Here is a 55,111-nt window from a genome sequence, read left to right as displayed (position 1 = left end):
GTGTGGGAGAGTAGGACACCGCCGAACAACACCTCCGGGATGCCCCGCAACACACCACGTTGCGGGGCATCACCCATATCACCCCACCTCTACATTTGTCGGCGCTGATGTGCCCGGGGTCGGCTCGGCCGTGGCCGTGATGAGGGAATAGATTGGCAACCATGAATGACCGTGACCGCACCCGCGGCCGCCGCCACCGTGCGGAGCGAGCCGATCAGTCGGGCCGCCCTCTCCGCGAGGGTCGGCAACCAACTGATGGACCCAGCGACCCGGCGCTTCCCGAGGACGTTGTCGCCGCCGACCTCGACCCTGATACCCGGCGTGATCTACTTTCTCTGGACAAGGGCACAGCGGAGCGTGTCGCGCGGCATCTGGTGATGGTCGCGGAGCTGCTGTATGAAGATGCCGATCTGGCCCTGGAACATGCGCGTGCGGCTCGGCGTCGCGCGGCGCGCGTGGGTGTGGTCCGCGAGACCGCCGGCGTTGCCGCCTATAACGCCGGTCAATGGCAGGAAGCCATCTCCGAGTTGAGAGCGGCTCGTCGGATCACCGGTAGTTCGGCACTGCTTCCGCTCATCGCCGACGCCGAACGCGGATTGGGACGACCTGAGCGTGCCATCGAGATCGCGCGCAGCGAGGAAGGGCGCGCATTGCGCGATGATGAAGCCACCGAAATGCGCATCGTCGAAGCCGGCGCGCGTCTCGACATTGGGGAGTCCGAGAAGGCGTTGGTGACCCTTCAGCTGGAAGACCTGAGTCCGAGCCGCTCCGGTACCGCTGCGGCTCGTCTGTTCTACGCCTATGCGTCGGCCCTCGAAGCTGCCGGCCGCCTCGATGAGGCGACGACCTGGTTCATGAATGCCTCGGCCGCCGACACCGAAGATGCCACTGACGCTGAGTTCCGGCTGATGGAGATCTCGGTCGGCAGTGGCGAGCCGGATGTCGATCCCGCCCACGACGACCAGCAGGACTCCGGCACCGCCATCGCCGAGCCTGAGCCTGAGCTGCAGCCGCAGCGCGGTCCTCAGTCCCAGTCCGCGTCCGGTAGGTCAGCAAGCGTTGCAGAGCCGGAGCGGGAAGAGGGTCCCGAAATCGCGGTGGTACCGGCCCTCGAAGTCGAGCCGGTTTCCCCAACGCCAGCTCCCGTGCGCGTCGTTGACGCGTATGACGCGTTGTTGCTTGACCTGGACGGCACCGTCTTCGCCGGGACGAGTCCGATACCGGGCGCGCCGGAGACGCTGGAGCGGATTGACGTGACGACGATCTTCGTCACCAACAACGCGAGTAGACGTCCAGAGGCGGTCGCCGAGCATCTTCGGTCGATGGGCTTCACAGTGACGCCTGAACAGGTCGTCACGAGTGCGCAATCGGCAGCCCGGTTGCTCTCCGAACACCTGGAGCCCGGTTCGCGAGCCCTTGTACTGGGCACCGACGGCCTCGCCCAAGAGGTGCGTGAGGTCGGAATCGCCGTGACACGCAGCGCGCACGATCGTCCTCGCGCTGTCATCCAAGGCTTTTCGCCGGAGACCTCGTGGGAGAGCTTGTCGGAGGCGGCTCTGGCGATTCGGGCCGGCGCACTCTGGGTGGCCACCAACGTCGATGCGACTTTGCCGTCCGAGCGTGGCCTACTCGTCGGCAACGGATCCCTCGTCGCAGCGGTCGCCAACGCCACCGGTCAGGAACCGCTCGTTGCCGGAAAGCCGGCTGCGCCGCTCATGGCCGACGCCATCAACCGCAGTGGCGCGCACACCCCACTGGTGGTCGGGGATCGACTCGACACCGACATCCAGGGAGCACATTCGGTGGGCCTCGACAGTCTTCTGGTGCTCAGCGGTGTCAGCACGGCCGCAGATCTTCTCGCCGCACCTCCGCAGCAGCGGCCGACGTTCGTCTGTGCCGATCTGTCGGGAGTTCTCGACCCTGCCGATTCGCTGCGGATCGTCGACAATGACGACTGGCGTATCGAGCAGACCGGCGACACGTTGACGGTGATACCGGTGGCCGAGCCGCCCGCGACGCAGCGGTTGCTGCCGTCACTAGCCGCTCGTGTCTGGGCGCTCGCCGATGCCGACGAGATAGACCTGACGGAAATCCTCATCACCGCCGAGGACCCCGTGGTCCGTCGTGCGCTGGAGGATCTGGGTCTGGGCGCCGAGTGAAGGGACGAGAGCAATGACTTTCTCCGACCACCCCTCCGCGCGGCCTGGCCCGGTGACCGGGCCGACGCCGCAGATGATGCCTGGCGCGAAGCCCGGTGCGGTACTTGCCGAAACCGTCGGTGCCGTCGATCCGGGGTTGGCCGAATCTATCCGGGTGCGGGTGCGTGAACTCCTCGGGCAGGTGGATGACATTCGCGAACAGTCCGGCGAGGCAATCGATTTGGTGGCTTTGGCGCGTCAGACGCAATTGCTCGAGCAAGCGCATGAGGTGCTGACCTCCGCATTGTCAGAGGTGGACCGTCGGTGACCGGGCCAGTACGGCCGAGGCGTCGCTGAGTGGCCGCGCGGGCGCGTCTCGACGCTGAATTGGTACGTCGTGGTATCGCACGCTCACGCGAGCAGGCGCGCGAACTCGTCGAGCGCGGGGCGGTCAAGGTCAACGGCACCATCGCCGCCAAGCCGGCGACCAACGTCGGCCGGGACACACCTATCGTTGTCATCGACGACGACCGCGATGAGTGGGCGTCGCGCGGAGCGCACAAACTCATCGGTGCGCTCAATGCCTTCGAACCGCGGGGCCTGACTGTCACCGGCAAGCGGTGTCTCGACGCGGGCGCATCTACCGGAGGATTCACCGATGTGCTCCTGCGCCGCGCCGCCGCTGAGGTCGTTGCCGTGGACGTCGGCTATGGACAACTCATCTGGCGCCTGCAGAACGATGATCGCGTCGACATCCGCGACCGGACCAACGTCCGCCATCTCACTGCCGAACAGATCGGGGGTGCCGTGGACCTCGTCGTCGCCGATTTGTCGTTCATCTCGCTGGCATTGGTCCTGCCGGCCTTCGTCGCATGTGCGCGCCCCGGGGCCGACATCGTGCCGATGGTCAAGCCGCAGTTCGAGGTGGGTAAGGACCGCGTCGGTTCCGGCGGAGTGGTCCGTGATCACGACCTACGGGTGGAGGCCGTGGTCAAGGTGGTCTCCGAAGCCGCGCGGCTCGGACTCGTCACGCGCGCGGTGACGGCGAGCCCGCTGCCGGGACCGTCTGGCAACGTCGAGTATTTCCTCTGGTTGCAGCGGCCGTCGGGCATGGTGTCGGCGTTGGGCGATAGGGTCGGTAGCCGGGGCGGATCGCAGGTTGAGGGCGAGAGACCGGACGCGGGTCCGGTACCCGATGTCCTCGACCGGAATGCGCTGCAACCGGACGTGAATCCGGACATCATCCAGATGATCACGCAGGCCGTCGCCGACGGTCCGCGCTGATTGCCATCGCGCGAGACGAGAGGAGACCAGGTGGGTAACGCATCGGTCGCGGATTCGGTTGGCACAGGCGGTGCTACCGATACGGCCCGCGGGTCCGTGCGGGCCGGTTCCGCCCATCGCGAGTTCCTCGTCGTCGCGCATACCGGCCGCGAGACCGTCACCGATACCATCGCCGCGATCGCCCGGCATTGCGCAGAGGGCGGTGTGGCGTTACGGGTCATCGATCACGACACCCACGTCGATCCCGACCCGGCGAGCGAGGCCCGGGCCTACCCACAGTCGGTGGCCGATACCGGCCCGATCCCGCGACCACCGGAACGCAACCCCCTCGATCCCGGGCATTTGCGAGAACTCGGTGCACAGGTGGAGGTGACCTCGGGCGACCCCGATTCGGCGGAGGGATGCGAGATCGTCATCGTGCTCGGCGGCGATGGCACCTTCTTGCGGGCCGCCGAGCTGGCCTACCCCGCAGGTGTCCCGGTCCTCGGAATCAACTTGGGCCACATAGGATTCCTCGCCGAGGGCGAGGCGAACCGTGTCGATGAGGTGATGGCACAGCTCGTCTCCGGGGACTATCGGGTCGAACCGCGGATGACACTCGACGTCAGCGTGATCGACCCTGCCGACACCGAGGGCACCCCTCAGACCAGCTGGGCACTGAACGAGGTCGCGATTCTCAATCGCACCAGCACCGGCGTGCTCGAACTGATCACCGAGGTCGACGGGCGTCCGGTGTCGGGTTTCGGTGCCGACGGCGTCCTGGTGTCGACGCCGACCGGCTCCACCGCCTACGCGTTTTCCGCGGGCGGACCGGTGATGTGGCCCGACCTCGAGGCAATCCTGGTGGTGCCGAGCAATGCTCACGCATTGTTCGCCCGACCCATGGTGACCAGTCCGCGATCCCGGATCGCGGTGGAGGTCGACAAGCTCGGCCGCTCCGGTTTCGCCTTGTGTGACGGCCGGCGACGACTCGACGTGCCCTCCGGTGCGCGCGTCGAGGTTGTGCGCAGCGATCGATCGGTGCAGTGGGTGCGGATTGACTCCGATCCCTTCGCCGATCGCCTCGTCCGAAAGTTCGATCTGCCGGTCACGGGCTGGCGGGGGAGGCAGGCCTAGGGGTGCTCGAAGAACTGTCCATCGCCGGCCTCGGCGTCATCGACGGGGCGTCGGCGCAGTTTCCTCCCGGTTTCACCGCGCTGACTGGTGAAACCGGCGCGGGCAAGACCATGATCGTGACCAGCCTGCGTCTGCTGGCCGGCGGCCGCGCCGACGCCGGGCGGGTTCGCTCCGGTGCCGCGAAGGCAACGGTCGAGGGGCGCTTCCGCGTCGCCGATCCCGATCAGGGGCCCGATGGCGAGGTGGCCGACCTCCTCGAGTCCGCCGGCGCCGACCTCGACGACGACGGCACCGTCATCGCGATCCGCACCGTCAACGCCGACGGCCGATCCCGCGCCCATCTCGGCGGACGTTCGGTTCCGGTGGGTACGTTGGGCAAACTTGTCAGCTCGGTGCTGACCGTGCACGGTCAGAACGATCAGCTACGACTGCTACGACCCGACCGTCAGCGCGTTGCGCTGGACAGCTTCGCAGGAGCGAAGGCGGTCAAAGCGCTCGTGGCCTATCGCAGTGCACGAGCCGAGTGGCTGGCAATACTCGACGAACTCGACGAACTCCGCGCCAACTCCCGCGGACTCGCTCAGGAGGCCGACCGACTGCGCTTCGGGATCGACGAGATCGCAGCGGTCGACCCACAACCCGGGGAGGACTACTCCCTCGCCGACACCATCCGCCGCCTCACCGATCTCGAGTCGATCCGGTCCGCCGCATCGGGTTCGCACGAGATCGTCGCCGGCGAGTCGGGGTCGGTGATCGAGGGCCTCGGCCAGATGCGCTCGATGCTCGAGACGGCCGCCGACGATGAGCTCAAACGTCTCGCCGGCCGCGTCGGCGAAACACTGACGGTTGTCACCGACATCGGCGACGAACTCACCGCGTATCTGTCGGCGCTACCGACCGACGCCGATTCCCTCGACCAATTGCTCTCGCGCCAGGGTGAAGTGAAGTCGCTGATACGCAAGTACGCCCCCGACATCGACGGGGTGATCGACTGGCGCATGCAGGCACAGACGCGACTCGAGCAGATCGAGGACCCCCAGGGCAGCGTCGAAGAGCTCGAGCGGCGCGCCACCGCGGCGGCCGAGGTCGTCGCCGACGCCGCGGCCACCCTGCATCGCATTCGTGCGAAGGCGGCCACAACGATGGCCGGCAAGGTGTCCAAGGAACTCGCCGGTTTGGCGATGGGGGACTCGACGCTGTCGGTCGAGGTCGGACTCGAATCCGCCGATGCCGACGACCGGCTGGCCATCGAGGTCGACGGGCAGCGAGCACACGCCGGCGCCGACGGCGCCGACCGCGTCGAATTCGCCCTGGTTCCGCACAAGGGTGCCCGCCCGCTGCCCATCGCGACCTCGGCCTCCGGCGGTGAGCTGTCACGAGTGATGCTCGCTCTCGAAGTCGTTCTCGCCGAACCGACTTCGGGCTCGGTGATGGTGTTCGACGAGGTCGACGCCGGAGTGGGCGGGCGCGCCGCGGTGGAGATCGGGCGTCGTCTGGCCCGGCTGGCGCGTGCCCATCAGGTCATCGTCGTGACCCATCTCCCGCAGGTCGCTGCGTTCGCCGACAACCACCTCGTCATCGGCAAGAGCACGAGTAAGGGCGCGGTGCAGACGAGTACCGTGCGTGCGCTCGAGCGCGACGAGCGGATCGCCGAACTCGCCCGGATGCTCGCCGGACTCGGGGAATCCGATACGGGCAAGGCGCACGCCGAGGAACTCCTGACAACTGCTGAGACAGAAAAGGGCTCCTGAGTCGTTCGGTGTTCTTGATGCTTGTGTGACAAAAGTTGCCATTGTTGCGGCGCGCCTCCCGCAGTCAATGCGCGGGGCGGTCAATCATTGCCGTCATGAAGATGCCTGCACTGCTCGCGCGGAACACCGAAGAACTGCCTGGCGTCATTGGTATCGCCAGAATCGACAAGAACACCAAACGCCTCCTCGCACGTGTGGGGCCGGGTGATATTGCGATCCTCGACGAGGTCGATCTCGATCGCGTGACCGCCGATGCGCTTGTGGAGGCGAACGTCGTCGCTGTCGTCAACGCATCCCCGTCGATCAGCGGCCGGTACCCGAATCTGGGTCCCGAGGTGCTGGTGGCCTCCGGCATCGTGCTGCTCGACGACGTCGGCCCGGAGGTCTTCAAGCGGGTCAAGGACGGCGCCAAGCTCCGCGTCCACGATGACCGTCTGATGGTTGGGGACCGGCGTATCGCGCGCGGCACCACGCTCGAGGAGCACGACATTGCGAGCATGATGATCGACGCCAAGACCGGACTGGTTGACCATCTGGAAGCCTTCTCCGGCAACACGATCGAATTCATCCGCAGCGAGTCGCCACTTCTGATCGACGGTGTCGGCGTGCCCGATGTCGACATATCCCTGTCCGGCAAGCATGTGGTCATCGTCGCCGACGGACCCGATCGCGGGACCGAACTGCGTTCACTCAAGCCGTTCATCAAGGAGTACTCACCGGTTCTCGTCGGCGTGGGTGCAGGCGCCGACACCCTGGTGAAGGCGGGGTACAAACCGGCGATCGTCGTCGGCGACCCGGACCAGATGAAGGCGGCGACGCTGCGGTGTGGTGCGCAGGTCGTGCTGCCCGCCGACACCGACGGACACGCCCCTGGCCTCGAACGCATCCAGGACCTCGGCATCGGTGCGACGACCTTCCCGGCCGCCGGAACCGCGGCCGATCTCGCGTTGCTGCTCACCGACTTCCATGGCGCCGACCTCATCGTCACCGCCGGCTACGGCGGCTCCCTCGACGACTTCTTCGACCGCTCGCGTCGTGAGTCGACGCCGTCGACGTTCCTGACCCGGCTCAAGGTCGGACCCAAACTGGTCGACGCCAAGGCGGTCGCGACGCTGTATCGCAGCCGGGTGTCCGCCGCGGCGATAGCCTGCGTCATTCTTGCCGCGCTGGTTGCCATCATCGCCGCGGTGATGCTCTCGAGCGCGGGACCGGAGATCGCCGATTGGGCTGTGGCCCAATGGAACCACTTGTTCGAGTGGGCTCGGGGAGTCTGGAACAGGTAGGGCATGATTTCTCTACGCCAGCACGCCATCTCGTTGGTGGCGGTGTTTTTGGCCCTCGCGCTGGGGTTGTTCCTCGGCTCGGGGTTCGTGGGCGATCGCGTCAATTCCCTGACCGGTACAAGTCGCGACCGGATCGGCGACCTCGAGCAACAGCGCGACGGTCTCAACGATCAGGTGAACGCCGCGAACAGCTTTGACGCCGCGATCGCTCCGCGGCTGATCGCCGATCAGCTCAAGGGGCACTCCGTTATCGTCGTCACCACGCCCAACGCCGCCGACTCCGACGTCGACGCCGTCAAACAGTCGCTGTCGACTGCGGGTGCAACGTTTTCCGGGCAGCTCGGCCTCACCGACAAGCTCGTGCGCGACGACAGCGCCGAACAGGTCCGCACCATCGTCGACCAGACGATTCCCCCGGGTGCGACACTGCGTGCGGAACTGACCGACTCGGGCTCACGGGTCGGGGATCTGTTGGGGACCTTGGTGATGCACCGCAGCGATCAGAACGCTGCCGCGGTCGCCGATAGGCAAACTGGGCTGCAAACCCTGCGCGACGGCGGGTTCCTGACCTATGTCGACAACGCGATCCGGCCCGCCGATCTGGTGGTGTTCGTCTCCGGTGGCGCGCTGCCTGAGAACTCCGGCGCCGATGGGCAATTGGTTGCCCGGCTGGCCGCCGCGATGACCGCCCGTGCGCAGGGCGGTGAACTCCTCGGTCGCAGTGGTTCGGCAACGGGCGTGTCGCCGATTGCGGTGATCCGTTCGGACCCGGCGTTGCGCAATGTGATCACGACGATCGACAACGTCGATGCGCAGACCGGCCTGATCACCACCGTTCTGGCGCTCGAGGAGGAGAGCCAGGGTCGCTCTGGTTCCTTCGGCTCCGGCCCGGGGGCGACAGCGATCACCGTCGGCGCGCAGCCGGCCCAGTCACAACCGGGCTGAGCGGTCCACGCGCAGCGCACCACACGCGCGAGTCGTCGCCCACCATCCCACGTCCGCCGCGACACGCGGGCTTGTCCGCCCGTCGGTGTCGTGGCAGGCATGAGGCGGCTGTGGTGTTACCCTGGAGTCCCGTAGGTGAGCAGGCTTTGATGACCTGATCCGGCCGACGGGAGAAACGGTTTTGCGACCACTGCGTGTTCATACGGGCACCAAACATATTTTCGTGACGGGCGGAGTCGCCTCGTCCCTGGGTAAGGGCTTGACCGCCTCGAGTCTCGGTCAGCTCCTCACGGCTCGCGGTCTGCGGGTCACTATGCAGAAGCTTGATCCCTACCTGAACGTCGATCCGGGAACGATGAATCCGTTTCAGCACGGTGAGGTCTTCGTCACCGAGGACGGCGCGGAAACCGATCTCGACGTCGGACACTACGAGCGCTTCCTCGACCGCAACCTGTCGCAGTCGGCGAATGTGACCACCGGACAGGTGTATTCGAGCGTCATCGCCAAAGAGCGGCGCGGCGAGTACCTCGGCGAGACGGTGCAGGTGATCCCGCACATCACCGACGAACTCAAGTCGCGGGTCCTCGCGATGCGTGAGCCCGGCGACGACGGCGAGGCTCCCGACGTGGTGATCACCGAAATCGGCGGCACCGTTGGCGACATCGAGTCGCTGCCGTTCATCGAGGCCGCCCGCCAGATCCGTCACGACGTGGGACGCGACAATGTGTTCTTCCTGCATGTGTCGCTGGTGCCCTATCTCGCGCCGTCGGGTGAGCTCAAGACCAAACCCACCCAGCATTCGGTGGCTGCCTTGCGCAACGTCGGCATCCAGCCCGATGCGCTGATCCTGCGGTGCGACCGCGACGTCCCCGAAGGTCTCAAGAAGAAGATCGCGCTGATGTGCGACGTCGACATCGAGGGCGTCATCTCCACACCCGACGCGCCGTCGATCTACGACATCCCCAAGGTGCTGCACAGCGAGCAACTCGACGCATATGTGGTCCGCAAACTCGGGCTGCCCTTCCGTGACGTGGACTGGACCGAATGGGGTGAGTTGCTCAATCGGGTGCACGACCCACGGGAGACCGTACGAATCGCGTTGGTGGGCAAGTATGTCGACCTGCCCGACGCCTACCTGTCGGTGACCGAGGCAATCCGAGCCGGCGGCTTCGCATGGCGTGCGCGCACCGAGATCACATGGGTGCCTTCGGACGAGTGCGCCACATCGCAGGGTGCGCAGGCCGCGCTCTCCGATGTCGACGGAGTGCTCATCCCGGGAGGCTTCGGGATCCGCGGCATCGAGGGCAAGGTCGGCGCGATCAGCTATGCCCGCCGTCGCGGTATCCCACTACTCGGGCTGTGCCTGGGCTTGCAGTGCATCGTCATCGAGGCGGCGCGCTCGGTAGGACTCGACCATGCCAGTTCCGACGAATTCGATCCGGACACACCGCATCCGGTGATCTCCACGATGGCCGACCAGCACGATGCCGTCGCCGGCGAGGCGGATCTGGGCGGAACGATGCGTCTCGGTGCGTATCCGGCGATCCTGAAAAAGGGTTCGGTGGTCGCCAAGGCATACGGAACCACCGAGGTCTCCGAGCGTCACCGCCACCGCTACGAGGTGAACAACACCTACCGCGACACCATCGCCGAGTCCGGGCTGGTGTTCTCGGGGACCTCGCCCGATGGGCATCTCGTCGAATTCGTCGAGTACCCGCCCGAGGTGCATCCGTTCCTGGTGGCCACCCAGGCACACCCAGAGCTGAAGAGCCGGCCGACGCGACCACACCCGCTGTTCCGGGCATTCATCGATGCCGCACTGAAATACAAGGCAGCCGAACGGCTTCCGGTGGATCTGGGCGACTACGACGCGCCGCAGGCCGGGAGTGGCCAGTCCCAGGTCGCGACCGCCGAGTCCGTCGACGCCGGAGGCGATCGGGCTTGACAGGCACCTCCGGTGGCGCCGGAACCCACGACTTCGGGGTCTGTGGTTCACGCCTGGTGTACGAGGGAGCGATCCTCGCGTTACGAGTCGACGAGGTCGTGATGCCCGGTGGCCGAATCGCCGAGCGTGAGGTCGTCGAGCATTTCGGCGCGGTGGCCGTCGTGGCCCGCGACGAGCAGGGTCGGATTGCCATGCTCCGCCAATACCGGCACCCGATTGGGCGCCGTCTACTCGAACTGCCCGCCGGGCTGCTCGACCAGGGCGGTACCGAAACGGCGGTGGACGCCGCCCGGCGTGAACTGGCCGAAGAAGCCGACCTCGCCGCTGATCGGTGGCGGGTGTTGGTCGATCTCGATCTGTCACCGGGTTTCACTGACGAAGCGTTACGCCTGTACCTCGCCGAGGGTGTGCACACGCTCACTGCTGCCGAGCGCAGTGATGAGGAAGCCGACATGTCGATCGAGTGGATCTCCACCGACGAGGCGGTCCGCAAGGTGTTCGCCGGCGACATCGTGAACGCGACCAGCGTCGCGGGCATCCTGGCCGTGGCGGCGGCCGATCGCGGCGAGGTCACGTTGCGGCCGGTGGATGCGCTCTGGCGCGATGAGCCGAGTGCCTTCCGCTCCCGACGCGAGCGGGGCGAGCACCAGTAGCCCTCGATCGGCGGGCCGGGGGTCGGGGAGTGGGATCGGGGAGCGAGGAGTCGGCATGACCGAGCAAGAGGGCATCGACGCGGCGATCACCCGCTACCTCGATCACCTGACCGTCGAACGCGGCGTTGCGGCGAATACACTGAGTTCCTACGGTCGTGACCTAGGACGGTATCGCCAGTATCTGCGTGCGCGGAAGATCGACGACCTCGCCGACGTGGCCGAGGCAGATGTTCGCGAGTTCCTCGTCGCGTTGCGCAGAGGTGCCCCGGAATCCGGGGAACGACCGCTCGCGGAGAGTTCGGTGGCGCGAACCCTGGTGGCCACCAGAGGTTTTCACAAGTTTGCCGCGGAGGAGGGGCTCGTCGCCGCCGACGTTGCCCATGCGGTACGCCCGCCGAGCCCCGTCCGCCGGCTGCCCAAAGCGTTGTCGGTGAGCGACGTTGAACGCATCCTGGACGCCTCCGGAGCCCCCGATCACGCACGCGCGCTCCGTGATCGGGCACTGCTGGAACTGCTCTACAGTTGCGGCGCCCGCATCTCCGAGGCCACCGGGCTCGATCTCGACGACATCGACACCGACACCCGGGCGGTGCGGTTACACGGCAAGGGGGGCAAGGAGCGGGTGGTTCCCGTCGGCGGGCCGGCCATCGATGCTCTCGAGGCATATCTGGTGCGCGGACGTCCGACGCTCGTGCGCAGGTCGACCGCTGCACTGTTCCTCAACGCCCGCGGGGGTCGGCTCACCCGTCAGGGCGCCTGGCAGGTGTTGGTGTCGGCGGCGGAGCGCGCCGGACTCGAAGGCGCTGTGTCGCCGCACACCCTGCGGCACAGTTTCGCCACCCATCTTCTCGATGGCGGAGCCGATGTTCGCGTGGTCCAGGAGCTTTTGGGACATGCGTCGGTGACGACGACACAGGTCTACACACTGGTGACGGTGAACACGATGCGCGAGGTGTACGCGACTGCGCACCCGCGGGCGCGGTAGGGCCCGGTCGGCGACGAACGCTCATGGTTGCGGCGATGCTCCACGGGATCGTCGGCGCGACCCACTAGGCTTTGGGGGAGGTCCGGGCCGAAACGGCCGGGCCGAGACGACAGAAAGGGGGCTGTACAGCGGTGAGTATCTCGAGCACCCGGCGACCCAGCGCCCACTTCGACGACCAGTACCGTCTCGAGGTTCCCAGCGGCGCGGACATCGACGAGACCGATCACCGCACCCCCCGGGTCCCGGCTGACGATCAGATCGGTCCCACCGGCCGTCCCTACCGTCCTGTTCCCGAACCGACCCAGCTCGATCGGCATGGTCCGGCGACGGTCATCGCGGTCTGTAACCAGAAGGGCGGGGTCGGCAAGACCACCTCGACGATCAATCTGGGTGCGGCCCTCGCCGAGTACGGTCGCCGCGTGCTGCTGGTCGATCTCGACCCACAGGGCGCGCTGTCGGCGGGTTTGGGTGTGCCGCATCACGAACTCGATGAGACCGTCTACAACCTGCTCGTGCCGCCGCACGCACCCACCGACGAGGTGCTGATGCGTACCCGGGTCGACGGTCTGGACCTGCTGCCCAGCAACATCGACCTCTCGGCCGCTGAGATTCAACTGGTCACTGAGGTTGGCCGTGAACAGGCTCTGGCTCGTGCGCTGCATCCAGTCCTCGATCGCTACGACGTCGTCCTCATCGACTGCCAGCCATCGCTGGGCCTGCTCACCGTCAACGCCCTGGCATGCGCCGACACAGTGCTGATTCCGATGGAGTGCGAGTATTTCAGCCTGCGCGGGTTGGCGTTGCTCACCGACACCATCGAGAAGGTCCACGATCGCCTCAACATGCGCCTGGACGTTGGCGGAATCCTGGTGACCATGTTCGATGCCCGCACCCTGCATTCCCGAGAGGTGATGGCGCGAGTCGTCGAGGTGTTCGGCGACAAAGTGTACGACACCGTCATCGCCCGCACCGTCCGCTTCCCGGAAACCAGTGTGGCGGGCGAACCAATCACCTCGTGGGCGCCGAAATCTGCTGGAGCACAGGCTTATCGGGCTCTGGCCCGAGAGGTCATCGCGCGCAACGTCAAGCAGGCATGAGCGAACCGAGCGACGTCGGCGAGGTAGATGCTGCGACTGACTTGGGCCCGGCTGAGCCGGACGGCGGCTTTCGCGTTCGTTTGGCAAACTTCGAAGGCCCCTTCGATCTGCTGCTCAACCTGATCAGTCAACATCGTCTCGACGTGACCGAGGTGGCGCTGCACGAGGTGACCGACGACTTCATCGCCTACACCCGGGAGATGGGGCCGGAGTTGGGGTTGGAGCAGACCACCGAATTCCTCGTCGTGGCCGCCACGCTGCTCGATCTCAAGGCCGCCCGGCTGCTGCCGTCCGGGGAGGTCGACGATCCCGAGGATCTCGCGCTGCTCGAGGCGCGCGACCTGTTGTTCGCCCGGCTCCTGCAATACCGTGCATACAAGCAGGTCGCGGCGCTGTTTGGCGAGCTGGAAGCCGCTGCACTGCAACGGTATCCGCGTGCGGTGTCGTTGGAGGAGCGGTACGCCGATCTGCTGCCCGAGGTAACGATGGGGGTCACGCCCGGAGGGTTCGCCGAGGTCGCCGCGGCGGCGTTGCGGCCGCGGCCGATACCCACCGTGGGGCTCGACCACCTGCACGACTCACACCAGGTGTCGGTCCCGGCGCAGGCGCAACGGATGGCGGGGCTGTTGGCCCACAGCCCCGCCGGCGAAGGGCTGACCTTCGGTGAGCTCGTCGCCGACTGCGCCAACGCGCTGGAGGTGGTCGGCAGTTTCCTGGGCTTGCTCGAACTGTTCCGGGAACGCGCGATCACGTTCTCCCAGCCCGAGGCGCTCGGTGACCTGCGGGTGCTGTGGTCGGGTGAGCGTGAGGTGGACGATCTGAGTTTCGACAAGGCGGAGGACTACGGATGACCGAGCCGCACGACGCACTCGCCCCGGAGCGGGCAGCCGACGAGCAAGGACACGGGGACCCTGCACACGGCGAACATGAACACGGGGGCGACACACCCGAGGGCACCCCAGAGCCCGGCCAGGGCGCCCTTGGCGTCGCCACCGACGAGAGCGTCGCCGACGCGGAACTTCGGTCCGCACTGGAAGCCCTGCTGCTCGTCGTCGACACACCGGTGACCTCCGACGAACTGGCGAACGCGATCGGCGTCGACGCGCTGCGGGTCCGGGAGATGCTCAACGAGATGTCGGCGGAGCTGACCTCGGCGCACAGTGGAATCGATCTGCGCTTCGCCGGGGACGGCTGGCGGTACTACACCCGAGCCGACTACGCGCCCTACGTCGAGCGGCTGCTGCTCGACGGTGCGCGCTCGAAACTGACCCGCGCAGCGCTGGAAACCTTGGCGGTGATCGCCTACCGGCAGCCCGTTTCGCGGGCGCGGGTCAGCGCGATCCGCGGGGTCAACGTCGACGGTGTCATCCGCACCCTGGTGGCGCGCGGACTTATCAACGAGGTCGGAACCGATCCCCAGACCACCGCCACCACCTACGGCACCACCGAATTGTTCCTCGAACGACTCGGCCTCGCCTCACTGGAGGAACTGCCCGATCTCGCACCCCTGCTGCCCGACGTCGACCTCATCGACGACCTCGACGAGGAACTCAGCTCCGATCCCCGATTCGCCAAACTCGCGGGTAAAGCGTCAGACTCAGAGGGGGCACCCGACGAATCATCGCCGATCGGCGTCGCCGACGACCTCGAGAATCAGGACTGAGATATGGCAACCGCTGGCCGGGACGGCACACCGGGACGACGCAGGACAGACAAGAACAGCAAGACGGACAAGAACGGTAGGGCCGACAGAAACGCCGCGCCGCGCGGCAAGACCACCAGCGACGGTTCGCGGGCAGGCAACGCCGCGAGCGGTCAGCGCGGTGGCAAGCCTACGGGCAAGGGCGCCGGCGGCGCGGGTGCCCAGCAGTCGGCACACGCCAAGAAGCGGCACCGCAAGGGGAGTTCGCAACCGGATGTGAACGCCGGTCGAATCCGCCTGAACAATGCTCGTCCCGCACGGCATCAGAGCCCGACGCCCGACGTCGAGGAACAGGGCGCCACCTATGTCGCCGACGGGGTGCGCCTGCAAAAGGTGCTCGCGCAGGCAGGTGTGGCCTCGCGGCGCGGCGCCGAGGAGCTCATCGCCGCCGGGCGTGTCGAGGTCGACGGCGAGATCGTCACCGAGCAGGGTCTGCGGATCAATCCCGACACCGCGATCATCCGGGTCGACGGTGCCCGGGTCATCATCGACGAGACACGTCAGTACCTCGCGCTGAACAAGCCCAAGGGCTGGCAGTCCACGATGTCCGACGACCAGGGGCGCCCCTGTGTCGGCGACATCGTCGCCGAGCGGGTCATGTCGGGTCAACGACTCTTCCACGTCGGCCGGCTCGACGCCGACACCGAAGGTCTGTTGCTGCTCACCAACGACGGTGAATTGGCCAACCGTCTGATGCATCCGTCCTACGAGGTGCCCAAGACCTATTTGGCCTGGGTGCGTGGTGAGGTGCCCCGATCGTTGGTGCGCACGCTGCGTGACGGGGTCGAACTCGACGACGGGCCGGTCGCTGTCGACGGCTTCACGATCCTCGGCGTGCACCAGGGCGAATCCCAGGTCCGAATTGTGTTGCACGAGGGTCGGAATCGGATCGTCCGTCGGCTGATGGAGGAGGTCGGATTCCCGGTGCAGGCGCTGGTGCGGACCCACATCGGCACCGTGGCCCTCGGCGAACAGCGGCCGGGAAGTCTGCGGGTCCTCGGACGTGACGAGGTCGGTGCGCTGTACAAGGCGGTCGGCCTGTGAACGGCGGCGTGATTGCGATCGACGGTCCCGCCGGAACCGGCAAGTCGACTGTGTCGAAGTTGTTGGCGCACAAGGTGGGCGCGCACTATCTCGACACCGGCGCGATGTATCGCGCGGCCACTCTCGCGGTACAGCGGGCCGGGGCGGATCCCGCCGACGCCGATGCGGTGGCGGCAGCGGTCGAGGCCGCGGACATCGCCTTGCGTCCCCACGGCGACGGCTCATCGCGGGTCTTTCTCGACGGTGCGGACGTCAGCGGTCCGATTCGCTCCGATGTGGTCACCGCCGCCGTCTCCGCGGTGTCGGCGGTCCCGGCCGTGCGAACCAAACTCGTTGCGCTGCAACGCCGCCAAGCCGAATCGGAGCTGCTGGTCATCGAGGGTCGAGACATCGGCACCGTGGTGTTCCCCGATGCCGCGATCAAGATCTTCCTCACCGCATCACCCGAGGCGCGGGCCGAACGCCGGCACCGGCAGAACCTCGCCGCGGGACGGCCCAGCGACCATGCCGAAGTCCTTGCCGCGGTGAACCGACGCGACCATCTCGACTCGACCCGTGCGGTGTCCCCGCTGCGGCAGGCCGATGATGCGGTGCTGGTAGACACCAGCGACATGACCCTGGACCAGGTTCTCGACCGGTTGGTCGAACTGGTCCGCGCACGGATCGGAGTTGCCTCGTGACCGACATGTCCGACGCCCCCGGCGGCACGGCCGACGCGCTCGCCCTGCCCGGCGACGGTACCTGGAGCGACGAAACCGAGTGGGATCTCAGCGACTTCGACGACATCGAGGAGTTCGGTGAGACCGAACGCGTGCCCGAGGTGGCTATCGTCGGTCGCCCGAACGTCGGCAAGTCGACCCTGGTGAACCGTATCCTTGGCCGCCGCGAGGCCGTCGTCGAGGACATCCCCGGCGTTACTCGTGACCGCGTCTCGTATTCGGCGACGTGGTCGGGCCGACGGTTCACCGTCGTCGACACCGGCGGTTGGGAACCGGATGCGAAGGGCCTACAGCAAGCGGTGGCGGCGCAGGCCGAACTCGCGATGCGCACGGCCGACGTGATCGTGCTCGTCGTCGACGGGACGGTCGGGGCCACCACGACCGACGAGGCCGTAGCCCGTACGCTGCGCCGATCGAAGACCCCGGTCATTCTGGTGGCCAACAAGATCGACAGTGAGCGGCAGGAGGCCGAGGCGGCCTCACTGTGGTCTCTGGGACTCGGTGAGCCACACCCGGTGTCGGCGGCGCACGGTCGAGGCGCCGGCGATGTCCTCGACGTTATCCTCGAGCGGCTGCCGCATACGCCGCGGGAGGACGCGGGTATCCGGCTTGGCGGGCCGCGCCGGGTCGCGCTCGTCGGGAAACCGAACGTCGGCAAGAGTTCGCTGCTGAACAAGCTCGCCGGGTCGGAACGCTCGGTGGTCGACAATGTCGCCGGTACCACCGTTGATCCGGTGGACGAGCTGATCGAGCTCGACGGCAAGACGTGGCAATTCGTCGACACCGCGGGTCTGCGGCGCAAGGTCCGCACGGCCAGCGGTCACGAGTACTACGCATCGTTGCGGACGCGGTCGGCGCTCGACGCCGCCGAGGTGGCGATTCTGTTGATCGATGCCTCCGAGCCCATCACCGAGCAGGACCTGCGTGTGCTGTCGATGATCATCGACTCCGGTCGAGCGCTGGTGATCGCGTTCAACAAGTGGGATCTGGTCGACGAGGACCGTCGGTACACCCTCGACAAGGAGATCGACCGGGAACTCGCGCGGGTGCCATGGGCGCGGCGGGTCAACATCTCGGCGATGACGGGCCGAGCCGTGCAGAAGCTGGTGCCTGCGCTCGAAGGCGCCCTCGACTCGTGGGACAAGCGGATTTCGACAGGGCCGCTGAACAATTGGCTCAAGGAGGTCATCGCGGCCACCCCACCGCCGCTGCGCGGCGGACGTCAACCGCGGGTCATGTTTGCCACCCAGGCCGCGGTGCGGCCACCCACATTCGTGTTGTTCACCACCGGATTCCTCGAGGCCGGCTATCGCCGCTTCCTGGAGCGCAGACTGCGCGAGCAGTTCGATTTCGATGGTTCGCCGGTGCGGATCAACGTGCGGGTGCGCGACAAGAGGGATCGCCGCAAACGCTGACCAGTCGGGTCCGAGATTGCCGGATTGCCCTGTGACATACTCCTTTCGTGCTCATCTTGGCAATCATCGTGTTCGGAATGGTCATCGGCGCTCTCGCCCAACTGCTCATCGGCGGCAAGAACATGTGGAACATCGACTGGGGTCTCGCGATCGTCGCGGGTCTGGTCGGATCGTTCGTCGGTGGACTCCTGATCAGCTTGATCTCGGGTGACGGGCTCAACTTCCGTCCCAGCGGGATCATCGGGTCGTTGATCGGCGCACTGATCGTGACCGGCGGTTGGGTCTGGTATAAGAAACGCTCTGCCGCTTCCTGATCAGTGCCCTGACCAGCCGATTGGCTCCCCGGGCGGATCGTCGGCTAGTCTCATTTACGCCCTGATGACGAGAGCTTCTCGGATCACGGCAACGGGCTGTGGCGCAGTTTGGTAGCGCACTTGACTGGGGGTCAAGTGGTCGCAGGTTCAAATCCTGTCAGCCCGACATTGAGAACCGCCTCTTCGGAGGCGGTTTTCTGCATTTCCGGCGTCTCTATTTCAGGCACTGCCGGACGCGTTGACGACCATTCTGACGACCAATGCACCGGTGCCGAGCGGTCTCTTTCGGTGCCATTCGGTGCCGATCCGGACTTGCGCCGCCGCGTCGGCGCGGGGGGAGTCGGGCGCGCAGCGCTCTCAGGATCGGGATCGTGCACGCTCGCTGGGAGCGGCACGGTGGTTGCGACGCATAGTCGCATCGGCGACTACATATCCCACGATCACCCAGATGCGCACCATTTCCCGGCGCGCGCTTCGCGACGTGCCCGAGAACCTTATCGCTACGGGCCTGACACCGACCGGCCGGCGGCCGCTGCGAGGCCGTGATCGACGGCTACCTCTAGGTCAACTTTGGCCGTCATCGCGGCCGGCCGCCGAAGTCGCCGCCGTGTCAGGCATGGGCCTGCCGTGACGGCAGGCGGCGGTGTTCGGCTGCCTCCACTGCAACGATCACAGCGGCAATCAGCGCGGTGGTGACCAGCGCGGGCGCATGCGGACCCGCGCCGATCCCTAGCGCCACGATGGCCGTCAGTCCCGCCAGGCGGGTGCCCACGAGCCGCCCGGTGGACCGGTAGTTGCCAATCACGAAGGCCCATGTGCAGCGCTGGCCCGAGGGGGAGTGCGACGGACGCCAAGCCGTGCAGTGCTTCGGTGGGATGCAGTACCGACTCTTCTACGCCCACGGCAAACACCACGATTCCCGCGATGATGGGGCGGTGGCCGAGCGTGTACAGGTCGCGTGCCAAGTTGCTACGCCGCCGCAGGACCGTATCGCTCACCAGCCGCGATTCGGTGGCGTGCTGAACCCAGTCGAAGTAGCACCACCACAGGCCACCCACGACGCAGAACGCAATGGCGCCGATAGCGGCGACCGGGGCGGTGAGGCCAGTGTCCGAAGCTGTGGGGCCGATCGCGATCACTGATTCGCCTAGCGCGATGATTACGATGCAATACGCGACTGTCACGTAATGTAGGCGGTATGCGAGGGGCGAGCTAGTGCGGGCTAAGACCGGTAGGCCACGCGACGATGCGATCGACGACGCAGTTCTCGACGCGGTGCTGTCAAACTTGGCCCGCGACGGTTACGCCGGACTCTCGCTGGCCGCGGTCGCGGCGCAGGCAGGCACCACCCGGCCCGCCATCTATCGACGCTGGCCCGACAAGGAGTCGCTAGTCATCGACGCCGTCGAGCGGCTGGCCACTGTTGACGCGCCGCCGGTGTCGGGTGATCCGTTCGACGATCTGGTGGCCGAGATGGAGCATTTTCGGCATTGCATCAGCGAAGCTGGCTCGTTGCCGCTGGCCGGTCTAATGCTCGGCGAGGGCATCGATCCGCCGCTGCGCGAGAAGTACCACCAGGCCGTGGTTGCCCCGCGTCGCAAGCGTATTCGAGGATGCTTCGAGCGCGCGATCGAGGATGGGATGCTCCCCGCCGAGACCGATCTCACGATCGCGAGCTCGGTACTCACCGGCTCCTGGTACGCGCTCATGCTCGCTGGCGTACAGCCGCCGCGCGACTGGGCGCGCCGCGTGGTGACCGTGGCGTGGACGGGGTGTGCGGGCCAGGGTCCACGGCAGGACGACCGTCATCGTTAGCTGGGTGCGCACAGCAGTCATCGAGTTGGATCTTGAAACTGCGAAACATTGCCAGCCGACATCTGCGAATATGCTGATCTCTCCGCCTACGGTGATCGACCCCTGCCTCACTGTCAATGGCGGGTCATCTCGACCAAGTACACACCGTTGGTGACCCGTGTCGTCGAGCAAGCCATGTCAACACGACGATGGGCGTATTCGGTGTCACCACAACAGGAGTGGTTCATCACTCGGATGTGGGCGGTCAGGGCACATCGTTGGCGTTCGCCCAGGCGCTGCGTGACCCGCAGATCACCGGCTCGATCGGCCTAACCAAGGCCTCTACTTGATGACCCAGGACGATTCAACCGAGTAGCGTGGGCGCAGCCGCGGACTCGTTGACCAGAGCGTTGGATGAGTTGGTGCCGTGGTTGGGCAGCGCACCGCCCGATCGCGGCGGTCACCGAATTCATGCGGGTGGCCCGGCGGACGGTGGCGCGGGTGGTTGATGAGCATTTGGCGGGCGTCGATCGCTTCGATGGGCTGATCAAGATCGGTATCGATGAGATTGCCCACCGCAAGGGGCACCGCTACCTCTCCGAGCGGGTTCGCGCGATCGCGTCGGCGAGCGGCGTGCTACGTGCGCTACTGCTCGGCGAAATCGGCGTAGGTCGATAATGCCTCGGGCATCGCACTCGGTGGCATTTCGTTCATCCTGTACGACTCCTGGCCTCGGCCACGTGATATAGCCCAGGGTAGTGTGCCCGCTGTGTCCGATCCACCTGGTGGTCACGGGGCCGACTCCGTGTTCACGGTTGCCACCTTCAATCTCAACGGCATCCGTGCCGCGCGCCGCCGTGGATTCGACGAGTGGCTTGCCTCCCGGTCACCGGATGTCGTGGCGCTGCAGGAATTGCGGTGTCCAGCATCGGAGATCGGCGATTTTCCCGGATACTCGGTTGCGGCCGACGTCGGATCGATCGCCGGCCGTAACGGGGTGGCCGTACTGACCAGGCGTCCGGGCACCGCGGTGCGCACCTGGGTGACCCACCCGCCCACAGCGCGCGGTCTCGGTGAATTCGCCACACACGGTCGGTACCTCGAGGTCGACCTCGCCGACCAGCCGATCACCGTGGCCTGCCTCTACCTACCGAAAGGTGGACTTCCTGCACACCGGCAGCGGCCCGGCTCGATGCGCGAGCGGCCCGATGGCGGCCAGAAGTACGAACGCAAACAACGATTTCTCGCGGCATTCGGCCGAGAGTTGGACCGCAGTCGTCGTGCTGCGCTCCGCGCGGGCCGTGACTTCCTGCTCGCAGGGGATCTCAATATCGCCCACACCCAGCACGACGTGACGAACTGGCGCGCTGCCCGCTCGATGGATGGATTTCTTCCCGAGGACCGTGAATGGTTCGAGTCGATTCTCGGGACGCGGCGCCTGGTCGACGTGGTGCGACGAGTGCACGGAGCGCGGCCGGGCCCATTGACCTGGTGGAGTTGGGCAGGGGCATCGTTTGCCAAGGATGTGGGCTGGCGAATCGATCACCAACTCGCTACGCCCCGACTCGCCGCATGTGCAACCCAGGTGGCAGTCGACAAGGAACTGTCGGCCGCGCAACGACTTTCCGACCACGCCCCACTCGTGGTGACCTATCGCATGCACGTCTGCTCCGATCCCGCATAGGTCGCGTCCACAGCCCTGCGCCCGGATCGCTGCGCCTGGACCGGAACTCGCCTCGGCTCCGGCGATGAGTGCTGTGGCACAGGGGAATTCGATACTCGCATATTCGCCACCGGGCGTCCGGATTGACGACACACACGCTGAGTCAGGACTGTTCCTCGGTGTGATCCCCTCGGTGAAGGATGGGGCCTGGTGCCGTCTCGGTCGTGGACGAGACCGGCGAGCGGGTGGCCGGTGACTGCGCCTGCTCTCTCGACGCCACGCTGGGCTCCACGATGCTGTACCTGGACGGAGTGTTTCGTGTGTTCCAACGGTAGGTTTCGATGAGGTTGGCGAGGGCGTAGAGGTTGCGTGCTGTCGCCGCAACGCGATCGCCGCGATGGAGCGCCGCCATCGCCCACTATCGGCCGTAGCCGCGTGAGCTTGCGGTGATGAAGCAGACCCTGCCGCCATCGGTGTTCATGGCCTGGTCGCTCGTCTCGGCACCGCCGTCCTCCGGACTACTCGGGATAATCCTCAGGTCGTTGGATGGGAATGCGTTGGACGGGCTTGGCTCCTGCGTCGTTGAGCGCACACAGCCTTGACATCAACGACTCCGCGCCGCAGGCATTCCTCGGGTGGCCGGGGTTGCGATCACCGCGGCCACAACGCTCGCCGGCTGTCGTCCCGGCAACAAAGGTGGGTGATGACTGCCATCGACCCTGGAGGACCCATGACCGCCACCATCCGCACCACCGTTGTCCCGTTCGTCCTCACCGCAGCGGGAACCGGTGTGGCACAGCACCTCGTCAGCGAGGGGCCGGTGTCACATGAATTCGACACCGATGCCTATCCGGCGTTCGGTGGGCGCGATGCCGCGCCGAGCCCGCTGTTCTATGCACTCGGAGCCCTGACCTCGTGCAACCAGGTGACCGCATCCCTGGTTGCCAAGGACTTGGGAATCTCGCTCGGCGCGTTCGACTTTCGGGTGCAAGGCGACCTGGACACCGCGGTGCTGGTAGCCGGGGCGGACGGTAACGCCAACTTCACCTCGGTCGCCGTGCAGGCAACGGTGCAGACCGACGCCGACGCAGACACGTTCGCCGAGTTCGTGTCGGAGGTCGAGCGGCGCTGCCCGGTCAGCCAGCTGTTCATCCGGAGCGGACTCGAATTCCGCAACGAGTGGACGAACGCTCCCCTGACCGAGCGACCCCTGACCGAGCGACCCCTGACCGAGTGACCCCTGACCGAGTGACCCCTGACCGAGTGACCCCTGACCGAGTGACCCCTGACCGAGTGACACTGTCGATGGACGGACACCGGCCGATCCGTCAACGACCGGTCGCCGGTGATGCGCGGGTGGAAATACCCGGCGGGTCCGGTGCGTTGGCCGGTTCATGAGCGATGAACCAGAACTGAGTCCGACCGATTGGGTGCGCGGGCAGACCGCGACGATCCTGGAGCAGGGAACGACCGACGGGGTCCAGGTGGCCGGCCGGCCGGTCGTGCTGTTCACCACCACCGGAGCGAAGTCGGGTAAGAAGCGCTATGTGCCGCTGATGCGCGTGGAGGAGAACGGCCGGTACGCAATGGTCGCCTCCAAGGGCGGGGCGCCCGAGCATCCCGCTTGGTATCACAACGTCAAGGCGCACCCACGGGTGAGGGTGCAGGACGGCGAGAAGGCCGCCGAGTTCACCGCACGCGAGGTCAGTGGGGACGAGCGGGAGCACTGGTGGAATCTGGCCGTGGCCGCATTTCCGCCCTATGCCGAGTACCAGACCAATACCGACCGACTGATCCCGGTGTTCGTTCTGGAGTGACACCCCCGTGGGCATCCACTATTGGAAACAATTATCATTAGTGGGTGTCCACCTCTGTTACACCCCAGCTTCCCGTCACGGTCCTGTCCGGCTTCCTCGGTTCCGGTAAGACCACCCTGCTCAATACCTTGCTCGCCAACCGCGAGGGCAGGCGCATCGCCGTCATCGTCAACGACATGAGCGAGATCAACATCGACGCCTCGCTCATCGACCTCGGCGGTTTTGATCGCACCGAGGAGCGCATGGTCGAACTCACCAACGGGTGTATCTGCTGTACCCTGCGCGAAGACCTCATCGATGCGGTCGGTGATCTCGCCCGGGCGGGTCGATTCGATCATCTCGTCATCGAATCGACCGGCATCTCCGAGCCCATGCCCGTTGCGGCAACCTTCGACTGGGTTTTCGAGGACGGCTCCTCATTGGCCGACCAGGCCGTCCTCGACACGATGGTGACCGTCGTCGACTGCTCGACCTTCCTCACCGAACTTGCGCGTGGTGAACGCCTCGACGACCGCGACCTGCAAGCGGGCGACGGGGACGAACGCACGATCGCCGATCTCCTCGTCGACCAGGTCGAATTCGCCGACGTGGTGATCCTCAACAAGACCGACCTGGTTGGTGCCGATCAGCTCGGCCGCGTCGAGGCGACGGTGCGCCGACTCAATCCGCGCGCCCAGGTCATCGTCACCACCCACGGCGAGGTGGCACTGGACCGGGTGATCGGCACGGGTCTGTTCGACCACGAGGCCGCAGCGTCGGTGGCCGGCTGGGACGACGAACTCCTCGGCGGCCACGTGCCCGAGACCGAGGAGTACGGAATCGGTTCGGTGGCGTTCCGCGCCGAGCGGCCGTTTCATCCGGCGCGCCTCGCCGAAGCTCTCGACGAACTCCGAGGAGTGTTGCGCAGCAAGGGATTCTGCTGGATCGCGAGCCGACCCGACATTCTTGCGGTCTGGTCGCAGGCGGGCCCGAACCTCATTATCGAACCCGCACAGTACTGGACGCCGCCCGAACACGACCCGCTTGCCGGGCCGGGTCAGGAGCTGGTCTTCATCGGGATTCATCTCGACAAGCGCCAACCCGTGCGCCTCCTGCAATCGGCATTATTGACCGACCGCGAGATGCGCGCCGGACCCGAGGCGTGGGTCGGCTACCCGGATCCGCTGCCGCGCTGGAACATTCCCGCGCAACACCACCACTGACGGCCGACGGCGTCACGGTACGCACTATGTCACGGATGCCGCCTCAGCCGATCGACACCATCGTGATGTTGCGGAACTACGGTCGAGCCGATCGCACCCCCCGTCGAGATCAGCCACAGGACTCAGCGGCGGGGGACACCACTGTCAGACGACGATCATCCCGCCGTCGACGAGCGCCGCCTGGTCGGTCATGTAGCCGGAGTCCGGACCCGCCACGAGCAGTCGTGTATCGAGGGAACTGTCACCATTTCACACTCTCACGGGGCCGAAGCTCTCGGGCCGTGCTCACACGCCGGAGTGCGGCATACTGAGAGCTATGCCGACGATGGATCGACCCCTGCGCTCGCTGGGCTTTCTCACGATTGGGTCGTTCGACGAGGCCGATCCGACGGCCGGGCACCGCGCCACCCTCGACATCATCGAGCGCGCCGAGGACCTCGGCTTCGACACCGTGTGGTTGCGTAACCGGCACCTGCAGTACGGGATCTCCTCGCCGGTCGCGATGATGGCCGCGGCAGCCATGCGTACCAGTCGAATTCAGCTCGGCACCGCGGTGATCCCGCTCGGCTGGGAGAATCCGCTGCGACTGGCCGAAGACCTCGCGACCGTCGATGTGTTGTCCGGAGGACGGGTCAATCCCGGTGTTTCCGTAGGTACTCCGATGCGCTTCGACGACGTCAAGGCTGCGCTGTACCCGGAAACCCACGACCTCGAGAACTTCTCCAAGGATCGGGTCGTCCGCCTGCTGTCCTGTCTGCGTGGCGATCCCGTGAGTGACTTCGAGGGCGTCGTCGGCATCGAATCGTTCTCACGGCGGGTGCAACCACACGCGCCGGGGCTGGCCGACCGGGTGTGGTATGGCGGTGGACGCGAGTCGGCGATCTGGGCGGGGGAGCAGGGACTGAACTATCTGACCTCGTCGGTGGTCACCACCGAGGGTACCGCCGCGCGCGATTTCGCGACCATTCAGGCCGAACACATTGATGCCTACCTGGCCCATCATCGAGACCCGGCGTCGGCGCGCGTGTCACAGGGACTCGTCGTCATACCCACCGACACAGCGAGTCCCGAACAGATCGCCCGGTATCGGGCTTACGCCGAGGTCCGCCTGCCCCGCACCCTCACCCCGCAGGGGCCGCGCGGCATGCTCTTCTCCCCGGACCTCGTCGGCCCCTCGGAGGAACTCGCCGAGATTCTTTACCAGCACAAGGGTTTTAGGCGTGCTGACGAGGTGGCGTTCGCTCTGCCGTTCAGCTTCGCCGACGACGACTACCGGCAGATCATCACCGATATGGCACAGCGCCTCGGGCCGGCGTTGGGATGGACACCGGGGTGAGGTGACTCACGGTGTGAGACCCACACCGTGTGCCGACGAGCACGCCCACCAGCTTCTCGGTCAAGGACAGGCGCGCCGCTGCCTCGTCGGTCGGCGTCCGCCCGGGGTCGATCACACGGGTCCTCAGCACGGTCGACGGATAGATCCCCGGGTCGTGTAGGAAATGCCGTGCTCCCTCGCGCCGAATGTATCTGTCCGCAGGGTTGTTCCGGTGCCAGAGCAGGTCATCGGTGATGGTCTGCGCGAGCCCGGGCTCGTCGTCGGGGCCGCTGACGGTGAGGACCGGGTCGGCCCCGATGACCTCGGCGGCGATCACCGCGTGGGGTAGGACGTCATGAGCGAGGCCTACCTCGTAGGCGGGACGCGCTCGGAGCACGGTCGGACGATGCGCGGCGACGTCGCGACAACCGTCAGGCTTTCTGCACCAGCGGTGGCATCAATTCCCATGTTCCGACCGTTCACGCAGGCCTCGACCCGGACCTCACATGGTTGCTCCGGCGGGATGCACATGTCGTCGCGGTCGGCTGGGCCGTCGAACGGCATCGCCCAGGTCGGTTCGTCGGCGATCGTCTGCCTATTCCTGATCGACCCGCGCCACACCGTGGAGATCGGCGCCGGAGACCTTCAGCGCCACCGGCGAGCTCGCGCAGGTGGCAATTGCCCAGAGGCTGCAGTCACTGTTTCAAGGAATCTGTCGCTGACCGTGAATGACGACACCGACAGATGGCGCACACCACGACCGCGCCGACATCGGGGGGCAGGGCTGTTGGCGCATGCGTTGCACGGTCACGGCGATGACCGGTGTGACACCCTGGTGAGATGACCGACGATCTCGCCGCGCGCCTGCTCGAGGCTCAGATCACTTTCACCATGCGCGAACTGCGCGACCCTCACTCGTACGGTCAACTCGTGCTAGAGCAGGTCGATGCCTTTCTCGGCGACGTGTCCCGGTTGACCCTCGACGACGTCATCACCCCTGACCTGATCAAGCTGACCGCCCACAAGTACACCGTGCAGATGCCCGTGGAGGGCTCGATCCCGGAGTTGGTCGGTGAGATCGCTGCTCGCCTGTACCGCCATCGCGTCAACGACGAGACCACAATGACCGAGGTGCTCGACGCGCGGCATGCCGACGAATTGTTCACCGCGATCGCCGAGACCGGCATCGCTCGCCGGATCGCCGCGGAGATAGCCACCAGCCCGGCCGCGGTCGATGCCTGCGTCGACGTGGTGTCGCACGCCTTCGACGACGCAGTCGCCGACAGGCGCGCGATGGCCGGCTCCCAGGGCGTGGCCGCCTCCGTCGTCCGCGGGGTCACCCGGCTCGCAAGTCCGCTCGTGCCGGTAGTGGCCTCGGCGCTGACGATGGTGACCCGTCGGGGCGTGAGCCACATGCTGGCCGCGGCCAAGGATGACGGCGACGCCATCCTGCTCGACGCGGCGCGCGAACTGTGGCGGTTGCGCTCGGGCGACTCGGTCGGCTGGTGGCGCGAACTGGTGACCGCCGAGGACATAGACGACCTCGTCGTCGTACTCTTTGAATTCTGGAAGTCCTTCCGCGACACCGACTATTTCCGCGCGCTTCTCGACGAGGGCATCGACCACGTCTTCGACAAGTACGGTGCGGCGACGCTGGTCGACCTGCTGGCCGACCTCGGTATCGGTCGAGCGGATCTGATCGAGGAGGGGCTGCGCTTTGGTCCGGCGGTGATGTCGCGGCTCGACGAGCGCGGCATGCTCGAGCCGGTGATACGCCGACAATTCGAACCGTTCTACCGCTCCGAGGAGTTTCGCGGGGCGATCAAGGCGACCTAAGCGGTCGGTGACGACCGACCCACGACCCGGTGACCCGACACGCATGTGCCTGACCCGACTGGCCGTCGGACCTCTTCGGTAGGGTGCACCGGGTGAGTTCGAGCGCACCGGCAATACCCGGAGTCAAGACCGTCAACGCACGTCTGGCCGAAGAACTGGCCGTCGGAGAGCACCAGGTCGCCGCAGCGGTTGCGCTGCTCGACGAGGGCTCGACGGTCCCGTTCATCGCGCGATACCGCAAGGAGGTGACCGGCAGCCTCGACGATGCGCAACTGCGTCAACTCGACGAACGGCTGCGATACGTGCGGGAACTCGACGAGCGCCGGGCTGCCGTGCTGGCCTCCATCTCCGAGCAGGGCAAGCTGACCAACGAACTGAAAGCCGCGCTCGTCGCCGCCGATACCAAGTCGCGCGTCGAGGACATCTACCTGCCTTACAAGCCCAAGCGCCGCACTAAGGCCCAGATCGCCCGAGAGGCCGGCCTCGAGCCGCTGGCCCTGCGACTGCTCGATGATCCCACCCTCGTCCCGGAGGACGTGGCGGCCGGATTCGTCGGCCCGGCGGACGGGGATTCCGCGGGAGTCGCCGACGCCGCGGCAGCCCTGGAAGGCGCACGCCACATTCTCATCGAACGGGCCGCAGAGGACGCCGAACTGGTGGGCGCCATCCGCGAGAAGCTGTGGTCGCAGGGCGCGCTGCGGACCGCGCCGCGCTCCGAGGTGGTTGCGAAAACTCCTGCCGGACAAAAGTTCCGCGACTATTTCGAGTTCTCCGAGCCGTTGGAGAAGATGCCCTCGCATCGGGTGCTCGCCGTGCTGCGGGGTGAGAAGGAGGACGTACTCTCGCTCGATTTCGATGCCGGCGAGGACGACGAGTACGAGTCGATGGTCGCGGCTACGCTCGGTGTCGACCGGTCGCATCCGGGCCCGGCAACCCCGTGGTTGTCGCAGACCGTGCGCTGGGCATGGCGGACCAAACTGATGGTATCGGCGGCCGTGGACGCCCGCGTCCGACTGCGTCAGCGCGCCGAGCAGGACGCCGTCGCGGTGTTCGCGACCAACCTGAAGGACCTGCTGCTGGCCGCACCGGCCGGTGCGCGCACCACCCTCGGCCTCGACCCGGGATTCCGGACCGGGGTGAAGGTCGCGGTGGTCGACGCCACCGGCAAGGTGCTCGACACGTGTGCGATCTATCCGCATCAGCCGCAGAAGCAGTGGGATCAGGCCAAGGCGACGCTCGGTGCGCTCATCGCACGTCATCAGGTGGAGTTGATCGCGATCGGCAACGGTACCGCGTCCCGCGAAACCGATGCACTGGCAGACGAACTCATCGCCGACATCAAATCAGCCGGTGCTGCGGCGCCAACCAAGGCGATGGTCAGCGAAGCCGGCGCATCGGTGTACTCGGCCTCGGAGTACGCCTCACGCGAACTCCCGGCCCTCGACGTGTCGTTGCGCGGCGCGGTCTCGATCGCCCGACGACTGCAGGATCCGTTGGCCGAACTGGTCAAGATCGAGCCGAAATCGATCGGTGTCGGCCAGTATCAGCACGACGTCACCCCCGGCACGCTGGCGCGGAGTCTGGACGCGGTGGTCGAGGATGCCGTCAACGCGGTCGGCGTGGACCTCAACACCGCTTCGGTCCCGCTGCTCGCCAAGGTGTCCGGAGTGACGCAGACGCTTGCCGAGGCGATCGTCACCCACCGTGATTCGGTCGGTGCGTTCCGCAATCGCAGTGCGCTGCTCGATGTTCCGAGACTCGGGCCCAAGGCATTCGAGCAATGCGCGGGCTTCCTGCGCATCCGCGATGGCGACGACCCGCTCGACGGTTCGGGGGTGCACCCGGAGACCTACCCGGTGGTGCGTCGAATTCTGGATCGTTCGGGCATCGGCCTCGCCGAATTGATCGGTAACGAACGCACCCTGCGGTCCCTGCGCCCGGCCGAATTCGCCGACGAGCGTTTCGGTGTGCCGACGGTGACCGACATCCTCGCCGAGTTGGAAAAGCCTGGACGTGACCCGCGTCCGGCCTTTACCACCGCCACCTTCGCCGACGGCATCGAGAAAATCTCCGACCTCTCGCCGGGCATGGTGCTCGAAGGGGTCGTCACCAACGTCGCCGCATTCGGCGCGTTTGTCGATGTCGGCGTCCATCAGGACGGGCTCGTGCACGTTTCGGCGATGTCGGATCGTTTCGTGTCCGATCCCCACGAGGTCGTGCGTTCGGGGCAGGTTGTCCGGGTCAAGGTTCTTGAGGTCGATGTCGAACGGCAACGGATCGGGCTCACGCTTCGCCTGCAGGACGAAGTCTCCGGTGGTGGTGCCCGACGCGGCGCGGCGAAGGACGGAGCCAAGATCGGGGGAGTCAAATCGCAATCTCGACATGCTCAGTCCGGCACCAAGAACGACCGCCGCGAGGGCAGACCGCAAGACGACGGCCGGCGCACCGGCAACTCGCGGCGACGCGAGGCGGCTCCCAATGGCTCGATGGCGCAGGCCTTGCGGGACGCGGGCTTCGGACGCTGAGAATCTGGTGACCGATGATCGGGTGATCACCGTCAGTGCGGTTGTACTGCGCGACGAATCGGGTGCTCTGCTGGTCGTGCGCAAGGTCGGCAGCTCCCGGTTCATGTTGCCCGGCGGCAAACCCGAGCCCGGAGAGGATCCGCGCACGACCGCGATTCGTGAGTGCGTTGAGGAAATCGGTGTGCAGTTGCCCGGCGAAGATCTGACCGAGCTTGGGACCTTCACTGCTGCCGCGGCGAACGAAGCCGGATTCGCAGTGCGCGCCACCGTCTTCGAGTACCGTCGCGTCGTTCGCCACGCCACTGCGGCGGCCGAGATCGCCGAACTGCGATGGCTGCCTCTCGACGACGCGGGGAGTACACACACCGCGAACACGTCGGTCCCGTTGGCGCCTCTGCTCGTCGAGCACGTGATCCCTGCCCTGCGCGGCCGGGATCGTGCGTCGGGCGGCGACGATAGTCTGAACCGATGCCGATCCTCAACAAGGACATGACCTTGTGTATCTCGCTGGCCGGCCGACCGTCGAACATCGGGACGCGCTTTCACAACTATCTCTATGACGAACTCGGCCTGAACTTCATCTACAAGGCGTTCACGACCGACGACATCGCCGGAGCGATCGGTGGCGTGCGAGCCCTGGGGATTCGCGGGTGCTCGGTGTCGATGCCGTTCAAGGAGGCGGTCATCCCGCTTGTCGACGAGATCGAGGAGTCGGCGTCGGTGATCGAATCGGTTAACACGATCGTCAACGACAGTGGTCGGCTGATCGCCTCGAACACCGACGTGGAGGCGGTGTCGGCGCTCCTCGGGAGCCACGAGCTCGATCGGGACGCAGCGGTGCTGGTGCAGGGCTCGGGTGGGATGGCGAGGGCCGTCGTCGGGGCGTTCCGCAGTGCCGGGTTCGGCGACCTCACCCTTGCGGCGCGCAACGAGTCCGCTGGCTCAGCGCTCGCCGACCAATACGGGTACCGCCACATCACTGCTCCCACACCGGGCGCCGACATCATCGTGAACGTGACACCGTTGGGAATGACCGGTGCCGATGCGGACGCGCAGGCGTTCGACGATGCCACGATTGCCGCTGCCGCAACGGTGTTCGACGTGGTTGCCTTCCCGTCGGAGACGCCGCTGATAACTGCCGCCCGGGCGGCAAGAAAGCAGGTCATCACCGGAGCCGAGGTGATCGCGCTCCAGGCGGCCGGGCAGTTCGAGAAGTACACCCGAGTCGCGCTGACCGCAGAGCAGGTCGCTCGGGCGGCGGAGTTCTCTCGCAGCTGACGGTCCTCATCGCTGATCGGATCTCGCGAACGTATCCAAGCAGACATCTCTTTCGTGATCGCCACCGTGTCCTCGACGCTTCGCACCTGACGGAATTGTCTCGGCAGCACCGCACACCACTTGTGTCACACTCATCGTTGTCCTCGCACACGGTGTAGCTGTGTCAGCACCAACGCCGGGCGAGCCACGATTCATGAACAATCGACTTGTTCGACGTGCGCGAGTAGCGACGGTCGCGATCGTCGAGTCGATAGCACGCTGGTGGGCGGTGGCATTCGCGCCCGAGCAAGCGCCGCGAACGCAGGACCTTGTGGCATCGGCGGCACCCCGGACACCCGGACTTCACCGACTCCCGGAGTAACGACAACCTCATACTGCTGCACTCGGGCCTGGCGAAGATCCCGCACCGACACAGCCGGACACGTGTCGCCGGCGCCGGGTTTGTCGTCGGGTGTGGCGGCGCTGAACAGTCGGCCCAACAGCGTGGTCTCGGAGAGGTCGACGACCTTGTCACCACGACCGGACAGCACCGCGCGGATGGCATAGGCCGTGAAGTCCTTGGCCTGCACGGCCGTGGAGTCCTTGGCCTGCGCGGCGGTTATACCGTTGGCCTGCGCGGCAGTGACGTCGGCGATAGCGGCAACTCCTGGCGCGCGTCGCGACGTCGATGACGATCGGACCGGGGAGGTCTCGGCGTGGATCGTGATCGCGTTCTCGCGGGGTGTGCCGAGCTCCTGGAGATCGGTAAGGGTCGGGAGGAGGAAGCGTGCTCTGGTCCGTCGCTTCGGGTCGTCGCTACGGCTGCCTACTCACTGTCACCACGACGACTCACACGTGCCGATTGTATCTGGTGATCACCGATGGGCCGAGCGCTATGGCCCCGAGAGCTGTGACACGACAACGTAATTCGCGGTCAGCGGTGACCACGGCGCGTTGTGATGTGCTGGTGCGTGCGACCACGTCGACGATCGCGTCATCACCGGACCCGTCGGCGTCGACGACGGTGACCGACGCAGTCGAGGCGATACCTCGCGCCCGGCCCTCGACGACCAGGACGATGTGCACGGGTCCTTCTAACCCTGCGACACCGGAGTCTGCGATATCGGCGAGTCGGTCCCTCAGTCGTTTGGTGGCCCCGCGGCGGTCGCGCCACCATCCGTCGGGCACCGAACCGACGACGTTGGCTGCATCCACGACGAGGACCGGTTGCCGGTCACCGAGGTCTGAGGGGTTGCCGTCGAGGTCGCCAGGTGGCATGACCCATACACTCACGACAGCGCGCGCCGGTCAAGCCGGGTCACACCGTGACCGCCGATCGATCGGTGACTGCGGTATGACCCATCATTCGGCTACGGTCGAGACATGAGCCTCGCCATCGGCATGATCACCATCGATTCGCTGGACCCGGAACGACTCGGCCGCTGGTGGGCCGACGCGGTGGGCGGCACTGTCGTCGCCGAGAACGAGGGCTACTTCGTGATGGTCTCGCTCGGCGAGGGCGCACCGACCTTGGGTTTCCAGAAGGTGGAGGATCCGACACCGGGCAAGAACCGAGTGCACCTCGACCTCGCCGCCGATGACCGAACTGCTCAAGCACAACGACTCGTCGACGCCGGCGCCACACGCATCGGGGAACACGAGATCGACGGATTCGCGTGGATCACCCTGGCCGACCCCTACGGCAACCAGTTCTGCGTCGCCTCGGGGTACTGATCGCCACACACCTCCACCGATGAGCTTTACCAGGGCGCAACTGCTCTCGCACCGCGACGAGCGGATCGACGACCTCCTCGGTCCCGGGTGCCGACTGGTATTCGTGGGGATCAACCCCGGGCTCTGGAGCGCGGCCACCGGCGCACACTTCGCCCGGCCGGGAAATCGCTTCTATCCGGCGCTGCACCGCGCCGGGATCACCGACCATGTGATCGATGCGTCGTCGGGAATGAGCGAGGCCGATCGCGCGGCTCTCCTGAACGCGGGAGTCGGTATCACGAATGTGGTGGAACGGGCCACCGCAGTGGCTGCCGACCTCTCTGCCGACGAATTGCGTGTGGGTGGGCAGCGAGTGCGCTCAACGGTTGCCCGGGTCGCTCCGCGGGCGGTGGCGATCCTGGGAATCACGGCCTACCGCACCGCATTCGGACAGCGCACCGCAGCGCCAGGACGTCAGCCCGATGCTACGGACTGGGCCGGGGCGCAGCTGTGGGTGCTACCCAATCCCAGCGGGCTCAATGCCCACGAAACCGTGGACTCGCTGGCTCGGGCCTATCGAGAGGTTGCCGTGGCCGCCGGGGTCGTCACCGACGCCTGAGACCCCGGGGTCTCGCGGCATTACTCGATGTCGCCTGACTGCAGCACGCGTATCCGGGCGGAGAGCAACTGAACGTCGGGGCGTGCGGCGGCATAGCGTTCCACAGCCTCGAGAATCTCCACTGCGTGCGCCCGGTCCGGGGACACGACGGCAACCCCGATTCCCGTGCGCCGGTGCATCTCACGGTGATCCACCTCGGAGACGGCGACGGCGAACCGCGACTTCATCTCGGCGATGATCGGTCGGATCACCGACCGCTTCTGCTTGAGGGAATGCACATCACCGAGCAAGTAATCGAACTCTGCCACACCGATCCACATCGTTCGGTGATTCTACTCCCACACCTGCACGGGCGCCGCGCAGGTGTGGGGTCACTCCGGCGAGCCGAGCAGGGTGGACACGTGGTCGGGGACGTACTTCGACAACGATCGCGGAGGACGGTGGTAGTTGCCGGTCTCGATGGGATGTTTCGGCAGGTTGACCTTGGGAGTCGGGACCTCGTGATACTCGATGGTCGAGAGCAGATGCGAGATCATGTTGAGGCGCGCATGCTTCTTGATGTCGGATTCGATGACATACCACGGGCAGACCGAGGTGTCCGTGTGCACCATCATCTCGTCCTTGGCGCGGGAGTAGTCCTCCCACCGGTAGACCGACTCGAGATCCATCGGGCTCAACTTCCATTGCCGCACAGGGTCGTTCATCCGTGCTCGGAATCTGCGGAGTTGCTCGTCGTCGGACACCGAGAACCAATACTTGCGCAGAAGGATTCCGTCGTCGATGAGCATCTGCTCGAAGATCGGTGTCTGACGCAGAAAACGCGTGTGTTCCTCGGGGGTGCAGAAACCCATCACCTTCTCAACGCCGGCACGGTTGTACCAGGATCGGTCGAACAGCACTATCTCACCCGGCGCAGGAAGTTGAGCGACGTAGCGCTGGTAATACCACTGTCCCCGTTCACGATCGGTGGGGGCGGGCAGCGCCGCGACCCGCGCGACCCGCGGGCTCAGATATTCGGTCACCCGCTTGATGGTGCCGCCCTTGCCCGCGGCATCGCGCCCCTCGAAGATGACGACGACCCGAGCGCCGGACTCGCGCACCCACTCCTGCAGTTTCACCAGTTCGGTCTGCAACCGGAACAGCTCTGCCTCGTACACTTTGGTCGAGACTTTGATCTTGTCCGGCTTGCCCTTCTTTGCCATACGGGAAGTTTAGGACGCGCTGCGCCCATCCGCCCGACTCGGCGGCGGCAGTTTTCAGGAAAGCGAGAGTTTGGCCACGGCGTCTCCCCTCGAGCGCGGCGACGGAGGCGTCGGCGTCGAGGTGTCAGATCAGCGGTTGGCCGGTGAAATGCGCCCGCCGAGCGGCGGCGACCGCTCGAGGCGGCGGGCACACCATCATCGTCGACGCCGGTGTGCCGTCCGGGAAGTCGGTGATCGCGGAACCGGCTGTTGCCACATCCGGATCGGTCAAGACGGTGAGCGCCACCGCGGCAGCCAGACGACGATGATCGCCGACATGGCGACGGTGCCGGTAGACAGTGCTGTGTCATGACCGTGTGCAGACCGTGAGGACAACCGTGGTCCACGGGTTCTCCGCCTGCCGTCCTCGGCATTTGGCCGACAGTGATCGGCGTGGAGCACTGACCGCGCCACGGTGGGCGTCACGGCGGTGGCAGTGGCCGCGTACCGTGGACGGCGATTCGATCCGGGAACAACTGGTAGGAGAACGCTCGGTGGGAAAGCTGACGAACAGCATGTGGCGTTTGCTGGGGGCACAGAGTTCGCGGAACCAGTCCAAATCGTTGAGCCTGCTCAAGGATGCGGAGGGACACACCGACTGGGCCGCCGACCTCGCCGACGCGGACTTTCGTGTGGAGGCGGAAAAGCTCGACATCGGCGTCGACGGGGGCGATCGCGCGAAGTTCCTCGCCCTCGCCCGCGAGGCCGCCGACCGGTCGCTGGGTCTGCGGCCGTTCGACGTTCAGCTGCAGGGTGCGCTGCGCCTGCTCGACGGCGACGTGATCGAGATGGGTACCGGTGAGGGCAAGACACTCGCCGGTGCGATTGCCGCCATCGGATATGTCCTGGAAGGCCATCGAGTCCATGTCATCTCGGTGAACGACTACCTCGCGACCCGTGACGCGGAGTGGATGGCTCCGCTGTTCGCGGCCTTCGGCATCACCGTGCACGCGGTGTCGGAGAACTCGAATCGTGCCGAGCGCAAGCAGGCCTACGACGGCGACGTCACCTATGGCTCGGTGAACGAGATCGGCTTCGACGTGCTGCGCGATCAGCTCGCGATCCATGCCGACGAACTCGTCTCGCCGACTCCCGACGTCGCGATCATCGACGAGGCGGACTCGGTCCTCGTCGACGAGGCGCTCATCCCGCTCGTCCTCGCCGGAACCGCTGATGTCGAGGTACCCGACCATGCCATCCACGACGTTGTCGCGCGGATGAAGAACAAGCACTACGAGATCGACGTCGAGGGACGCAACGTCTCGCTCACCGACGACGGGGCAGCCTTCGTCGAGGAGGAACTCGGTGGCATCGACCTTTACGATGAAGAGCACGTCGGCACGACCCTGGTCCACGTCAACGTCGCCATGCACGCCCACCACCTTCTTGAGCGCGATGTGCACTACATCGTGCGAGACGGCGGCGTGCACCTGATCAACGCCTCCCGCGGTCGGGTGGCCCAGCTGCAGCGGTGGCCAGACGGTATGCAGGCGGCCGTGGAAACCAAGGAAGGCCTCGCCCAGACCGACTCCGGTGAGGTCATCGACACCATCACCGTTCAGGCGTTGATCGGCCGCTACCCGCAGGTGTGCGGCATGACCGGGACCGCCTTGGCCGCCGGTGAGCAGTTCCGACAGTTCTACGACCTGCGGGTCTCGCAGATCCCACCGAACACCTCCAACATTCGCAAGGATCTGCCGGACCGCGTCTACGACACCAAGGCCAACAAGGTGGAGGCCGTCGTCGCCTACGTCAAAGAGGTGCACGAGACCGGCCAGCCGGTCCTGATCGGTACCCACGACGTCGCCGAGTCCGAAGAACTCGCGTACTTCCTGGAGAAGGCCGGTGTGGGATGCGTGGTGCTCAATGCGAAGAACGATGCCGAGGAGGCAAAGATCATCGCCGAGGCGGGCACGAAGGGCGCCGTCACGGTGTCGACGCAGATGGCCGGACGTGGCACCGACATCCGATTGGGCGGCTCCTCCGACGACGAGACGGCTCGCGAGGAGATCATTGAACTCGGCGGACTGTGCGTGATCGGCACCGGGCGCCACGACACCGAACGTCTCGACAACCAGCTTCGTGGCCGCGCCGGACGTCAGGGCGACCCGGGCATGTCGGTCTTCTTCAGCAGCCTTGAGGACCCTGTCGTCACCAAGAATCTCTCGTTCAAGCGTGATCCCGTCTCGCAGTCCGAGGACGGGTCGATGGGATCGAAGGGAATCGACCTCATCGAGCAGGCCCAACGGGTGGCCGAGGGCGTGATGCTCGAATTGCACGCCAACACCTGGCGCTACAACCAGCTGGTGAATCAGCAGAGGGAGATCGTGGTCAAACGCCGGATGGAGGTGTTGACCACCGACACCGCGCTCAAGGAACTCCGCGATCACGAACCGGAGCGGTATGCCGAGCTCACCGGGACCGCCAAGGCCAAGGATGAGAACACCGGGGCGGATGAGAAGACAGCGGAGGTCGAGGACACTTCAGGGGCCGCGGCGGAGGACAGCGCGAACGAGGACAGCGCGACCGAGGACAGTGTCACCGAGGCCACCACGACCGACGAGGCCACCACGACCGACGAGCCAGACGTGACCCAAGAGAAGTCGCGGTGGATTCCCGTTGAGCCGCTCGCCGCCGACGTGCTCGCGCAGGCGGCCCGCGAGATCATGCTCTACCACCTCGATCGGGAATGGGCCGATCACCTCACCTTTGTCTCCGACGTCCGAGCGAGCATCCACCTGCGGGCGATCGGGCGGGAGAGTCCTCTCGATGAGTTCCACCGGCTCATCCTGGCCGAGTTCTCCGAACTGCCGACACGGGCGATCGACAAGTCTCGCAAGACCTTCCGTGAGGCGGTGATCACTCCGGACGGGGTGGACCTGGGAGCTGCAGACCTGCACCGGTCGACGATGACGTGGACCTACATGGTGCACGACAACCTGTTCGCGTCCGGCGGCGCCAAGACCCTCCAGGGAATCATCGGTATCTTCCGGTGACCGGATCCGGGGCAGAAGACGACGGCGCGGTGACGTCGGCGGCGCCCGGCGTCGACCGTGTCCTCACCGTTCCCAACATGCTCAGTGTGTTGCGGCTGGTCCTCATCCCGGTCTTCATCTGGCTGGTGATCGTCGAGAAGGCCGACGGGTGGGCGTTCGTGGTCCTGTTCGTCTCCGGGGTCACCGACTGGCTCGACGGGAAACTCGCCCGGCTGCTCGGCCAGTCGTCACGGCTCGGCGAACTGCTCGACCCCGCGGCCGATCGCCTCTACATCGTGGTCATCCCTATCTGCTTCGGGCTGCGCGACGTCGTGCCGTGGTGGTTGATCGGCGTCATCATCGCTCGGGACGTCCTGTTGTTTGCGAGCGCGCCGCTCCTGCGATCGCGCGGGCTGGTGGCCCTACCCGTGCTCTACGTCGGCAAGGCCGCGACCTTCGCCCTGATGAGCGCCTTCCCGTGGCTGCTTGCCGGACAACTTGATTCGGTGGTTGGCGCCGTCTGCCATCCGATCGGATGGGCCTTCCTGATCTGGGGGGTCGGAATGTATCTATGGTCGTTCGTGCTCTATTGGGCCCAGACGATCATGGTGATGCGCACGATGCCGCGACTCGACCGGGTCTCCTCGGCCGCAGCGGGTTAAAGTCTCGAACGAACAGAAAGGGGGCACAGTGACCGAAACCAACGTGCCGGCCGAGTTGACCTACACGCCCGAGCACGAATGGGTCCGTCGGGTCTCGCCTACGACCGTGCGGATCGGGATCACCGATTTCGCCCAGGAACAGCTCGGTGACGTCGTCTTCGTGCAGTTGCCCGAGGTCGGGTCGGAGGTGGAGGCCGGGGAATCGTTCGCCGAGGTCGAGTCGACCAAGAGTGTCTCCGACATCTTCGGGCCACTGAACGGGACGATCGCGGCCGTCAACGACGAACTCGAGTCGACGCCGGATCTGGTCAATTCCGAGCCCTACGAAGCGGGCTGGCTCGTGGAGATCGCGGTCGAGGAATCCGCCGAACTCGACGCACAATTGGGCGACCTACTCGACGCCGACGGATACCGGCAGGTCATCGACGGCTGAGCTGGAAGACGGCGGTACCGCGTGGGTTTCGCCACGGGGGACGGCAGCCGGCCCGATCCATCGAATAGGTGGTGGCGTAACGCCCAAACGCTCCCCAACGGTCGTGGTCGGTGGATCCAGACGGCTATGATCAATCGGTGTCTGCCGGTTCTGATGGGTCGGGGTCGGCGCGAAACGGTAGGTTGGTTTCGGGCGTGGACAGGTGCGACCACACCGACGCCCCGTGGGTCGGATGCCCGGTTGCCCGACCCGCTTCGGACGCGGCCGAGCGCCTCGACGGCGCCGCGATCGACAACAGCGCACTTCGGACGACGAAGGAGAGATAGTGAGCGATAACGACAAGGACTTCGAGGCGCCTGTGGAGACCACGTCGGTCTTCCGCGAGGAGTTCATCAACGAACTCGACGCGACCGGCAGCTCGAGTGAGCCCGCCGAGACCGGGGTTGAGCGACTCTCACCCGGCACGGCGCTGCTTGTCGTCAAGCGTGGTCCGAATGCCGGATCTCGGTTCCTGCTCGACCAGGCGACCACGTCCGCGGGCCGCCACCCCGACAGTGACATCTTCCTCGACGACGTCACCGTGAGCCGTCGGCATGCCGAGTTCCGGCTGTCTGACGCCGAGTTCCAGGTCGTCGACGTGGGCAGCCTCAACGGCACCTACGTGAACCGCGAACCGGTCGATACCGCGACGCTGAGCAACGGTGACGAGGTCCAGATCGGCAAGTTCCGGCTCGTGTTCCTCAGCGGCCCGCGCGACGGTTCTGCTTCCTAGGCACGTGCCGGCTTCCCCAGCAGGGCAGCGCGGCGACGGACCGATGTCCATCGGGTCGGTCCTCGCACTGCTGCGCGAGGACTTTCCCGACGTCACGATCTCCAAGATCCGGTTCCTTGAGTCCGAGGGCTTGATCAGTCCGGAGCGGGCGCCGTCGGGCTATCGCAGATTCAGCCAGGCGGACTGCGATCGGTTGCGCTTCGTGCTGACTGCGCAGCGTGATCGCTATCTGCCACTGAAGGTGATCAAGGAACAACTCGACGCGATCGACCACGGAAACGGCGGGTCCTCCGGCAACGGCACGCGATTGCTGTCGTCGGCTCGCTCGGCAGTGGCGCCGGCCACCGACTTCGGTTCCCGCGCAGATCGGGTGTCACGGGAGTCGTTGATCGAACGCACGGGTGTGGACTCCGCGTTCGTGGTCGAACTCCAACGCAGCGGCCTGCTGACCACCGGCCCCGCCGGGTTCTTCGATGAGGACGCGGTGCGATTGGTGGAGGCCGCTGCGGCACTGGCGAGCTACGGCGTCGAGACGCGCCACCTGAGGGCGTTCAAGGTTTCCGCCGACCGTGAGGCAGGGCTGGTCGCCCAGATCGCCAGCCCGATCGCCAAGGGCAAGGGCACCGGTGCCCGTGATCGCGCCGAGGAGTTGGTGCGCGAGATCGCGGCGCTCTCGGTTACCCTGCACACCCAGCTGGTCAAGGCGGCCGTCCGGGGAATCCTGGACTGACGTCGATGTTTCGACGCAGCGGCCCGATCAGCCGGTCAGACCGACTCGACCATCGTGGGCCGGCCGTGCGGTGTAGCGTCGAAAAGGACCCATCGGGTCCGAGAGAATGGGTTTCGTCGTCATCGGGTGGAGGTGCATGACATGAGCGAAATGCGCGTGGTCGGTATCCGTGTTGAGCCGCCACAGAGCCAGCCCGTGTTGTTGCTGCGTGAGATCGACGGCGCACGATATCTGCCGATTTGGATCGGGCAGAGTGAAGCTGCGTCGATTGCGCTGCGGCAGAAGGGGATCGAGCCGCCGAGGCCGTTGACCCACGACCTGATCGTCAACCTCATCGAGGAGTTCGGGCAGACCCTCGTCGAAGTACGCATCGTCGACATGCACGAGGGCACGTTCTACGCCGAGATGGTCTTCGCCAACGACCTCCGGGTGTCGGCACGTCCGTCGGATTCGATCGCGGTCGCCATGCGCGCCGAGGTCCCGATCATCGCCGACGAGGAGGTCCTCGCCGAGGCCGGTCTACTCATCCCGGACGAGGACACCGACGAAGCGCCGACTGAGAAGGACGACGAGGTGGAGAAATTCAAGGAGTTCCTCGACAACGTCTCACCTGATGACTTCAAGGCGAGCGGCGGCGCCTGATCCGCACGAGGTGATCCGCCGCGGAATCGGCGTGAGCGACACATCACGGATCGGCAACCTTCTGGTCTCCGTCTGCCTCCATCTCAAGTAGAGGTTGAGCCTCCTGGCGCGTCGCGTTGATTCGGAGTCGTCGGCAGGCATAGCGTCAGTGCCGGATCGCCGCAGAACATTCGTGGCGAGCAGGACAGTGATCGGCGCGCGGGCGCGTACAGTAGACCACCGAGGGTGGCCGACTATGTGCATGTCCGTCCAACCGGTTCTCAAGGTGTGGCGAGGAGTCTGCAGTGGGCGATCAGCCGATGGACAACGGTGCGAGCGGGGATCGTGGCGCGCCGCGAACGGCGACGCAGGGAAGCCTGGAGGACATCGCTCCCGGCCTGTTCCCCAACGACACGGTGCCCGACGAGCTGATCGGCTACCGCGGCCCGAGCGCCTGCCAGATCGCCGGCATCACCTACCGCCAACTCGACTACTGGGCACGGACATCGCTGGTCGTCCCGTCGATTCGCGGTGCCGCCGGGTCCGGCAGTCAACGGCTCTACTCGTTCAAGGACGTCCTGGTCCTCAAGATCGTCAAACGTCTGCTCGACACTGGGATTTCGCTGCAGAACATCCGCGTCGCTGTTGACCACCTGCGTCAGAGGGGGGTCGAGGACCTCGCGCGGATCACCCTGTTCTCGGACGGTACGACGGTCTATGAGTGCACCTCTGCCGAAGAAGTCGTGGACCTGCTCCAGGGCGGTCAGGGCGTTTTCGGAATCGCGGTGAGCGGCGCCATGCGCGAACTCACCGGCACCATCTCCGACTTCCCCGGTGAACGGGCCGACGGTGGCGTCACCGAAGCCGCTCCGGAGGACGAGCTCGCCGCACGTCGTAAAAGCCGCACGCGCCGCACCGGATAGCCACCTCGTGGCGCACTGCACCCGCCGAGTTACCCGACGGTAGACTGGGTGGGCGCCGCTGCATCACGGGAGAGCGTCGCCGCGCATGCCTCGGAGACGAGGTCACGCGGTGGCCGCCGAAGGAGCAACACCTCTCCGTCAAACTCTCAGGCACCCGGACCGTGATGGACGACGGCGTCTCTGGAAAGTGACGAGCCACTCGTCCGCCCACGGTGAAAGGCCAGACGCGTCGGTGACGCCGCGTACGGCCGAATCTCTCAGGCGCCGGCCGGATCCGCGATCCGTGGCATGACAGAGGGGGAGGACCGAACGATCCGGTGCCCGGATCCCGTGAGAGGTCCCGTCATGACTCGTCTGTCCGAATCCCAGTTGCCGGTGGACTCCCGGTCGCCCGTACCTTCGACCTTCGTCGATCGTCACGTGGGCCCCGACGACACGGAGACCGCGCACATCCTGGCCACCATCGGTGTGTCGAGTCTGGACGACCTTGCTGCCCGCGTGGTGCCCGCGGTGATCGCCGATTCGCCCGAGGACAACGGCCTAGACGCCCTTCCTCCGCCGGTCACCGAACACCAGGTGCTTGCCACACTCGCCGAACTGGCCGCCCGCAACACGGTCTCGCGCTCGATGATCGGGCTCGGGTATTACGACACGCTCACCCCGCCGGTGATCCGCCGCAACGTGTTGGAGAACCCTGCCTGGTACACCGCGTACACGCCCTATCAGCCCGAGATCAGCCAGGGGCGCCTGGAGGCACTGCTCAACTTCCAGACGATGGTCTCCGACCTCACCGGCCTCGAGGTCGCGAATGCGTCGATGCTCGACGAGGCGACCGCGGCCGCGGAGGCGATGACGCTCATGCGCCGGGCGGGCACGTCGAAGTCGGCGCGGCTGGTCGTCGATGCCGATCTATACCCGCAGACCCGGGCGGTCATCGAGACCCGTGCCGAGCCGTTGGGTATTGAGGTCGTCGAGGCGGTACTGCATCCGGGGCTCCCCGGGTATGGTCTGCCCGTCGACGACTACTTTGGCGTCGTGCTGCAGGTGCCGGGTGCCTCCGGTCGGATCATCGACGCCACGCCGATCATCGAGGCCGCTCACGGGGCCGGGGCGCTCGTCGCGGTGGGTGCCGACCTGTTGGCACTGACCTTGATCACCCCGCCCGGTGAGCTGGGCGCCGACGTCGCCTTCGGTACCACCCAGCGGTTCGGTGTGCCGATGGGCTTCGGTGGCCCACATGCCGGATATCTCGCGGTGCGAACCCCCCACACCCGGCAGATGCCCGGACGACTCGTCGGAGTATCCAAGGACGCCGATGACAACCTCGCCTACCGGCTGTCGCTGCAGACGCGCGAACAACACATCCGCCGCGAGAAGGCAACCAGCAACATCTGCACCGCACAGGTCCTGCTTGCCATCGTCGCGGCGATGTACGCCGGATATCATGGTCCGGAAGGGCTGCGCGCGATCGCTATTGGTGTGCACGAGCGGGCTGCGCAGATTGCTGATGCGCTTGCTGCCGCCGGCTTCGCCATCGAGCACGCCACCTTCTTCGACACCGTGGCGGTCCGGATTCCCGGCGGTGCCGATCGTATCGTCGCCACGGCCCGACAGGCTGGCATAGCGCTGTGGCGCGCGGACGCCGACACCGTGCGCATCGCTTGCGACGAGACCACCACCGACGATGACGTACGCGCGGTGCTCGCGGTCTTCGATTCGGCTGGGGTGCGCCCGCGACAGTTCGCACAACCGATCGCGACACGCACGAGTGACTACCTCACGCACCCGGCATTCCAGCGCCACCGCACCGAGACGTCGATGCTGCGATATCTACGGGCCCTGTCCGACAAGGACATCGCGCTCGATCGCAGCATGATTCCGCTCGGCTCGTGCACGATGAAGCTCAACGCCACCGCGGAGATGGAACCCATCACCTGGCCGGGTTTCGCGGGACTGCACCCATTCGCCCCGGCCGAGGACAGCGCGGGCATCCGCGAGCTGATCGAGACCCTGGAATCGTGGCTGGTGGCCATCACCGGCTACGACCGCGTGAGCCTGCAACCCAACGCGGGTTCACAGGGGGAGTACGCGGGCCTGCTGGCGATCCGCGGCTACCACCACAGCCGCGGCGACACCGACCGCGACGTGTGTCTGATCCCGTCGAGTGCGCACGGGACGAATGCAGCCTCGGCGGTCATGGCCGGGATGCGGGTGGTCGTGGTGGCCTGCCGCACCAACGGTGACGTCGACGTCGAGGATCTGCGTGCCAAGATCGCCGAACACGGCACACGCCTGGCCGCGATCATGATCACCTATCCCTCCACTCACGGGGTGTTCGAACACGACATCGCCGATATCTGTGCGGCCGTCCACGACGCCGGCGGCCAGGTGTATGTTGACGGAGCGAACCTGAACGCGCTCGTCGGCGTCGCCCGTCCGGGTCGCTTCGGCGGCGACGTGAGTCATCTGAACCTGCACAAGACGTTCTGCATCCCGCACGGCGGCGGCGGACCGGGGGTGGGTCCGGTCGCGGTGCGCAGCCATCTCGCCGCGTTCCTCCCGGGCCACCCGCTCGCGCCGGAGCTACCGGACGGTCCGACGATCGCCGCCGCGCCCTACGGATCGGCGTCGATCCTGCCGATCACCTACGCCTATATCGCGATGATGGGCGCGGTCGGTCTACGTCGGGCGACGCTGACCGCCATCGCTTCGGCGAACTACATCGCGCGTCGTCTCGCCGATCACTATCCAGTGCTCTATACCGGCCATGAGGCCGGCGCCGGGGATACCGGTGAGGTTGGCGGCTGGGTGGCACATGAGGCGATCCTGGATCTGCGTCCGCTGACCAAGGCGACCGGTGTCACCGTCGACGATGTGGCAAAACGATTGGCCGACTACGGTTTCCATGCGCCGACGATGAGTTTCCCGGTGGCCGGGACGCTGATGGTCGAGCCGACCGAGAGTGAGAACCTCGACGAGCTCGATGCGTTCTGCGAGGCGATGATCGCGATCCGCGCTGAGATCGACGCCGTGGCCGCGGGCACGTGGCCCGCAGAGGACAACCCGCTGCGCGGAGCGCCGCATACCGCCGAGTGCCTCGTCGGCGGGTGGGACCATCCGTACTCTCGGGAGCTGGCCGTGTACCCGCAGGGACTGCCGTCTGCGGGCGGGCGGGCCAAGGTGTGGCCCGCGGTGCGGCGCATCGACGGGGCCTTCGGCGATCGCAACCTCGTGTGCAGTTGCCCGCCGGTAGCGGCATTCGCCGAGTGACACAGGTGCCCGGGTGACACACGTGGGGTGACGCCCGGGCGGCCGGTCAGCCCTCGCTGGCGCCGTACATGAGCTTGTTGATCGTGACGATGGCCTGATCCTCCGGATTGGGCATCGGATCGTCGGTCATCGGGAAGGCGACCGTCGCGGTCTTCGGCGGTAGGGGGGCGTCGCCGCGGAAGCCGAGGCCGGTCAGCGCCCGAAGGTGTTCGGGTTTCTCGGCGTAGCCGAGGAATTCGGAGATCGCGGCGCTGGCGAACTGCGGTACCTGATCACCCTTGAGGTGCAGGACGGGGAAGTCGGCGATGGGGGTCGGCCCGTTGGGGATCACCTCGGCGAGCCGGGGCTTGGCGTCTGCCTTGGTCAGCTGGTAGAGCCGTTGCTCGGTAATGGGTACGGCATGGATTGGGGCACTAGCAGGTTCCGCGGCGGTGGCAATGTCGGTCGCCGCTCCCGCCGGCGAGCCGTCGGGGGAGCGCGGAGCGGTCCGGGTGAGTGCGTCGATGCTGGAGGACACCCGCGTCGAGGCGGCGTCGGCAGCGGTCAGGGTGCCGACACTATGGGTCACACGCATCGCCACTGCCTGCGCGGCGAGGACACTCGGATCCGACTGCCCCTCGCGCGGCATCGACATACGCAACGACCCCCACCCGCGCAGCCCGAGGTCGTCGAGACTGTCGTCACGGCTCTGCAGCGTCGGGAGCTGTCCCCAGTCGAGTTTGCCGGTGAGCGTGGCGCCGAGTTCCGGAGCGGTTGCGAGCACCACCGGTGAGGTCACCAGTGAATCGGGATCGCCGGCGACCAGATCGGGTTTCGCGGTCGTGAGCTGGGCTGCCCAGACCGATGACTGGGGCACCCATGCGGCCGGATACGGTCCCATCGATGCGATGTCCCAGCTTCCGGTCAGCCCGTCGAGGGTGATTTTGGCGTCGCGGGCGGCGACCGCGATGCGGACACAGTGATCGCGCACCACCGGGTTGGTTGCCGAATAGGCCTGCGCGATCGACTCGAGTCCCGGCGCGATGTCGGGGTCGGCGAGGACGGTGACCGTGGCCGGACCGTCGACGCATTGTGCGGCCGCAGCGTCGGCCTCGCGGTCGACGCGATCACCGATACGGAACCACACCACCACACACGCGGCGATCAGGATCGCCGACAGCAGGACCGTGACCAGGCCGCGGCTCACCCCGCGATGCCGCAACCTGTTCTTGTCATCGTCGACGCGATGGTGTGCCACCCGTTGGTCCTCCGTTGTCCGACCGGCCCGGGCACACCCTATGGCATGTCAGGGCCGTCGGAAACCTCGCGCAGCGCCGAATCAGCCCTGAGCAGCCGCTTTGTACTCGCGTCGGCGGCGATGCAGGATCGGCTCGGTGTAGCCGCTGGGCTGGGTGGTGCCCGCCAGGATCAGCTCCTTGGCGGCCTGCCAAGCGATGTTGCTGTCGAAGTCCGGGGCCATCGGCCGGTAATCCGGGTCGCCCTCGTTCTGGCGGTCGACCACCGGGGCCATCCGCTTGAGCGCGTCGACCACGTCGTCGGCGGTCACGATGCCGTGCCGGATCCAGTTGGCCAGCAGCTGACTCGAGATGCGCAGCGTCGCACGGTCTTCCATCAGAGCGATGTCGTGGATGTCGGGGACCTTGGAGCACCCGACACCGTGGTCGATCCATCGCACCACGTAGCCGAGGATGGACTGACAGTTGTTGTCGAGCTCCTCGCGCTTCTCCTCGTCGGACCAATCGGTCTTCGGGGCGAGTGGGATGGTGAGGATGTCATCAACCGAGGCCGGATCCCGCTTGGCGATCTCGTCCTGGCGCTCGAAGACGTCGACGAGGTGGTAGTGCATCGCGTGCAGGGTCGCCGCCGTCGGTGAGGGCACCCACGCGGTGGTCGCGCCCGCCTTGGGCTGACCGATCTTCTGCTCGACCATGTCGGCCATCAGATCGGTCATCGCCCACATGCCCTTACCGATCTGCGCCTTGTGCTGCAGACCGGCGGCCAAACCGGTGTCGACGTTGAAGTCTTCGTAGGCGAGAATCCACTTCTGCTTCTTCATCTCGCCCTTGCGGATCATGGCGCCGGCCTCCATCGAGGTGTGGATCTCGTCGCCGGTGCGGTCGAGGAAGCCGGTGTTGATGAACACCACCCGCTTCTCGGCGGCCTTGATCGCGGCCTTGAGGTTCACCGTGGTACGACGCTCCTCGTCCATGATGCCGACCTTGAGGGTGTTCTCCGGCAGGCCGAGGACCTTCTCGACGCGGCCGAACAACTCGACGGTGAAGGCGACCTCGTCGGGGCCGTGCATCTTCGGCTTGACGATGTAGATGGACCCGGTGCGGGAATTCTGCACACCTGAGTGGGTGGACAGTCCGTGGATGCCGGCCAGCGAGGTGACCAGGGCGTCGAGGATGCCCTCGGGGACCTCGTTGCCGTCGGCGTCGAGGATCGCCGGGTTGGTCATCAGATGGCCGACGTTGCGGACGAACAGCAGCGAGCGGCCGTGCAGGTCGAAGCCGGTCCCGTCGGGTCCGGTGTACTCGCGGTTGGCATTGAGACGGCGGGTGAAGCTCTTGCCGCCCTTGGTCACCTCTTCGGCCAGGTCGCCCTTGTTCAGGCCGAGCCAGTTGCGGTAGCCGAGCACCTTGTCGTCGGCGTCGACCGCGGCGACGGAGTCCTCGAAGTCCATGATCGTGGTGATCGCCGACTCCATGACCACGTCCTTGATGCCCGCCGGGTCGGTGGAGCCGATGGGGGAGTCCGGGTCGATTTCGATGTCGAGGTAGAGGCCGTTGTGGCGCAACAGGATCGACGACGGCGAGGAGGCCTGTCCGCGATAGCCGGCAAACGCCGACGGGTCGGCGAGGGTGGCCGTCGATCCGTCGGCCAACGTCACCGACAGCGCGCCGTTGTCGACGGTGAACCCGGTCACGTCGGTGAAACTGCATTGTTCGAGGGGAACCGCCTTGTCCAGGAAGTCCTTTGCATATGCGATGACCTTGTCACCGCGAACCTTGTTGTAGGACTTACCCTTCTCCGCGCCGTCGGTCTCGCCGATGACGTCGGTGCCGTAGAGGGCGTCGTAGAGCGAACCCCAGCGGGCGTTGGAGGCGTTGAGCGCGAAGCGGGCGTTGAGGACCGGCACCACCAGCTGTGGGCCTGCGGTCTCGCTGATCTCGCGATCGACGCCGGTGGTGCTGATCTCGAAGTCGTCGGGCACCGGCACGAGGTAGCCGATCCCGGTGAGGAAATCCTTGTACGCACCGAGGGTGGCGGCGTCGGAGAAGTCGGCGCCCTGATGGTCGCGGTGCCAGGTGTCGATCTTGGCCTGCAGATCGTCGCGGACGCCGAGTAGCGCCTTGTTCTTCGGTGCGAGGTCGGCGACGATCTCGGCGGCTCCGGACCAGAAGGTGTTTGCGTCCACACCGGTGCCCGGCAACGCCTCATCGTTGACGAAGTCGTAGAGGACTCGAGAGACCTGCAAGCCGTTGACGGTGATCCGGTCAGACATGTGCGCCTTCCTTCGTGTGGTCCCCACTGCAGTCACACCACTCACGGCGCCGGCGCGCTCGGAAGGGGGGCGAAAGTCGTGGTTCTGCGGTGTGCGGCCACCTATGTTACTCGCCGGGAAACATCGGTGGCGGGCGCGGTCGGCTGTGCGCACGGCGGTTCGTCGACGCCGGGCAGCGCGTCGATGGCTGCGACGATCCGCGTCCGGACCGCAGCGGCGCGGCGGGTGAGCGCGGTTTGCTCGCGGACGTAGAGCGCGCGCCCGGCCGCGGTCTCCACCGCGATCGGCTCGTAACCCAGCGACCGCAGATCGTAGGGGCTCGCGCGCATGTCGATCTCCCGGGCGTCGCGGGCGAGCTCGAAGGCGTCGAGTGTCAGCGCCGAATCGAGCAGCGGGGACAGAGTGAAGCAGGTGCGATAGAGGTCCATCGACACGTGCAGACAGCCAGGTTGGTCGGTGGCGAGCCGGTCGTCGGGGCCCAAGGGGCGTTCGTTGCGGGGGCGGGCGGGGTCGGTGAAGAACCGGAACGCGTCGAAGTGGGTGCAGCGCAACGGCATGGCCTCGACCACCGCGTCGGTGCCCGCGGCGCCGAGTCGCAGGGGCGCCGAGTGCCGGGTGTCGGTGGTGCGGTACACCATTGCCCACTCGTGCAGTCCGAAGCACCCGAGGCGTGCGGGCCGGGCGGCGGTCACGGTGAGCAGGTGCCGTGCCCAGCGCACGGTATCGAGGCGGCGGCACAGGTAGGCCGGATCGACGGTGATGCCGGTGGCCGTGTGGTGATAGCCCCGCAACGTGGCGGTCTCCCGAGCCCAGGCCTGATCGCGGGCGGTGTCGTCGATGCGCAGGACGACCCCGTACCCGGGATGCCACCGTCGCACATGGGACGGACGTGACGAGTAGTAGGTGAACAGGAAGTCGAGCACCGGATGGCGGCCACCGCGCCGACGCTCGCGCAGGTACGGACCGATCAGCTCCTCAACCCGGTGCGCATGGGCGTCGCGCTGAGCGCGCCATTGTGCTGGAGCGAGGATCTCGCCGATCACGTCAAATCCGATTGGTCTCGTCGCGGACTGTCCCGACGAACGCCTCGACGAGGTCTGCCAGGGCGACGATCCCGACCGTTCGGCCGGTGTCGTCGACGACCGCACCCAAATGCGAGCTGGTCCGACGCAGGACTCCGGTGGCTTCGTCGAGGGGCGTGGCGGCGGCGATGACCGGCAGCGGGCGGACCTTGTCGACACCGATGACGGTGTCCGGGCCGATTCGTTCGTCGAGAATATCGTCGAGGATGTCCTTCAGATGCAGATAGCCGGTGTAGGTGCCGTCCCGGCCACGGACCGGGAATCGGGAGAACCCGGTGGCGCCTACCGCATGCTCCACCGCGCCGAGGGTGGGGCCGCTGCCGCCGGTCTGCGGGTCGCGCTCGACGTCAACGCTGCGCATCCGGTCCAGCGGTATCATCACCTCGGCCACGGTGCGGCTCATCGACCGCAGCGCACGGTCGAGTCGGTCGTGCTCCTCGGCGTCGATGAGTCCCTCTTCACGGGACTCGCCGAGCAACCGGGCGAGTTCGACCGGTGACACCGACGAATCCAGCTCGTCCTTGGGTTCCACCCGCATCGCACGCAACGTGATGTTCGCCAGCCAGTTGTAGATGCCGATGAACGGCCGCGCGATCTTGATGAACGCCAGATGCACGGGTACCAGCAGCATCGCCGCGGTTTCCGGTCCGGCCAGCGCGATGTTCTTGGGCACCATCTCGCCGAGCAGGATGTGCAACACCACCACCAGGGCGAGGGCGATCGCGAAGGCGAGTGGATGCACCACCTGCTCGGGGGTGTGTACCAGATCCAGGGGCCCCTCGATGAGATGCGCCACGGCGGGTTCGGCGACACGTCCGAGCAGGATTGAGCAGACGGTGATGCCCAGTTGCGCTCCGGCCAGCATCAAGGACAGGTGCTCTCCGGCCCGGATCACCGTGCGAGCCCGGGCCTTGCCGTCTTCGGCGAGTGCCTCGAGTCGGTCGCGTCGCGCGGAGATGAGCGAGAATTCCGCGCCGACGAAGAAGGCGTTGCCGGCCAGCAACACCACCGCCAGCACCACGGCGCCGATATCGTTCATCGGTCACCAGCCGTGTCGGAGTTCCACTGGAAACGTACCGACAGCGAGTCCGGGGTCAGATCGTCGGAGACCGGCTGCAGCGACACGACGTCGACCCGCCTGCCGTCCATCTCGGTCACCGTCGCGCGCCATCGTTGGTCGTTGGGCTCACCGTCGGCGTCGTCGGACTCGTCGTCATCATCGGGGTCGGGATCGATCGCCGAAGTGCGCAGCGGCAGCTCGACCGAGTCGCCGGCCTGCGGTATGCGTCCGAGAACGAACATCACCAGGCCGCCGAGGGTGTCGTAGGAGCCGTCCGGTGCCCGATATCCGGTGGCTTCGTAGAGCTCGTCGACCCGCAGCAGACCCGCGCAGAGATAACCCTCCCCGTCGGGCTGGACGTCAGGGTGTTCGTCGTCGTGCTCGTCGGTGACGTCGCCGAGGATCTCCTCGATGAGGTCCTCGGTGGTCACGATGCCCGCGGTCCCGCCGTACTCGTCGATGACCACGCACATCTCCATGCCGTCGGCGCGGATGCGCTCCATGAGCGCATCGCCGTCCAGCGTTACCGGCACCCGGCCAACGGGACGGGCCAGGGCGGCGACCGTTGTCGTCGACTGCTCGTCGGGGGCGACGGTGAAGGCCTGTTTGATGTGCACGACGCCGATCAGATCGTCGAGGTCGCCGTCGTCGACGACGGGAAAGCGGGAATGCCCGGTGGCCGAGCAGGCGATGACGAGGTCACGCACGCTGGCATCACGGTCGAGGCATTCCACCGTGACGCGCGGGGTCATCAGATCCTCGGCGGTGAGTTCGCCGAAGCGCAGTGAGCGGTTCACCAGTGTCGCGGTGTCCTCGTCGATGGAGCCTTGCCGCGCCGAGTTGCGCACCAGCGACGCCAACTCTTGCGGCGAACGCCCGGAGCGGAGCTCTTCTGCCGGCTCCATACCGAGGCGGCGGACCACCCAGTTGGCCGAGCCGTTGAGACCGTTGATGACGTTGCGGAACATCGCCGAGAAGATGGTCATCGGTCCGGCCGTCGCGCGGGCGACCGACAACGGGTGGGCGATCGCGAGATTCTTGGGCACCAGCTCGCCGAGCACCATCGACAACGACGTCGCGACGAGTAACGACAGTGCCAGGGAAATGCCCCCGGCCGCGCCGGAGCTGAGTCCCAGCGCGTGGAGTCCGGGTGCGATCAGTTGCGCCAGAACGGGTTCGGCGATGTATCCGGTAACCAGTGTGGTGATGGTGATGCCGAGTTGGGCGCCGGAAAGCTGGAACGACAGAGTACGGTGGGCCCGTTGCACCCTCCGTGCGCGGCGATCACCTCGGTGGGTGACGTCGGAGTCGATCGCTGAGCGCTCGAGTGCGGTGAGCGAGAATTCCGCGGCGACGAACAGGGCCGTTCCCAGGGTGAGCGCGATGAAGCCGAACAGGCCGGCGATGTAGAGGACGATCTGCACTGGGCGCTCACCACCCGCCTGGCAGCGGGCGTCCCTCGGCGAATCCGGCCGCCGACTGGACGCCGAGGATCACCCGGTCGTGCAGCTCGGTGAGGGTCCTTGCGCCGGTGTAGGTGGCGGCACTGCGCACCCCGGAACAGATGTGGTCGAGGAGGTCCTCGACGCTGGGCCGGTCGGGGTCGACGGGAATGCGCGACGAGGAGATGCCCTCTTCAAAGAGGCTCTTGCGGGCCCGGTCGTAGGCGTTGTCGTCGGCGGAGCGGGCCACCACCGCGCGCTTGGAGGCCATGCCGAAACTGACCTTGTACGCGCCACGTGCATCCTGGTGGAGATCGCCCGGCGATTCGTAGGTTCCGGCGAACCACGAGCCGATCATCACATTGGACGCCCCGGCGGCGACCGCGAGTGCGACGTCGCGCGGATGTCGCACCCCGCCGTCGGCCCAGACGTGCCCGCCGTACTCTCGGGCGGCGGCCGCGCAGTCGGCGACCGCGGAGAACTGCGGACGCCCGACGCCGGTCATCATCCGCGTCGTGCACATCGCACCCGGCCCCACACCGACCTTGACGATGTCGGCGCCCGCGGTGATCAGATCGATGGTGCCCTGCGCGGACACCACGTTGCCGGCGACGATCGGTACCCCGAGGCCGACCGCCGCGACCGCCGACACCGCGGCGATCATGCGTTCCTGATGGCCGTGGGCGGTGTCGATGACCAAAAGGTCGGCGCCCGCCTCGACCAGATCGGACGCCTTCGCTGCCACATCGCCGTTGATCCCGACCGCGGCGGCGATCCGCAACCGGCCGTCGGAATCGACGTTGGGGTGATACACACCGTGACGCAGCGCCCCGACGCGGGTGAGCACACCGGCCAGCGTGCCGTCGGAATGAGTCAGCACCGCGAGTTCCTGCCGAAGATCGGTGAGCGCGTCGAACACCTCTCGGGGCGGCGTGTGTACCGGCAGGGTGACGATCACCGGCGCCGCGACGTCGGAGACCCGGGTGAAGCGATCGACGTCGGTACACGCTGCCTCGGTCACCAGCCCCACCGGAACGTCGTCCTCGACGACCACCGCAGCCCCGTGCGCTCGCTTGTGCAGCAGCGATAACGCGTCGGACACCGAATCCCCGCGGGTCAACGTGACCGGGGTGTCGGCCACGAGGTCGCGCGCTTTCACCAAGGCGATCGACCGTGCGGCCGCCGCCAGCGGCAAATCCTGAGGCAACACCGCGAGCCCACCGCGACGCGCCAGCGTCTCGGCCATCCGCTTGCCTGAGACCGCGGTCATGTTGGCCGCCACCACCGGAATGGTCGTTCCCGACCCGTCGTGGGTGCCCAGGTCCACGTCGAACCGCGAGGTCACAGCCGAGCGGTTCGGCACGACGAACACGTCGTCGTAGGTCAGGTCATGGGTGAGGTGGTGTCCGGACAGGAATTGCATCGCTGCGCTCGACGTCCCTTTCTGTGCTGGGGTGTGACGGGTCGGTCGGGCTACTGCTCGACTTCGCTGCGGTCGCCGCTCCACAGGGTGTGGAAGGTGCCGGGCTTGTCGGTGCGCTGGTAGGTATGCGCGCCGAAGTAGTCGCGCAAGCCCTGGGTCAGCGCGGCGGGTAGGCGTTCGCTGCGCAGCGCGTCGTAGTAGGACAGTGACGAGGCGAACGCCGGGACCGGGACCCCGACGGTAGCTGCGGTGGCCACCACGCGGCGCCAGGCGTCGACACCGGATTCGACGGCTTCGCGGAAGTACGGAGCGAGTAGCAGGCTCGGCAGGTCCGGGTTCTCGGCGTAGGCCTCGCGGATGCGGTTGAGGAACTGCGCGCGGATGATGCATCCGCCGCGCCAGATGGTCGCCAGTGCGCCCGGATCGACGTTCCAGCCGTATTCCTTGCTGCCGGCCGCGATCTGGTCGAAGCCCTGAGCGTAGGCCACCACCTTGGAGGCGTAGAGCGCGGCGCGGATGTCGTCGGTGAAGGCCGCGGTGTCGGTGGGGGCGGCGCCGGGGGTGCCGCCGGCGAGTCCTTGTGCGGCGGCGCGCTGATCGGTGGCGCTCGACAAGGCGCGAGCGAACACGGCTTCGGCGATGCCGGTGGTCGGGATTCCGAGATCCAGCGCCGATTTGACCGTCCATCGACCGGTGCCCTTCTGCCCGGCGGCGTCGACGATGACGTCAACGAGTGGCGTGCCGGTGGCGGTGTCGACCTGGGCGAGTACCTGCGCGGTGATCTCGACGAGGTAGCTCTCGAGGTCGCCGGAGTTCCAGCCGTCAAAGACCTTGGCG

52 protein-coding genes, 1 tRNA gene, 3 pseudogenes and 1 riboswitch (1 of these 57 running past the window's edge) are annotated in these 55,111 nt (G+C 66.6%); of the genes and pseudogenes, 40 read left to right on the top strand and 16 right to left on the bottom strand.

From position 1 onward, the window contains the following. Positions 1–161: 161 nt before the first annotated feature. The 18 genes from EF294_RS17370 (at position 162) to EF294_RS17285 (ending at position 18,557) form a co-directional block, all read left to right on the top strand. Complete coding sequence (locus EF294_RS17370; RefSeq protein WP_123932230.1) at positions 162–2,159, top strand: HAD-IIA family hydrolase; 1,998 nt, start codon at positions 162–164, stop codon at positions 2,157–2,159. A 13-nt stretch (positions 2,160–2,172) separates the two neighbouring features. Beyond that, a complete protein-coding gene (locus tag EF294_RS17365; RefSeq protein ID WP_123932229.1) occupies positions 2,173–2,466 on the top strand; it encodes a hypothetical protein in 294 nt (97 codons plus the stop codon). Positions 2,467–2,495: 29 nt separating this feature from the next. Further along, positions 2,496–3,422: a TlyA family RNA methyltransferase gene (locus EF294_RS17360; RefSeq protein ID WP_123932228.1), complete on the top strand. Its 927-nt coding sequence runs from the start codon at positions 2,496–2,498 to the stop codon at positions 3,420–3,422. A gap of 96 nt (positions 3,423–3,518) precedes the next feature. Further along, positions 3,519–4,538, top strand: a complete 1,020-nt coding sequence (locus tag EF294_RS17355) for an NAD kinase (RefSeq protein WP_185091139.1) — start codon at positions 3,519–3,521, stop codon at positions 4,536–4,538. Positions 4,539–4,540: 2 nt separating this feature from the next. After that, the gene (gene recN, locus EF294_RS17350) at positions 4,541–6,289 is read left to right on the top strand and encodes a DNA repair protein RecN (protein WP_123932226.1); all 1,749 of its coding nucleotides are present in this window, start codon (positions 4,541–4,543) and stop codon (positions 6,287–6,289) included. A 95-nt stretch (positions 6,290–6,384) separates the two neighbouring features. Then, on the top strand, positions 6,385–7,572 hold the full coding sequence (gene steA, locus EF294_RS17345) for a putative cytokinetic ring protein SteA (RefSeq protein ID WP_123932225.1): 1,188 nt from the start codon (positions 6,385–6,387) through the stop codon (positions 7,570–7,572). 3 nt (positions 7,573–7,575) lie between these two features. Beyond that, positions 7,576–8,517, top strand: a complete 942-nt coding sequence (locus EF294_RS17340; protein WP_123932224.1) for a copper transporter — start codon at positions 7,576–7,578, stop codon at positions 8,515–8,517. Between the two features lie 181 nt (positions 8,518–8,698). Then, complete coding sequence (locus EF294_RS17335) at positions 8,699–10,462, top strand: CTP synthase (protein WP_185091137.1); 1,764 nt, start codon at positions 8,699–8,701, stop codon at positions 10,460–10,462. Continuing rightward, on the top strand, positions 10,459–11,115 hold the full coding sequence (locus tag EF294_RS17330) for an NUDIX domain-containing protein (protein ID WP_123932222.1): 657 nt from the start codon (positions 10,459–10,461) through the stop codon (positions 11,113–11,115). The genes EF294_RS17335 and EF294_RS17330 overlap by 4 nt, the downstream gene beginning before the upstream one ends. Before the next feature lie 55 nt (positions 11,116–11,170). Beyond that, positions 11,171–12,100 carry a site-specific tyrosine recombinase XerD gene (gene xerD / locus EF294_RS17325; RefSeq protein ID WP_123932221.1) on the top strand — a complete coding sequence of 310 codons (930 nt, stop codon included), beginning with the start codon at positions 11,171–11,173 and terminating at the stop codon, positions 12,098–12,100. Between the two features lie 131 nt (positions 12,101–12,231). Continuing rightward, positions 12,232–13,197: a ParA family protein gene (locus tag EF294_RS17320; protein WP_123932220.1), complete on the top strand. Its 966-nt coding sequence runs from the start codon at positions 12,232–12,234 to the stop codon at positions 13,195–13,197. Beyond that, the gene (locus EF294_RS17315; protein ID WP_123932219.1) at positions 13,194–14,048 is read left to right on the top strand and encodes a segregation and condensation protein A; all 855 of its coding nucleotides are present in this window, start codon (positions 13,194–13,196) and stop codon (positions 14,046–14,048) included. The genes EF294_RS17320 and EF294_RS17315 overlap by 4 nt, the downstream gene beginning before the upstream one ends. Further along, entirely contained in the window at positions 14,045–14,860 is an 816-nt protein-coding gene (gene scpB, locus EF294_RS17310) for an SMC-Scp complex subunit ScpB (protein WP_123932218.1), read from the top strand. Before EF294_RS17315 ends, scpB begins: the two co-directional genes overlap by 4 nt. 3 nt (positions 14,861–14,863) lie before the next feature. Further along, a complete protein-coding gene (locus EF294_RS17305; RefSeq protein ID WP_123932217.1) occupies positions 14,864–15,943 on the top strand; it encodes a pseudouridine synthase in 1,080 nt (359 codons plus the stop codon). Then, the gene (gene cmk, locus EF294_RS17300) at positions 15,940–16,623 is read left to right on the top strand and encodes a (d)CMP kinase (RefSeq protein WP_123932216.1); all 684 of its coding nucleotides are present in this window, start codon (positions 15,940–15,942) and stop codon (positions 16,621–16,623) included. Before EF294_RS17305 ends, cmk begins: the two co-directional genes overlap by 4 nt. A gap of 5 nt (positions 16,624–16,628) precedes the next feature. Next, positions 16,629–18,077 (top strand): ribosome biogenesis GTPase Der, encoded by a 1,449-nt coding sequence (der, locus tag EF294_RS17295; protein WP_123932234.1) that lies wholly within the window; start codon positions 16,629–16,631, stop codon positions 18,075–18,077. A 47-nt stretch (positions 18,078–18,124) separates the two neighbouring features. Then, complete coding sequence (locus tag EF294_RS17290; RefSeq protein ID WP_123932215.1) at positions 18,125–18,391, top strand: GlsB/YeaQ/YmgE family stress response membrane protein; 267 nt, start codon at positions 18,125–18,127, stop codon at positions 18,389–18,391. 92 nt (positions 18,392–18,483) lie between these two features. Next, positions 18,484–18,557 (top strand) — tRNA-Pro (locus EF294_RS17285). Between the two features lie 444 nt (positions 18,558–19,001). Here EF294_RS17285 and EF294_RS22230 read toward each other — a convergent pair. Together EF294_RS22230 and EF294_RS22755 are read right to left on the bottom strand one after the other, a co-directional pair. Continuing rightward, positions 19,002–19,196: a hypothetical protein gene (locus EF294_RS22230; RefSeq protein WP_246007929.1), complete on the bottom strand. Its 195-nt coding sequence runs from the start codon at positions 19,194–19,196 to the stop codon at positions 19,002–19,004. Between the two features lie 22 nt (positions 19,197–19,218). Next, positions 19,219–19,575, bottom strand: a pseudogene (locus tag EF294_RS22755) (low temperature requirement protein A); the annotation flags it as partial. A 31-nt stretch (positions 19,576–19,606) separates the two neighbouring features. Between EF294_RS22755 and EF294_RS17275 the strand changes: the two are divergent. From EF294_RS17275 to EF294_RS17265, 4 genes and pseudogenes are all read left to right on the top strand, one after another. After that, positions 19,607–20,206 (top strand): TetR/AcrR family transcriptional regulator, encoded by a 600-nt coding sequence (locus EF294_RS17275; RefSeq protein ID WP_123932214.1) that lies wholly within the window; start codon positions 19,607–19,609, stop codon positions 20,204–20,206. 117 nt (positions 20,207–20,323) lie between these two features. After that, positions 20,324–20,514: pseudogene (locus EF294_RS22225) on the top strand (IS3 family transposase); the annotation flags it as partial. An 85-nt stretch (positions 20,515–20,599) separates the two neighbouring features. Continuing rightward, complete coding sequence (locus EF294_RS17270) at positions 20,600–20,863, top strand: hypothetical protein (protein WP_123932213.1); 264 nt, start codon at positions 20,600–20,602, stop codon at positions 20,861–20,863. Between the two features lie 91 nt (positions 20,864–20,954). Beyond that, on the top strand, positions 20,955–21,869 hold the full coding sequence (locus EF294_RS17265; RefSeq protein WP_123932212.1) for an exodeoxyribonuclease III: 915 nt from the start codon (positions 20,955–20,957) through the stop codon (positions 21,867–21,869). A gap of 310 nt (positions 21,870–22,179) precedes the next feature. On the opposite strand, the pseudogene EF294_RS22590 reads toward EF294_RS17265, so the two are convergent. Beyond that, a pseudogene (locus EF294_RS22590) lies at positions 22,180–22,377 on the bottom strand (short-chain dehydrogenase/reductase); the annotation flags it as partial. Positions 22,378–22,578: 201 nt separating this feature from the next. Here EF294_RS22590 and EF294_RS17255 point away from each other — a divergent pair. The 4 genes from EF294_RS17255 to EF294_RS17235 all read left to right on the top strand — a co-directional run bounded on the left by EF294_RS17255 (position 22,579) and on the right by EF294_RS17235 (position 26,203). Further along, positions 22,579–23,085 (top strand): OsmC family protein, encoded by a 507-nt coding sequence (locus EF294_RS17255; protein ID WP_246007928.1) that lies wholly within the window; start codon positions 22,579–22,581, stop codon positions 23,083–23,085. 157 nt (positions 23,086–23,242) lie between these two features. After that, positions 23,243–23,665 carry a nitroreductase family deazaflavin-dependent oxidoreductase gene (locus EF294_RS17245; RefSeq protein ID WP_123932210.1) on the top strand — a complete coding sequence of 141 codons (423 nt, stop codon included), beginning with the start codon at positions 23,243–23,245 and terminating at the stop codon, positions 23,663–23,665. Positions 23,666–23,709: 44 nt separating this feature from the next. After that, complete coding sequence (locus EF294_RS17240; protein ID WP_123932209.1) at positions 23,710–24,867, top strand: GTP-binding protein; 1,158 nt, start codon at positions 23,710–23,712, stop codon at positions 24,865–24,867. A gap of 316 nt (positions 24,868–25,183) precedes the next feature. Next, on the top strand, positions 25,184–26,203 hold the full coding sequence (locus EF294_RS17235; RefSeq protein WP_123932208.1) for an LLM class flavin-dependent oxidoreductase: 1,020 nt from the start codon (positions 25,184–25,186) through the stop codon (positions 26,201–26,203). On the opposite strand, the gene EF294_RS21545 is transcribed toward EF294_RS17235, so the two are convergent. Continuing rightward, positions 26,151–26,579: a hypothetical protein gene (locus tag EF294_RS21545; protein WP_123932207.1), complete on the bottom strand. Its 429-nt coding sequence runs from the start codon at positions 26,577–26,579 to the stop codon at positions 26,151–26,153. The two genes, EF294_RS17235 and EF294_RS21545, sit on opposite strands and share 53 nt — an antisense overlap. A 443-nt stretch (positions 26,580–27,022) precedes the next feature. On the opposite strand from EF294_RS21545, the gene EF294_RS17225 reads away from it, so the two are divergent. The 4 genes from EF294_RS17225 to EF294_RS17210 all read left to right on the top strand — a co-directional run bounded on the left by EF294_RS17225 (position 27,023) and on the right by EF294_RS17210 (position 31,821). Continuing rightward, positions 27,023–28,018 carry a hypothetical protein gene (locus tag EF294_RS17225; RefSeq protein WP_123932206.1) on the top strand — a complete coding sequence of 332 codons (996 nt, stop codon included), beginning with the start codon at positions 27,023–27,025 and terminating at the stop codon, positions 28,016–28,018. Positions 28,019–28,101: 83 nt separating this feature from the next. Further along, a complete protein-coding gene (locus EF294_RS17220; RefSeq protein WP_185091135.1) occupies positions 28,102–30,543 on the top strand; it encodes a Tex family protein in 2,442 nt (813 codons plus the stop codon). 7 nt (positions 30,544–30,550) lie between these two features. Continuing rightward, positions 30,551–31,036 carry an NUDIX hydrolase gene (locus tag EF294_RS17215; RefSeq protein WP_123932204.1) on the top strand — a complete coding sequence of 162 codons (486 nt, stop codon included), beginning with the start codon at positions 30,551–30,553 and terminating at the stop codon, positions 31,034–31,036. Further along, positions 31,012–31,821 (top strand): shikimate 5-dehydrogenase, encoded by an 810-nt coding sequence (locus EF294_RS17210; RefSeq protein ID WP_123932203.1) that lies wholly within the window; start codon positions 31,012–31,014, stop codon positions 31,819–31,821. Before EF294_RS17215 ends, EF294_RS17210 begins: the two co-directional genes overlap by 25 nt. 191 nt (positions 31,822–32,012) lie before the next feature. Here the strand turns inward: EF294_RS17210 and EF294_RS17205 are convergent, their stop codons facing one another. Then, entirely contained in the window at positions 32,013–32,390 is a 378-nt protein-coding gene (locus EF294_RS17205) for a hypothetical protein (protein ID WP_123932202.1), read from the bottom strand. 259 nt (positions 32,391–32,649) lie between these two features. Further along, a complete protein-coding gene (locus EF294_RS17200; protein WP_123932201.1) occupies positions 32,650–33,078 on the bottom strand; it encodes a hypothetical protein in 429 nt (142 codons plus the stop codon). A 105-nt stretch (positions 33,079–33,183) separates the two neighbouring features. Between EF294_RS17200 and EF294_RS17195 the strand changes: the two genes are divergently transcribed. Both EF294_RS17195 and mug read left to right on the top strand, forming a co-directional pair. Next, positions 33,184–33,534, top strand: coding sequence for a VOC family protein (locus EF294_RS17195; RefSeq protein WP_123932200.1), 351 nt, complete (start codon positions 33,184–33,186; stop codon positions 33,532–33,534). 19 nt (positions 33,535–33,553) lie between these two features. Next, on the top strand, positions 33,554–34,132 hold the full coding sequence (gene mug / locus EF294_RS17190; RefSeq protein WP_123932199.1) for a G/U mismatch-specific DNA glycosylase: 579 nt from the start codon (positions 33,554–33,556) through the stop codon (positions 34,130–34,132). Positions 34,133–34,152: 20 nt separating this feature from the next. Here the strand turns inward: mug and EF294_RS17185 are convergent, their stop codons facing one another. The 3 genes from EF294_RS17185 to EF294_RS22220 all read right to left on the bottom strand — a co-directional run bounded on the left by EF294_RS17185 (position 34,153) and on the right by EF294_RS22220 (position 35,620). Next, positions 34,153–34,452: a DUF503 domain-containing protein gene (locus EF294_RS17185; RefSeq protein ID WP_123932198.1), complete on the bottom strand. Its 300-nt coding sequence runs from the start codon at positions 34,450–34,452 to the stop codon at positions 34,153–34,155. 51 nt (positions 34,453–34,503) lie between these two features. After that, complete coding sequence (gene ppk2, locus EF294_RS17180) at positions 34,504–35,334, bottom strand: polyphosphate kinase 2 (protein WP_123932197.1); 831 nt, start codon at positions 35,332–35,334, stop codon at positions 34,504–34,506. A 124-nt stretch (positions 35,335–35,458) separates the two neighbouring features. Continuing rightward, positions 35,459–35,620 (bottom strand): hypothetical protein, encoded by a 162-nt coding sequence (locus EF294_RS22220; RefSeq protein ID WP_246007927.1) that lies wholly within the window; start codon positions 35,618–35,620, stop codon positions 35,459–35,461. A 247-nt stretch (positions 35,621–35,867) separates the two neighbouring features. Between EF294_RS22220 and secA2 the strand changes: the two genes are divergently transcribed. The 8 genes from secA2 to gcvP all read left to right on the top strand — a co-directional run bounded on the left by secA2 (position 35,868) and on the right by gcvP (position 45,759). Then, complete coding sequence (secA2, locus tag EF294_RS17170; RefSeq protein ID WP_123932196.1) at positions 35,868–38,369, top strand: accessory Sec system translocase SecA2; 2,502 nt, start codon at positions 35,868–35,870, stop codon at positions 38,367–38,369. After that, complete coding sequence (locus tag EF294_RS17165; protein WP_123932195.1) at positions 38,366–39,010, top strand: CDP-alcohol phosphatidyltransferase family protein; 645 nt, start codon at positions 38,366–38,368, stop codon at positions 39,008–39,010. Before secA2 ends, EF294_RS17165 begins: the two co-directional genes overlap by 4 nt. A gap of 28 nt (positions 39,011–39,038) precedes the next feature. Beyond that, positions 39,039–39,443, top strand: a complete 405-nt coding sequence (gene gcvH / locus EF294_RS17160) for a glycine cleavage system protein GcvH (protein WP_123932194.1) — start codon at positions 39,039–39,041, stop codon at positions 39,441–39,443. Between the two features lie 322 nt (positions 39,444–39,765). Then, on the top strand, positions 39,766–40,215 hold the full coding sequence (gene garA, locus EF294_RS17155) for a glycogen accumulation regulator GarA (RefSeq protein ID WP_123932232.1): 450 nt from the start codon (positions 39,766–39,768) through the stop codon (positions 40,213–40,215). Between the two features lie 43 nt (positions 40,216–40,258). Then, positions 40,259–40,945, top strand: coding sequence for a transcriptional regulator FtsR (gene ftsR / locus EF294_RS17150; RefSeq protein WP_123932193.1), 687 nt, complete (start codon positions 40,259–40,261; stop codon positions 40,943–40,945). Positions 40,946–41,086: 141 nt separating this feature from the next. Further along, the gene (locus tag EF294_RS17145) at positions 41,087–41,587 is read left to right on the top strand and encodes a bifunctional nuclease family protein (RefSeq protein ID WP_123932192.1); all 501 of its coding nucleotides are present in this window, start codon (positions 41,087–41,089) and stop codon (positions 41,585–41,587) included. A gap of 284 nt (positions 41,588–41,871) precedes the next feature. After that, positions 41,872–42,489: a MerR family transcriptional regulator gene (locus EF294_RS17140; protein WP_123932191.1), complete on the top strand. Its 618-nt coding sequence runs from the start codon at positions 41,872–41,874 to the stop codon at positions 42,487–42,489. A gap of 56 nt (positions 42,490–42,545) precedes the next feature. After that, a riboswitch (glycine riboswitch) is annotated at positions 42,546–42,661 on the top strand. A gap of 173 nt (positions 42,662–42,834) precedes the next feature. Continuing rightward, positions 42,835–45,759 carry an aminomethyl-transferring glycine dehydrogenase gene (gene gcvP, locus EF294_RS17135; protein ID WP_123932190.1) on the top strand — a complete coding sequence of 975 codons (2,925 nt, stop codon included), beginning with the start codon at positions 42,835–42,837 and terminating at the stop codon, positions 45,757–45,759. A 46-nt stretch (positions 45,760–45,805) separates the two neighbouring features. On the opposite strand, the gene EF294_RS17130 is transcribed toward gcvP, so the two are convergent. From EF294_RS17130 to gndA, 7 genes are all read right to left on the bottom strand, one after another. Next, positions 45,806–46,996, bottom strand: coding sequence for a hypothetical protein (locus EF294_RS17130; protein ID WP_123932189.1), 1,191 nt, complete (start codon positions 46,994–46,996; stop codon positions 45,806–45,808). 81 nt (positions 46,997–47,077) lie between these two features. Next, positions 47,078–49,267: a malate synthase G gene (locus EF294_RS17125; RefSeq protein ID WP_123932188.1), complete on the bottom strand. Its 2,190-nt coding sequence runs from the start codon at positions 49,265–49,267 to the stop codon at positions 47,078–47,080. 101 nt (positions 49,268–49,368) lie between these two features. Then, positions 49,369–50,310: a 3-methyladenine DNA glycosylase gene (locus EF294_RS17120; RefSeq protein ID WP_123932187.1), complete on the bottom strand. Its 942-nt coding sequence runs from the start codon at positions 50,308–50,310 to the stop codon at positions 49,369–49,371. A 1-nt stretch (position 50,311) separates the two neighbouring features. Next, positions 50,312–51,388, bottom strand: coding sequence for a hemolysin family protein (locus tag EF294_RS17115; RefSeq protein WP_123932186.1), 1,077 nt, complete (start codon positions 51,386–51,388; stop codon positions 50,312–50,314). Beyond that, positions 51,385–52,833, bottom strand: a complete 1,449-nt coding sequence (locus EF294_RS17110; RefSeq protein WP_123932185.1) for a hemolysin family protein — start codon at positions 52,831–52,833, stop codon at positions 51,385–51,387. The genes EF294_RS17115 and EF294_RS17110 overlap by 4 nt, the downstream gene beginning before the upstream one ends. A 7-nt stretch (positions 52,834–52,840) precedes the next feature. Then, positions 52,841–54,274 (bottom strand): GMP reductase, encoded by a 1,434-nt coding sequence (guaB1, locus tag EF294_RS17105; RefSeq protein WP_123932184.1) that lies wholly within the window; start codon positions 54,272–54,274, stop codon positions 52,841–52,843. Between the two features lie 50 nt (positions 54,275–54,324). Next, on the bottom strand, positions 54,325–55,111 hold the 3' portion of the coding sequence (gene gndA, locus EF294_RS17100) for an NADP-dependent phosphogluconate dehydrogenase (protein WP_123932183.1). It continues 671 nt past the right edge of the window; the window shows 787 of its 1,458 coding nt (coding positions 672–1,458); its start codon lies beyond the right edge, outside the window; the stop codon is at positions 54,325–54,327.

Origin of the sequence: Gordonia oryzae, assembly GCF_003797185.1 — a bacterium.
In the GTDB taxonomy this organism is placed as follows: Bacteria; Actinomycetota; Actinomycetes; order Mycobacteriales; family Mycobacteriaceae; genus Gordonia; species Gordonia oryzae.
The sequence above is the reverse complement of the archived record's forward strand: the minus strand, read 5'-3'. Positions and strand labels throughout refer to the sequence as shown.

Coding starts and splice junctions, on each gene's coding strand:
- EF294_RS17370 (WP_123932230.1), top strand. CDS start 162: ATGAATGACCGTGACCGCACCCGCGGCCGCCGCCACCGTGCGGAGCGA.
- EF294_RS17365 (WP_123932229.1), top strand. CDS start 2,173: ATGACTTTCTCCGACCACCCCTCCGCGCGGCCTGGCCCGGTGACCGGG.
- steA (WP_123932225.1), top strand. CDS start 6,385: ATGAAGATGCCTGCACTGCTCGCGCGGAACACCGAAGAACTGCCTGGC.
- EF294_RS17340 (WP_123932224.1), top strand. CDS start 7,576: ATGATTTCTCTACGCCAGCACGCCATCTCGTTGGTGGCGGTGTTTTTG.
- xerD (WP_123932221.1), top strand. CDS start 11,171: ATGACCGAGCAAGAGGGCATCGACGCGGCGATCACCCGCTACCTCGAT.
- EF294_RS17315 (WP_123932219.1), top strand. CDS start 13,194: ATGAGCGAACCGAGCGACGTCGGCGAGGTAGATGCTGCGACTGACTTG.
- scpB (WP_123932218.1), top strand. CDS start 14,045: ATGACCGAGCCGCACGACGCACTCGCCCCGGAGCGGGCAGCCGACGAG.
- EF294_RS17305 (WP_123932217.1), top strand. CDS start 14,864: ATGGCAACCGCTGGCCGGGACGGCACACCGGGACGACGCAGGACAGAC.
- der (WP_123932234.1), top strand. CDS start 16,629: ATGTCCGACGCCCCCGGCGGCACGGCCGACGCGCTCGCCCTGCCCGGC.
- EF294_RS17270 (WP_123932213.1), top strand. CDS start 20,600: ATGAGTTGGTGCCGTGGTTGGGCAGCGCACCGCCCGATCGCGGCGGTC.
- EF294_RS17255 (WP_246007928.1), top strand. CDS start 22,579: ATGACCGCCACCATCCGCACCACCGTTGTCCCGTTCGTCCTCACCGCA.
- EF294_RS17245 (WP_123932210.1), top strand. CDS start 23,243: ATGAGCGATGAACCAGAACTGAGTCCGACCGATTGGGTGCGCGGGCAG.
- EF294_RS17235 (WP_123932208.1), top strand. CDS start 25,184: ATGCCGACGATGGATCGACCCCTGCGCTCGCTGGGCTTTCTCACGATT.
- EF294_RS17225 (WP_123932206.1), top strand. CDS start 27,023: ATGACCGACGATCTCGCCGCGCGCCTGCTCGAGGCTCAGATCACTTTC.
- EF294_RS17210 (WP_123932203.1), top strand. CDS start 31,012: ATGCCGATCCTCAACAAGGACATGACCTTGTGTATCTCGCTGGCCGGC.
- EF294_RS17200 (WP_123932201.1), bottom strand. CDS start 33,078: ATGCCACCTGGCGACCTCGACGGCAACCCCTCAGACCTCGGTGACCGG.
- EF294_RS17195 (WP_123932200.1), top strand. CDS start 33,184: ATGAGCCTCGCCATCGGCATGATCACCATCGATTCGCTGGACCCGGAA.
- mug (WP_123932199.1), top strand. CDS start 33,554: ATGAGCTTTACCAGGGCGCAACTGCTCTCGCACCGCGACGAGCGGATC.
- EF294_RS17185 (WP_123932198.1), bottom strand. CDS start 34,452: ATGTGGATCGGTGTGGCAGAGTTCGATTACTTGCTCGGTGATGTGCAT.
- ppk2 (WP_123932197.1), bottom strand. CDS start 35,334: ATGGCAAAGAAGGGCAAGCCGGACAAGATCAAAGTCTCGACCAAAGTG.
- ftsR (WP_123932193.1), top strand. CDS start 40,259: ATGTCCATCGGGTCGGTCCTCGCACTGCTGCGCGAGGACTTTCCCGAC.
- EF294_RS17145 (WP_123932192.1), top strand. CDS start 41,087: ATGAGCGAAATGCGCGTGGTCGGTATCCGTGTTGAGCCGCCACAGAGC.
- gcvP (WP_123932190.1), top strand. CDS start 42,835: ATGACTCGTCTGTCCGAATCCCAGTTGCCGGTGGACTCCCGGTCGCCC.
- EF294_RS17125 (WP_123932188.1), bottom strand. CDS start 49,267: ATGTCTGACCGGATCACCGTCAACGGCTTGCAGGTCTCTCGAGTCCTC.
- EF294_RS17115 (WP_123932186.1), bottom strand. CDS start 51,388: ATGAACGATATCGGCGCCGTGGTGCTGGCGGTGGTGTTGCTGGCCGGC.
- guaB1 (WP_123932184.1), bottom strand. CDS start 54,274: ATGCAATTCCTGTCCGGACACCACCTCACCCATGACCTGACCTACGAC.